General features: G+C 72.6%; 52 protein-coding genes (1 of these 52 running past the window's edge). 29 read left to right on the top strand and 23 right to left on the bottom strand.

Annotated elements, in window-relative coordinates; all coding sequences use genetic code 11:
• Positions 1–225 precede the first annotated feature (225 nt).
• A complete protein-coding gene (locus ELQ40_RS16600; protein ID WP_164863677.1) occupies positions 226–1,701 on the top strand; it encodes a hypothetical protein in 1,476 nt (491 codons plus the stop codon).
• A gap of 78 nt (positions 1,702–1,779) precedes the next feature.
• Here the strand turns inward: ELQ40_RS16600 and ELQ40_RS16595 are convergent, their stop codons facing one another.
• The 3 genes from ELQ40_RS16595 to kynA are packed head-to-tail and all read right to left on the bottom strand — an operon-like array spanning position 1,780 to position 4,976.
• Positions 1,780–3,039 (bottom strand): kynureninase, encoded by a 1,260-nt coding sequence (locus ELQ40_RS16595; RefSeq protein WP_127794682.1) that lies wholly within the window; start codon positions 3,037–3,039, stop codon positions 1,780–1,782.
• Positions 3,036–4,082, bottom strand: a complete 1,047-nt coding sequence (locus ELQ40_RS16590) for a hypothetical protein (protein WP_127794681.1) — start codon at positions 4,080–4,082, stop codon at positions 3,036–3,038. The genes ELQ40_RS16595 and ELQ40_RS16590 overlap by 4 nt, the downstream gene beginning before the upstream one ends.
• 3 nt (positions 4,083–4,085) lie before the next feature.
• Entirely contained in the window at positions 4,086–4,976 is an 891-nt protein-coding gene (gene kynA, locus ELQ40_RS16585; RefSeq protein WP_127794680.1) for a tryptophan 2,3-dioxygenase, read from the bottom strand.
• A gap of 305 nt (positions 4,977–5,281) precedes the next feature.
• Here kynA and ELQ40_RS18865 point away from each other — a divergent pair, with 305 nt between their 5' ends.
• Complete coding sequence (locus ELQ40_RS18865) at positions 5,282–5,935, top strand: TetR/AcrR family transcriptional regulator (RefSeq protein ID WP_164863676.1); 654 nt, start codon at positions 5,282–5,284, stop codon at positions 5,933–5,935.
• A gap of 18 nt (positions 5,936–5,953) precedes the next feature.
• On the opposite strand, the gene ELQ40_RS16575 is transcribed toward ELQ40_RS18865, so the two are convergent.
• From ELQ40_RS16575 to purD, 3 genes are all read right to left on the bottom strand, one after another.
• Positions 5,954–6,808, bottom strand: coding sequence for a VOC family protein (locus tag ELQ40_RS16575; protein WP_127795373.1), 855 nt, complete (start codon positions 6,806–6,808; stop codon positions 5,954–5,956).
• Between the two features lie 173 nt (positions 6,809–6,981).
• Positions 6,982–7,926 carry a phosphoribosylaminoimidazolesuccinocarboxamide synthase gene (locus ELQ40_RS16570; protein WP_205649517.1) on the bottom strand — a complete coding sequence of 315 codons (945 nt, stop codon included), beginning with the start codon at positions 7,924–7,926 and terminating at the stop codon, positions 6,982–6,984.
• A gap of 11 nt (positions 7,927–7,937) precedes the next feature.
• Positions 7,938–9,266 (bottom strand): phosphoribosylamine--glycine ligase, encoded by a 1,329-nt coding sequence (purD, locus tag ELQ40_RS16565; protein WP_127794677.1) that lies wholly within the window; start codon positions 9,264–9,266, stop codon positions 7,938–7,940.
• Positions 9,267–9,414: 148 nt separating this feature from the next.
• On the opposite strand from purD, the gene ELQ40_RS16560 reads away from it, so the two are divergent.
• The gene (locus ELQ40_RS16560) at positions 9,415–9,825 is read left to right on the top strand and encodes a sterol carrier family protein (protein ID WP_127794676.1); all 411 of its coding nucleotides are present in this window, start codon (positions 9,415–9,417) and stop codon (positions 9,823–9,825) included.
• Here ELQ40_RS16560 and ELQ40_RS16555 read toward each other — a convergent pair.
• From ELQ40_RS16555 to ELQ40_RS16540, 4 genes are read right to left on the bottom strand one after another with little or no spacing between them, the layout of a single operon-like run.
• Complete coding sequence (locus ELQ40_RS16555; RefSeq protein WP_127794675.1) at positions 9,809–10,714, bottom strand: hypothetical protein; 906 nt, start codon at positions 10,712–10,714, stop codon at positions 9,809–9,811. The genes ELQ40_RS16560 and ELQ40_RS16555 overlap by 17 nt on opposite strands.
• Complete coding sequence (locus ELQ40_RS16550) at positions 10,711–11,559, bottom strand: heme ABC transporter ATP-binding protein (protein ID WP_127794674.1); 849 nt, start codon at positions 11,557–11,559, stop codon at positions 10,711–10,713. The genes ELQ40_RS16555 and ELQ40_RS16550 overlap by 4 nt, the downstream gene beginning before the upstream one ends.
• The gene (locus ELQ40_RS16545; protein WP_205649368.1) at positions 11,556–12,656 is read right to left on the bottom strand and encodes an iron ABC transporter permease; all 1,101 of its coding nucleotides are present in this window, start codon (positions 12,654–12,656) and stop codon (positions 11,556–11,558) included. The genes ELQ40_RS16550 and ELQ40_RS16545 overlap by 4 nt, the downstream gene beginning before the upstream one ends.
• A gap of 8 nt (positions 12,657–12,664) precedes the next feature.
• Positions 12,665–13,831, bottom strand: coding sequence for a hemin ABC transporter substrate-binding protein (locus ELQ40_RS16540; RefSeq protein ID WP_205649367.1), 1,167 nt, complete (start codon positions 13,829–13,831; stop codon positions 12,665–12,667).
• Positions 13,832–14,028: 197 nt separating this feature from the next.
• Between ELQ40_RS16540 and ELQ40_RS16535 the strand changes: the two genes are divergently transcribed.
• The 3 genes from ELQ40_RS16535 to ELQ40_RS16525 all read left to right on the top strand — a co-directional run bounded on the left by ELQ40_RS16535 (position 14,029) and on the right by ELQ40_RS16525 (position 19,097).
• Positions 14,029–17,763, top strand: a complete 3,735-nt coding sequence (locus ELQ40_RS16535) for an HtaA domain-containing protein (RefSeq protein ID WP_164863675.1) — start codon at positions 14,029–14,031, stop codon at positions 17,761–17,763.
• 128 nt (positions 17,764–17,891) lie between these two features.
• Positions 17,892–18,311 carry a hypothetical protein gene (locus tag ELQ40_RS16530; RefSeq protein ID WP_240665839.1) on the top strand — a complete coding sequence of 140 codons (420 nt, stop codon included), beginning with the start codon at positions 17,892–17,894 and terminating at the stop codon, positions 18,309–18,311.
• Between the two features lie 24 nt (positions 18,312–18,335).
• On the top strand, positions 18,336–19,097 hold the full coding sequence (locus ELQ40_RS16525) for a nucleotidyltransferase domain-containing protein (protein WP_127794671.1): 762 nt from the start codon (positions 18,336–18,338) through the stop codon (positions 19,095–19,097).
• On the opposite strand, the gene purF is transcribed toward ELQ40_RS16525, so the two are convergent.
• Positions 19,090–20,547: an amidophosphoribosyltransferase gene (gene purF / locus ELQ40_RS16520; RefSeq protein ID WP_127794670.1), complete on the bottom strand. Its 1,458-nt coding sequence runs from the start codon at positions 20,545–20,547 to the stop codon at positions 19,090–19,092. The genes ELQ40_RS16525 and purF overlap by 8 nt on opposite strands.
• Positions 20,548–20,699: 152 nt before the next feature.
• Entirely contained in the window at positions 20,700–21,218 is a 519-nt protein-coding gene (locus tag ELQ40_RS16515; protein WP_127794669.1) for a carboxymuconolactone decarboxylase family protein, read from the bottom strand.
• Positions 21,219–21,291: 73 nt separating this feature from the next.
• On the opposite strand from ELQ40_RS16515, the gene ELQ40_RS16510 reads away from it, so the two are divergent.
• Entirely contained in the window at positions 21,292–22,680 is a 1,389-nt protein-coding gene (locus ELQ40_RS16510; protein ID WP_240665838.1) for a PLP-dependent aminotransferase family protein, read from the top strand.
• Between the two features lie 42 nt (positions 22,681–22,722).
• A complete protein-coding gene (locus tag ELQ40_RS16505) occupies positions 22,723–23,367 on the top strand; it encodes a LysE family translocator (RefSeq protein ID WP_240665837.1) in 645 nt (214 codons plus the stop codon).
• Between the two features lie 15 nt (positions 23,368–23,382).
• On the opposite strand, the gene ELQ40_RS16500 is transcribed toward ELQ40_RS16505, so the two are convergent.
• The 4 genes from ELQ40_RS16500 to pdhA are packed head-to-tail and all read right to left on the bottom strand — an operon-like array spanning position 23,383 to position 27,681.
• A complete protein-coding gene (locus tag ELQ40_RS16500) occupies positions 23,383–23,997 on the bottom strand; it encodes a class I SAM-dependent methyltransferase (RefSeq protein WP_127794667.1) in 615 nt (204 codons plus the stop codon).
• Positions 23,998–24,034: 37 nt separating this feature from the next.
• Positions 24,035–25,498, bottom strand: a complete 1,464-nt coding sequence (locus ELQ40_RS16495; RefSeq protein ID WP_127794666.1) for a dihydrolipoamide acetyltransferase family protein — start codon at positions 25,496–25,498, stop codon at positions 24,035–24,037.
• Positions 25,499–26,584, bottom strand: a complete 1,086-nt coding sequence (locus ELQ40_RS16490; RefSeq protein WP_127794665.1) for an alpha-ketoacid dehydrogenase subunit beta — start codon at positions 26,582–26,584, stop codon at positions 25,499–25,501. It lies immediately after the preceding gene.
• On the bottom strand, positions 26,581–27,681 hold the full coding sequence (gene pdhA, locus ELQ40_RS16485) for a pyruvate dehydrogenase (acetyl-transferring) E1 component subunit alpha (protein WP_127794664.1): 1,101 nt from the start codon (positions 27,679–27,681) through the stop codon (positions 26,581–26,583). The genes ELQ40_RS16490 and pdhA overlap by 4 nt, the downstream gene beginning before the upstream one ends.
• A 157-nt stretch (positions 27,682–27,838) precedes the next feature.
• On the opposite strand from pdhA, the gene ELQ40_RS16480 reads away from it, so the two are divergent.
• On the top strand, positions 27,839–28,276 hold the full coding sequence (locus ELQ40_RS16480; protein ID WP_127794663.1) for an Lrp/AsnC family transcriptional regulator: 438 nt from the start codon (positions 27,839–27,841) through the stop codon (positions 28,274–28,276).
• A gap of 31 nt (positions 28,277–28,307) precedes the next feature.
• On the opposite strand, the gene ELQ40_RS16475 is transcribed toward ELQ40_RS16480, so the two are convergent.
• From ELQ40_RS16475 to ELQ40_RS16465, 3 genes are all read right to left on the bottom strand, one after another.
• Positions 28,308–29,039 carry a glutamine amidotransferase gene (locus ELQ40_RS16475; RefSeq protein WP_127794662.1) on the bottom strand — a complete coding sequence of 244 codons (732 nt, stop codon included), beginning with the start codon at positions 29,037–29,039 and terminating at the stop codon, positions 28,308–28,310.
• Between the two features lie 27 nt (positions 29,040–29,066).
• On the bottom strand, positions 29,067–29,501 hold the full coding sequence (locus ELQ40_RS16470; RefSeq protein ID WP_127794661.1) for a PaaI family thioesterase: 435 nt from the start codon (positions 29,499–29,501) through the stop codon (positions 29,067–29,069).
• 67 nt (positions 29,502–29,568) lie between these two features.
• Positions 29,569–30,153 (bottom strand): zinc-binding alcohol dehydrogenase, encoded by a 585-nt coding sequence (locus tag ELQ40_RS16465; protein ID WP_370296457.1) that lies wholly within the window; start codon positions 30,151–30,153, stop codon positions 29,569–29,571.
• Positions 30,154–30,273: 120 nt separating this feature from the next.
• Here ELQ40_RS16465 and purM point away from each other — a divergent pair, with 120 nt between their 5' ends.
• Positions 30,274–31,377, top strand: coding sequence for a phosphoribosylformylglycinamidine cyclo-ligase (gene purM / locus ELQ40_RS16460; protein ID WP_127794659.1), 1,104 nt, complete (start codon positions 30,274–30,276; stop codon positions 31,375–31,377).
• Between the two features lie 5 nt (positions 31,378–31,382).
• Positions 31,383–32,162 carry an LLM class flavin-dependent oxidoreductase gene (locus ELQ40_RS16455; RefSeq protein WP_127794658.1) on the top strand — a complete coding sequence of 260 codons (780 nt, stop codon included), beginning with the start codon at positions 31,383–31,385 and terminating at the stop codon, positions 32,160–32,162.
• Between the two features lie 6 nt (positions 32,163–32,168).
• Here the strand turns inward: ELQ40_RS16455 and ELQ40_RS16450 are convergent, their stop codons facing one another.
• Together ELQ40_RS16450 and ELQ40_RS16445 are read right to left on the bottom strand one after the other, a co-directional pair.
• Entirely contained in the window at positions 32,169–32,360 is a 192-nt protein-coding gene (locus tag ELQ40_RS16450) for a hypothetical protein (protein ID WP_127794657.1), read from the bottom strand.
• 135 nt (positions 32,361–32,495) lie between these two features.
• Positions 32,496–32,696, bottom strand: a complete 201-nt coding sequence (locus ELQ40_RS16445; RefSeq protein WP_127794656.1) for a DUF3073 domain-containing protein — start codon at positions 32,694–32,696, stop codon at positions 32,496–32,498.
• 146 nt (positions 32,697–32,842) lie between these two features.
• Between ELQ40_RS16445 and ELQ40_RS16440 the strand changes: the two genes are divergently transcribed.
• Entirely contained in the window at positions 32,843–34,027 is a 1,185-nt protein-coding gene (locus tag ELQ40_RS16440; RefSeq protein ID WP_127794655.1) for an NAD(P)-binding domain-containing protein, read from the top strand.
• Here ELQ40_RS16440 and ELQ40_RS16435 read toward each other — a convergent pair.
• Positions 34,011–34,916, bottom strand: a complete 906-nt coding sequence (locus ELQ40_RS16435; protein ID WP_205649366.1) for a DMT family transporter — start codon at positions 34,914–34,916, stop codon at positions 34,011–34,013. The two genes, ELQ40_RS16440 and ELQ40_RS16435, sit on opposite strands and share 17 nt — an antisense overlap.
• 188 nt (positions 34,917–35,104) lie before the next feature.
• Between ELQ40_RS16435 and ELQ40_RS16430 the strand changes: the two genes are divergently transcribed.
• The 16 genes from ELQ40_RS16430 to ELQ40_RS16355 all read left to right on the top strand — a co-directional run bounded on the left by ELQ40_RS16430 (position 35,105) and on the right by ELQ40_RS16355 (position 53,727).
• A complete protein-coding gene (locus ELQ40_RS16430; RefSeq protein WP_127794654.1) occupies positions 35,105–37,075 on the top strand; it encodes a glycoside hydrolase family 127 protein in 1,971 nt (656 codons plus the stop codon).
• A 41-nt stretch (positions 37,076–37,116) separates the two neighbouring features.
• Positions 37,117–38,817, top strand: coding sequence for an ABC transporter substrate-binding protein (locus ELQ40_RS16425; RefSeq protein WP_127794653.1), 1,701 nt, complete (start codon positions 37,117–37,119; stop codon positions 38,815–38,817).
• Positions 38,818–38,823: 6 nt separating this feature from the next.
• Positions 38,824–39,783: an ABC transporter permease gene (locus ELQ40_RS16420; protein ID WP_127794652.1), complete on the top strand. Its 960-nt coding sequence runs from the start codon at positions 38,824–38,826 to the stop codon at positions 39,781–39,783.
• On the top strand, positions 39,783–40,778 hold the full coding sequence (locus tag ELQ40_RS16415) for an ABC transporter permease (RefSeq protein WP_127794651.1): 996 nt from the start codon (positions 39,783–39,785) through the stop codon (positions 40,776–40,778). The genes ELQ40_RS16420 and ELQ40_RS16415 overlap by 1 nt, the downstream gene beginning before the upstream one ends.
• Complete coding sequence (locus ELQ40_RS16410) at positions 40,775–41,638, top strand: ABC transporter ATP-binding protein (protein WP_127794650.1); 864 nt, start codon at positions 40,775–40,777, stop codon at positions 41,636–41,638. Before ELQ40_RS16415 ends, ELQ40_RS16410 begins: the two co-directional genes overlap by 4 nt.
• Positions 41,635–42,549 carry an ABC transporter ATP-binding protein gene (locus tag ELQ40_RS16405; RefSeq protein ID WP_127794649.1) on the top strand — a complete coding sequence of 305 codons (915 nt, stop codon included), beginning with the start codon at positions 41,635–41,637 and terminating at the stop codon, positions 42,547–42,549. The genes ELQ40_RS16410 and ELQ40_RS16405 overlap by 4 nt, the downstream gene beginning before the upstream one ends.
• On the top strand, positions 42,546–43,862 hold the full coding sequence (locus tag ELQ40_RS16400) for an alpha/beta fold hydrolase (RefSeq protein WP_127794648.1): 1,317 nt from the start codon (positions 42,546–42,548) through the stop codon (positions 43,860–43,862). Before ELQ40_RS16405 ends, ELQ40_RS16400 begins: the two co-directional genes overlap by 4 nt.
• Positions 43,859–45,373, top strand: coding sequence for an aminopeptidase P family protein (locus tag ELQ40_RS16395; RefSeq protein ID WP_370296455.1), 1,515 nt, complete (start codon positions 43,859–43,861; stop codon positions 45,371–45,373). Before ELQ40_RS16400 ends, ELQ40_RS16395 begins: the two co-directional genes overlap by 4 nt.
• 28 nt (positions 45,374–45,401) lie before the next feature.
• Positions 45,402–46,070, top strand: a complete 669-nt coding sequence (locus ELQ40_RS16390; protein ID WP_127794647.1) for a GntR family transcriptional regulator — start codon at positions 45,402–45,404, stop codon at positions 46,068–46,070.
• 127 nt (positions 46,071–46,197) lie between these two features.
• On the top strand, positions 46,198–47,400 hold the full coding sequence (locus ELQ40_RS16385) for an FAD-binding oxidoreductase (RefSeq protein ID WP_127794646.1): 1,203 nt from the start codon (positions 46,198–46,200) through the stop codon (positions 47,398–47,400).
• Positions 47,397–47,720, top strand: a complete 324-nt coding sequence (locus tag ELQ40_RS16380; RefSeq protein ID WP_127794645.1) for a (2Fe-2S)-binding protein — start codon at positions 47,397–47,399, stop codon at positions 47,718–47,720. The genes ELQ40_RS16385 and ELQ40_RS16380 overlap by 4 nt, the downstream gene beginning before the upstream one ends.
• Positions 47,717–49,276: an FAD-dependent oxidoreductase gene (locus ELQ40_RS16375; RefSeq protein WP_127794644.1), complete on the top strand. Its 1,560-nt coding sequence runs from the start codon at positions 47,717–47,719 to the stop codon at positions 49,274–49,276. Before ELQ40_RS16380 ends, ELQ40_RS16375 begins: the two co-directional genes overlap by 4 nt.
• The gene (locus tag ELQ40_RS16370) at positions 49,273–50,187 is read left to right on the top strand and encodes a dihydrodipicolinate synthase family protein (protein WP_127794643.1); all 915 of its coding nucleotides are present in this window, start codon (positions 49,273–49,275) and stop codon (positions 50,185–50,187) included. Before ELQ40_RS16375 ends, ELQ40_RS16370 begins: the two co-directional genes overlap by 4 nt.
• A gap of 60 nt (positions 50,188–50,247) precedes the next feature.
• On the top strand, positions 50,248–51,249 hold the full coding sequence (locus tag ELQ40_RS16365; RefSeq protein WP_127794642.1) for a proline racemase family protein: 1,002 nt from the start codon (positions 50,248–50,250) through the stop codon (positions 51,247–51,249).
• Between the two features lie 82 nt (positions 51,250–51,331).
• Positions 51,332–52,861: an aldehyde dehydrogenase (NADP(+)) gene (locus tag ELQ40_RS16360; RefSeq protein WP_127794641.1), complete on the top strand. Its 1,530-nt coding sequence runs from the start codon at positions 51,332–51,334 to the stop codon at positions 52,859–52,861.
• A gap of 62 nt (positions 52,862–52,923) precedes the next feature.
• Positions 52,924–53,727 (top strand): alpha/beta fold hydrolase, encoded by an 804-nt coding sequence (locus ELQ40_RS16355; protein ID WP_127794640.1) that lies wholly within the window; start codon positions 52,924–52,926, stop codon positions 53,725–53,727.
• A 42-nt stretch (positions 53,728–53,769) separates the two neighbouring features.
• Here the strand turns inward: ELQ40_RS16355 and ELQ40_RS16350 are convergent, their stop codons facing one another.
• Positions 53,770–55,884 (bottom strand): APC family permease, encoded by a 2,115-nt coding sequence (locus tag ELQ40_RS16350; RefSeq protein WP_370296452.1) that lies wholly within the window; start codon positions 55,882–55,884, stop codon positions 53,770–53,772.
• A 123-nt stretch (positions 55,885–56,007) separates the two neighbouring features.
• On the opposite strand from ELQ40_RS16350, the gene ELQ40_RS16345 reads away from it, so the two are divergent.
• Positions 56,008–56,224, top strand: partial view of a copper resistance CopC family protein gene (locus ELQ40_RS16345; RefSeq protein ID WP_127794639.1) — the 5' end (the start) only. Its footprint extends 449 nt past the window's final position; 217 of the gene's 666 nt are visible here — the first part of the coding sequence; it begins with the start codon at positions 56,008–56,010; the stop codon falls past the right edge of the window.

Genomic DNA, 56,224 nt, shown 5'->3' with positions numbered 1-56,224 from the left:
CGGCGCCGGGCCCTTGTTACATTCGGCCCGCTCCCGGCCCCCACCCGATCACGGCGCGTCGACGATGTCGCGCCGCAGGCGAACCACAGCACCCGACCCGACGATCGGCGGCACCCCGCGAGCTCCCTTCACCGCGCCCGACCACGGGCCCACCCACTGGAGTGCTCAATGACGAGTTCGAGAACGCGTAGTTCGAGTTCCGCCGCCCACGCGCACGGCATCGGCATGCGCATCGCCGTGATCGTGCTCAGCTGCCTGCTGGCCGCGATGATCACGCTGTACGTCGCGACGACCGCGAAGATCGCAGACGGCGCCTCGCAGCTCGGCGCCGGCACGACGAAGGTCGATGACGGCTCCCACGAACTCGCGTTGGGCGCAGCGACCCTCAGCGAGGGCGCCGGCGCGCTGGCCGACGGTGCCGCCGACCTCGACGAGGGCGCCGCCGACGCGGATGCCGGTGCCGCGAAGCTCGTCTGGGGTGCGCAGTCCGCCTCCGCGGGCGCCGGCTCGCTGGCATCCGGCGCGTCGTCGCTGGCGCTCGGCGCGTCGTCGGCGGCATCCGGTGCGGCCGACCTCAGCTCCGGTGCCGCGACCGCCGCGGGCGGTGCCGCCGACGTGAGTGCCGGTGCGACTCGCCTGGTCGGTGGTGTCGGCACGCTGTTGGAGAAGGCGGGCGAGGCGGCGACCGGTGGCGCGACCCTCGCCAAGGGCGTCGCCGGAGCGGATGCCTACGCCAAGGGCGTTCTCGGCGGGGCGACGACGTTCCGCTCGACGCTCGACGCCGAGATCGCCGAGAACAAGCTGTCGGAACTCGCGCAGGCCGGGCCGACGCTCGAGTCGACCGCCGGATCGGCGACGGCGGCTGCAGCGAAGCTCGCGGACGACCTCGCTGCACTGGTGCCCGCGACGCCCGGAGAGGGAGCGCCGCCTGCGCCGCCCGTGACGATCGATGCCGCCACGCTCGCCGCTCTGGCCGGGCTCGCTGCCCGCGTCGAAGGCGGCCTCGGCGCCCTTGCGCCGTACGCCGTGGGTTCGCCGGCGCTCGCGCAGGGCGCGCTCGACGCTGCCGCGGGCGCAGCCCGGATCGAGGCCGGAGTCGGCGCGATCGTCGGCGGCGACCCGTCGAAGGGGTGGCCCGGAACCGTCGCCCTCGTCGACCCCGCGGAGGGTGCCCCCGCCCTCGCCGCCGGCCTCGGCCAGCTGCGCGACGGCGTCGGCGAGCTGTCGGCGAAGTCGCAGGAGCTCGCGGCGGGCGCCGGCAAGGTCTCGGCCGGCACCGAACGGCTCGCGACGGGTGCCGCCACGCTCGACTCGGGCGTACAGCGTCTCGACGCCGGCGCGGCGCGCCTGAACGATGGCGCCGCGAACCTCGCGACCGGCACGTCGAACCTGTCGACCGGCGCCACTTCGCTGGCCGCGGGCCTCACGAAGCTGTCCGACGGCGCGGGCGACCTCGCCGAGGGCTCGGCGCAGCTGGCCGCCGGTTCGACCGAACTCTCGGCCGGCTCGACCGACCTCGCCGACGGCACGTCGCAGCTGGCGGCCGGCTCCTCCGAGCTCGAGGACGGCGCGAAGGGCGTGGTGCCCGCGCTCGTGCCGTGGATGCTCGGCATCCTCCTCGCCGGCCTCATCGCGATCGGCTTCTGGATCGGGCACCGGGTGAACCACCGCACCCGGGTGCGGCAGTTCGCCACCGCGTAGGCGGACTGCTCGAGGCCACCGCGCCGTCCCCTACCAGGAGGGGACGGCGCGGTCGTCGTCGTCGTCGAGCTCCGCGCGCTACCCCAGACCGGCGCGCTCCGCGAGCACCTCCCGCAGCACGTCGCGCGTGGCCGACATGCCGCGATGCACTTCTTCGAAGCTCGTCGACAGCGGCGAGAGGCCGATGCGCAGCCCGCCGGGATCGCGGTAGTCGGGGATCACGTCGCGCTGCCACAGCCTGACCGTGACCTCGCGCATCGCGTCGTGGTGCAGCGTCACGTGCCCACCACGGAGCGCGGGGTCGCCCGGTGACGCGAGCGTCACGCCGTGCGGTGCCAGCCACGCCTCGTTCAGTTCGATCGCATACTGCGTCAGCGCGACCGACTTGGCGCGGATCGCGGCCATGCCGGCATCCTCGATCATCGCGAGCGTCTCCTCCATCGGCAGCATCGCGACGATGGGCGAGGTGCCCGACAGGAACCGGCGGATGCCGGGCACCGGCTCGTACTCGGGACCCATCGTGAACTGGTCGGCGGTGCCGAACCAGCCCTGGATGGGCTGGGTCAGCACCCGTTGCAGGTCTTCGCGGACGTACGCGAAGGCGGGGGCGCCGGGCCCTCCGTTGAGGTACTTGTACGTGCATCCGACGGCGAGGTCGAATCCCCAGATGTCCGCGTGGATCGGCACCGAGCCGGCCGAGTGGCAGAGGTCCCACAGGATGAGGGCCCCGGCGTCGTGCGCGATGCGCGTGAGTTCAGGGGCATCCGCCAGGTACGCCGACCGGTAGGCGACGTGCGAGAGCACCACCAGCGCGGTCTCGGGCCCGGTGACGGATGCCAGCTGCTCCGGCGTGACACCCGAGTCGAGGTCCACGTCGATCCAGCGCAGCCGCAGGCCGCGCTCGCGGGCGATGCCGTCGAGGACGTACCGATCGGTGGGGAAGTTGTCGGTGTCGAGCACGATCTCGCGTCGCGCCGGGTCGCGTGCGACCTGCGCGTCGACGGCGGCGCGCGCGAGCTTGTACAGGAGGACCGTCGTCGAGTCGCCGATGACGGTCTGGCCGGCCTTCGCCGCGATGACGGCGCGTCCGATGCGGTCGCCGATCTCGGTCGGCAGTTGCAGCCAGGCCTCGTCCCAGCCGCGGATGAGCCGGTCGCCCCAGTCCCCGGTCATGAACCGCTGCATCCGCTCGATGGCGCTCACCGGCGGCCGGCCGAGCGAGTTGCCGTCGAAGTAGACCAGGTCGGTGTCGTGGCCGTGGAACCGTTTGCGGTAGTGGGCGAGGCCGTCGGCGCGGTCCATCCGGCGGGCGTAGGCGAGCAGCGGGTCGAGCGTCATCGGTCGATCGGTTCCAGTTCTTCGGCGGGCAGGATCACGGCGGTCGCGAGCCAGGAGGGCAGGTCGGCGAGGGCCGCGGGCGGGTCGCCGGGGACGAATGCGGCCAGGCCGTCGAGCAGCCAGTCGTCGCGGGACGCGGCGGGCCAGGGCGCGACGAGCGCGTCGACGAGGTCGGATGCCCCGAGCCCCGCCGCGACCATGCCGTCGAGCTCGCCCGCGGAGACGCCGACCGGGAGGTCGCCGTTGCCGAGGTCGGTGCCGTAGAGCACGGTGCCGCCTGCCGCGTGGAAGCGCGCGAGGTTCGAGACGGCGCGACCGAACGCCCCGGTGTCGGTGTCGGTGTCGGCGCCGGCGTCGTCGCGCGCGTGGAGGTGCAGGGTCGTGATCCACGCCTGCCCAGCGCGTGCGGCGCGGTCGACCAGTTCGTCGGGCAGTTCCTCGGTCCACGGCGTGTGCACGAGCACGTCGGCGCCCGCCTCGATCGCGAGCGCGGCCATGCCGTCTCCCTCGGCGTGCACCGCGACCGGGAGCCCGCGCTCGCGCGCGGCCCGGATCACCGCATCGATCGTCGCCCGGTCGAGTACGGGGCCCGCGTCGGCGTTGCAGGCGACCTTGACGACGGATGCCCCGAATCGCGCCTGCTCGTCCACCGCGAGTTCGACCGCGTCGGGCAGGGACGCGGTGGGGTGGGCCGGTGCGCCGACCTGGAAGATCTCGCGCAGCGCCCCCTCGGGCAGCCATGACCTGCCGGCGGGGTATCCGCCGGGCGCGGTGAGGAACTGCCCCGCGTAGCGCAGGCGCGGCAGCCCGCCCGCCGCCGCGGTGCGGGCGAGCACGGCCGGGTTCGCACCGAGGTCGACGACGCCCGCGATGCCGTGCGCGGCGAGGCCGGAGGTCGCGATCAGCTCGAGGTGCACGTGGTGATCGATGAACGGCGGGAAGGCCACCCCGTGCTCACCGGGATGGGCGCCGTTCAGCGACCGGCGCACCGGCCGGGCATGCGGGCCGAGGTCGAGCTCGGTGTCAGCGTCGGGGAGGGGCATCCGTCATCCCGGGATCTCGGTGCGGACCGCGTAGAGCTCGGGGAAGAACGTGAGCTCGAGCGCGCGCTGGAGGAACGAGGCCCCGCTCGACCCACCGGTTCCGGTCTTGTTGCCGATGATGCGCTCGACCGTCTTGAGGTGCCGGAACCGCCAGAGCTGGAAATTGTCCTCCAGGTCGACGAGTTCCTCGCAGGTCTCGTACGCGGCCCAGTGCTGGCTCGTGTCCGCGTAGATCGCGGTGAACACCGGCACCAGGTCCTCGCGGAACGTCCAGGCCAGCGAGACGTCGCGGTCGAGCACGTCTTGCGGGATCGGGTACCCCGCTCGGGCCAGCAGCCGCAGGAACTCGTCGTAGAGGCTCGGCTCCTCGAGCGCTCGGGTGAGCATCGCGGTGGCGTGCGGGTCGGACTCGAACACCTGGAGCATCCGCCGGTTCTTGTTGCCGAGCACGAACTCGACCGCGCGGTACTGGTACGACTGGAACCCGCTCGCGTTGCCGAGCACGCCGCGGAACTGCGCGTACTCGGCAGGCGTCAGCGTGGCGAGGACCGACCACTGCTCGGTGAGCGTCTTCTGGATGTGCTTCACGCGCGCGATGCACTTCAGCGCCGGCGCGAGTTCGTCTTCGCGGAGCAGCCGACAGGCGGTCGAGAGTTCGTGCAGCACGAGCTTCAGCCAGAGCTCCGTCGTCTGGTGCTGCACGATGAAGAGGAGCTCGTCGTGGTGCTCGGGCCGGGAGATGGGCCGCTGCGCGGCGAGCAGGGTGGCGAGGTCGAGGTAGCCGCCGTAGCTCATCCGGTCGCTGAAGTCGGTGACGACGGATGCCTCGATGTCGCGCGTGTTCGCGTGGACGCCGGGGCTGGGCTCGGTGCTCGTGTCGGTGTTGTCGGCCACGGCTCCACCCTACGCGCGGTGCCCCGGGAGAGGTGGGTGCCCGGGGCGGCGGGTGCCCGGAGACGTGGGTGCCCCGGAGACGTGGGTGGGTGCGCCCCACGAAGGGTGAGAGGTGGGTGCGGTGGGCGCCCCCTGCCGTCGAACGGCACTCGCCCACCGCACCCGGGCTCGCCCCCCAGCGAACCCAGACGTCCCGCCGTTCGGGGAATCGGAACGTCTCTTCCGAATGGTACCTCCCGGATGCGCGAAATGCTCAGAAGAGCAGCCATCTGACCGCCGCGCGGCTGAGCGAGTATCCTCGCGAGATGAGCTCCGCGACCTCAACCCGACGCGATGCTCGGCGGAACCACGAGCGCCTCCTGACCGAGGCCCGGGCGCTCTTCGCCGAACGAGGCATCGATGCGCCCCTCGACGAACTGGCGACCCGCGCCGGCGTCGGCGCCGGTACCGTGTATCGGCACTTCCCGAACCGAGCCCACCTCCTCCGCGAGATTTACGACGACGCGATCGAGATGTTCGAGCGCCTCGCACCCGAGATCGCCGACGCCCCGACCGGATGGCGCGGGATCGAACTGCTCCTCGAACGGCTCAGCGAATGGGTGGCGGCGACTCCGTACCTGCCCGACCTGATGCGCCGGGTCGCCGAAGACGACCCCGAGCACAAGCCCGGCCTCCGGTTCGAGGAGGCGCTCGAGGCGGTCGTCGCGCGCGCCAAGGCGGAGGGCAGCCTTCGCCCGGACGTCGAGGGCGTCGACCTGAACATGCTGGTCAACATGCTCGGCTCGATCGGGCGCTTCGGCGGCGACTACCTGCCGTACTGGCGTCGCCAGCTCGCGATCGTGATCGACGGCCTGCGTGCGCGGCCCGACCTCGAGTTGCTGCCCGAGCCGCCGCAGTCGTTCACCGAGTTCCACGACATGGCGCACCGGCAGGCGACCGGCGCACCCGTCGGCGACTGATTCTCGGCGGGTCGGGCGTCAGCCCGCGGCGCGCACCTCGATGAGGTTCGACCACGGGTCGTCGAACGCCAACGTGCGGCCGTCGTCGCGGCCGGCGACGCCGTGGTGCGACATCCGCTCGCCGAGTTCGCCGAGGTCGTCTGCCGAGGGAACCACGATCTCGACCTTGCCGAGCCCGAGGGCGAGCTGTCGCCGCCCCGCGCCGGCGCTGCCCCACGTGTTCATCGCCATGTGGTGGTGGTAGCCGCCCGCCGAGACGAACAGGGCCTGCGACCCGAACTCGGCGGTCGTCTCGAAGCCGAGTCGGTCGACGTAGAACTCGCGTGCGCTCGCCACGTCGCCCACCGAGAGGTGGACGTGGCCGACGATGGCGTCGCCCAGACGGGCAGTGCCACCGGATGCCTCGGACGCCGCGGTCGCACCCGCCTCGGTCAGGTGGTCGCGGAGGTATCCGTTGGGGTCGAGGAAGTTCGTCGCCATCTCGACCCGGCCGTGCGCCCAGCTCCAGGTGCTGCGCTCGCGGTCGAAGTACAGTTCGACGCCGTTGCCCTCGGGATCGTTGAAGTAGAACGCCTCGCTGACCAGGTGGTCGGCGCTCCCGGTGAACGTCCCCGCGTAGCGCGACGCCACCGAGAACAGCGCGGTCGCGAGCGCCTCGCGCGAGTCGAAGAGGATCGCGGTGTGGTAGAGCCCGGCATCGCGCGGCGAGGCATGGCGCAACTCGGGCGCGTGCTCGAGGATCACGACCGGGGTCGCCCCACGGCCCAGCACCGCCACCGCGCCGTCCTGGCGCAGCAGGTCGAGCGTCACGCCGTCGCGGTAGTACCGGATCATCGCGTCGAGGTCGGCGACGCGCAGCGTCACCGCACCCATGCCGGTGTCGGCGGCGAGGAGGTCGGGGCGCCGGCGCTCCGGCGAATCAGTTGTAGTCACAAGTAATCCAACCTCGCCCTCGTGCGCGGTATTCCGGTTCGGGTCGTCTCGGGTATTGCGAGTCGCCGCGGCGACGGCTCGACTCCTCGGCGGCGCGGCGATGCCACTCTCCCCTACTCGACGCCGAGCCGGTCGAGCAGTTCGCGGTAGCGCGCCGCGGTCTGCGCCACGATCTCGTGCGGCAGGGTCGGCGGATGCTCGGACCCGGCGCGATCCCAGTTCGCGGCCAGCCAATCGCGGACGATCTGCTTGTCGAAGCTCGCCATGCGCAGCTCGGGCGTACCCGCGGTCGCGTACGCCGAGGCATCCCAGTATCGGCTCGAATCGCTCGTGAGCACCTCGTCGGCGAGCGTGACGATGCCGGTCTCGCGGTCGGCGCCGAACTCGAACTTCGTGTCGGCGAGGATCACGCCGTTCGCCTCCGCGATCTCCGACGCCCGGCGGAAGACGTCGAGCGAGAGCGAGCGCAACTGCTCGGCCACGGTCTCGCCGACGAGTTCGACCGTGCGCTCGTACGAGATGTTCTCGTCGTGCTCCCCGAGCGGCGCCTTCCACGCGGGCGTGTAGATCGGGTCGGGCAGCCGGTCGCCGTTCTGCAGGCCCTCGGGCAACGGCAGCCCGCCGATCGCCCCCGTCGCCACGTACTCCTGGTAGCCGCTGCCGGTGAGGTACCCGCGCACCACGCACTCGATCGGGAACATGTCGAGCGTGCGGCAGAGCATCGCCCGGTCGGCGACCTCCTCCGGGATCGGCGGCAGGTCGAAGCGGTCGTCCTCGGCGTAGGCGAGGTGGTTCGGCACGTCGGCGAGACGGTCGAACCACCAGCGCGTGAGGGCCGTGAGCGTCGCGCCCTTGCCCGGGATCGCGGGCTCGAGCACCTCGTCGAAGGCGCTCACGCGGTCGCTCGCGACGACGAGCACGACCGGTGAACGGTCGAGCGGACTCGAGGTCCAGCTGTCGTCGTCGTCGGGCGTCGACGCGGGCACGTACAGGTCGCGCACCTTGCCCGAGTAGACGTGCGTCCAGCCGGGGAGGTCGGAGGTCTGGTTCACGGTGATGGCCCCGTCTCTCAGTCGGCGACGCGCGCCGCGATGTCGGTGCGGTACTGCCCGCCGTCGAGGCGGATGCGCTCGAGCGCCTCGTAGGCGCGCCGGCGGGCGTCGGCGAAGTCGTCGCCCACCGCGATCACGTTGAGCACGCGTCCGCCGGTGGCCGCGAGGTGCTGCGCGCCCGAACCGTCGTCGACGACCGCGGTCGCGGCATGCGCGACGTGCACGCCGGGAACGTCGCCGGCGTCCTCGACGCCCTCGATCGTGCGGCCGGTCACCGGGGACTCGGGGTACCCCTCGCTCGCGAGCACGACCGTGACCGCGGCATCCGACGAGAACTCGGGGCGCGGCTGCGACGCGAGCGTCCCGGTCGAGGCGGCCAGCAGCAGCGCCGACAGCGGCGTGACCAGTCGCGGCAGCACGACCTGGGTCTCGGGGTCGCCGAAGCGCGCGTTGAACTCGATCACCCGGATGCCCCGGCTCGTGAGGATCAGGCCGGCGTAGAGCAGGCCGATGAACGGGGTGTCCTCGCTCGCCAGCTGCCGGATCGTCGGCAGCGCGATGGTCTCGACCACCTCGTCGACGAACTCCTGCTCGGAGCCGAACGTGCCGCCCCGCCCGTCGGGGTGCTCGTCGAGCCACGGCAGCGGCGAGTACGCGCCCATCCCGCCCGTGTTCGGGCCGGCGTCGGCGTCGAGCAGGCGCTTGTAGTCCTGCGCGGGAGACAACGGCAGCACGTTCGTGCCGTCGGAGAGGAGGAACAGCGAGACCTCCTGGCCGGAGAGGAACTCCTCGACCAGCACCGGGCCCTGCTGCAGGTAGTGCGCGGCGTGCGCGAGCGCGGCGTCGCGGTCCTCGGTGACGAGCACGCCCTTGCCGGCCGCGAGGCCGTCGGCCTTGACGACGTAGGGTGCGCCGAACTCGTCGAGCGTGTGCTCGGTCGCCTCGAGCGTGTCGGCCAGGGTCGCGCGGCCCGTCGGCACGCCGGCGGCGTCCATGATGCGCTTCGCGAACGTCTTCGAACCCTCGAGCTGCGCGGCCTGACGGCCGGGGCCGAACACCGGGATGCTCCGGCGACGAAGCGCGTCGGCGACGCCCGCGACGAGCGGCGCCTCGGGCCCGACGACGACGAGTTCGATGCCGTTGTCGACCGCGTAGTCGGTCACGATCACCGGGTCGGTCGGGTCGAGCGCGATGGTCTCGACGGTGCCCCGGGATGCCGAGGTCGGCGAGGCCGAGATGCCCGCGTTGCCGGGAGCCGCCGTGATCTCGTGTCCGGCCTCCTCGGCGAGGAGGGCGAGGATGATGGCGTGCTCGCGCGCGCCCGAACCGAGGACGAGGATCTTCACCCTGACAGGCTACTCGGGGTGCGGACCATGCCGATTCCCCGGCCGTCCGATCACCTTTTCAGGATGAGAGCGGTCAGGGCCCCGATATCGGGTCATGACGGCCGTGGTCCTGAAAAGGTGCCGGAGGAGGTCGGGAAGAATGGTGCGCATGGCACGAGCACGGATCACCGACGACGACGGACGAGCCGCGGTGCAGACCTGGCAGGCGGCGCAGGCGGCGCAGGCGGCGGGCACCGGCAGGGGCGGCGATGCCGGGGCATCCGTCGACCGGTCGACGCTCGCGCTCGCCGTGCGGTACACGCTCCAGCTGCTCGCCGAGCGCTCGCCGGGCGGCACCGTCGAGGTGCGCGTCCCGCCGTTCGCCGCAGTCCAGTGCGTCGAGGGCCCGCGCCACACGCGTGGGACGCCCCCGAACGTCGTCGAGACGGATGCCGCGACCTGGCTCGCCCTCGCGACCGGCGCGCTCGCGTGGAACGAGGCGCGCCTCGCCGGACGCGTGCAGGCCTCGGGGCAGCGGGCCGACCTCGAGGGGCTGCTCCCGATCAGTCTCGAGGGGTAGGGGCTTCAGTCGCCGCAGCGCCGGCCTCAACCGCCGCCGCGCGTCGCCGGCGCACGACGAGGACGGTCGTGCCGGCTCCGATGACGACGACCCCGGCGACGATCGCCCACGGCACCCACGCGGCACCGCCGTCGCCCGCGGTCGACGAGGCCGCGGCAGTCGGCGCGGTGGTCGCGTCAGCATCCGCGTCGGCCGCGTCGGCCGCGGCGGTGTCGGCGTCGGCCGTCGGTTCGGGCGCCTCGGGCGTCGCCGCCGCCGAGAAGTCCTCGAACGCGATCGGCGTGAACGTCTCGTTCGACGGGTTCACGACGCCGTGCGCGCCGATCGTGACGATGCCGCACTGCACCTCGCGGCAGTCCACGACCTCGCCCGAACCGCCCGCTCCCGCGGCGTCGACCGGCGTGAACGTGGGGCCGGCGATGGTGAGCTCGGCGGTCCACGTGCCGTCGGCTGCGATCGTGCCGCCGTTGCCTTCGGCCGCAGTCGACGATCCGGGGAACGGCACGAAGAGCTGGTAGCCGGCCGGTGCGTTCGGGTCGTCGGCGACGTAACGATACGTCGAGCCGCTCTCGCCGCCCGCGCTCGGCTCCCAGCCGGGCCCGGCGACCCAGCCGAACAGCACGTACATGCCGCCGAATCCGCCCTCGATCGACTGGAAGCCGGAGCCCTGCAGGGTCACGCGCGTCGGCGCGGCCGTGTCGGCCACGCCGACCCTGGCGGGGTCACCGACGACCGAGATCGCGACCGTGCCGGTGCCGACGGCCGATGCCGGCGCGGCCGCCCCCAGCGCGCCGACGCCGGCGAGCGCCAGCCCCAGACCCAGTGCCAGTGCAGCGGATGCCGCGGCGCGCACGGCCCGACGGCCGGGGCGGTGGGCGATTGCGTTCATGATGCGATTCCTCTCGGTGTGCCCTTCGGGGCGCGCCTCGGCAGGACGATGGGTCCCGGCAGGACGTCGATGGGGTGCTGGTAGACCTCGGTCAGTCGTTCGGCCGTCATCACGTGATCGACCGAACCCGTCGCGACCACGCGGCCGCGATCGAGCAGGGTGACGGCGTCGGCGTAGGCCGCAGCCGCGCCGAGGTCGTGCAGGACGATCACGACCGCGTCGCCGGAGTCCGCCCGTTCGCGCGCCGTCTCGAGCAGGGCCTCCTGATGCCGGATGTCGAGGGCGGCGGTCGGTTCGTCGAGCAGCAGCACGCCGGTGGCCTGGGCGAGCACGCGCGCGAATGCCGAGCGGCCGCGCTCGCCGCCCGACAGCGTCGGCACGGATCGGTGCATGAGGTGCGAGACGTCCGCCGTGTCGGCGGCCCACGCGACCACCCGGTCGTCGTCGTCCTCCGCCGGGGTGCGCGCCCACGGGTTGCGGCCCATCCGGATGACCTCGCCGACGGTGAAGGGGAAGAACACGCCGTGCTCCTGCGGCAGCACCGCGCGCAGGCGCGCGAGGTCGCGCAGGCGGGTGCCGCCGACCGGGCGCCCCGCGATCTCGATGCGGCCCGTGGTCGGCCGGACGTCGCCCGAGAGCGCGGCGAGCAGGGTCGACTTCCCGGCGCCGTTCGGGCCGATGAGCGCGTGCACGGCGCCCGCCTCCGCGCGGAAGTCGACGGCGTCGAGCACGGTGTGCCCGTCGATGGCGACCGTCACGTCAGCCGCGAGGACGGCGGCGTGCGGCGCGGTCGTCCCGGTCGCCTGGGTCCCGGTCGTCTTGGACGTCTCGGTCGGTCGCGTCATCCCCAGCCTCCCGCCTTGGCGCGGGTGCGGCGCAGCAGCCAGAAGAAGAACGGGCCGCCGACGAGGGCCGTGAGCATGCCGATCGGCAGGTCGGCGTACGGCACGAGGGTGCGCGCGGCGAGGTCGGCGACGCTGAGGAGCAGGGCGCCGCCCAGCAGGCTGGCGACGAGCAGCGGCCCGTGCGCGGGGCCGATCACCATGCGCATGAGGTGCGGGATCACGATGCCGACGAACCCGATGATGCCCGTGAAGGCGACCGCCGCGGAGACGAGGAGGGCGACGAGCACGATCGTGCCGGCGCGGAGCAGCTCGACGTTGACGCCGAGGTGGCGCGCGGAGCGTTCGCCGAGCGACAGCAGGTCGAGGTTCCGGGTGAGGAATGCGGCCGCGATGCTCGTGACGGCCACGATCGGCAGGACGACGCCGACCTCCGCCCAGAGCGAGCCGTTCAGACTGCCGAGCTGCCAGAACACGATCTCCTCGCGCGACTGCGTGTCGCCGAGGAAGACGAAGAGCGCGAGGCCGGCCTGCGCGACCGCGTTCACGGCGATGCCGGTGAGCACGAGCGTGACCACCTCGGTGCGGCCGCCCGCCCGGGAGGAGACGTAGACGACGAGCGTCGTGACGAGGCCGGTGGCGAAGGCCGCGACCGCCGTGGTCCAGCCGCCGAACGCCGTCCAGCCGAGCACGATGGCTCCGGCCGCGCCGAGCGCGGCACCCGACGAGACGCCGACGACCGCCGGCTCTGCCAGCGGGTTGCCGAACACCGCCTGCATGAGCAGGCCGGCAGCCGCGAGCGCGGCGCCGACGAGCAGCGCCATCGCGACGCGCGGCAGCCGGATCGTCCAGAGCGCGGCCTCGGCGTTGGGCGGGGGGTCGGTGCCCAGGTCGATGCCGAGCGGCCGCAGCAGTGCGTCGAGCACCTCGGCCGGGCTCAACGCGAGCTGGCCGACCCCTGCCGACACGATCGCGACGACGACGACGCCGACCGAAAGTGCGGTGAACAGCACGGCGCGTCGTGCGCCGAGTGGGCCGCGGGGTTCGTCGACCACGTCCTCGCCGACCGAGGTCTGGCCGCCGCCTCGATTCGGGCGCATCACGCTCGTCATGAGTCGCCCGCCGGGGCATCCGCGTAGAGTGCGGCGCCGAGCGCGTCGATCACGGTCGAGTAGTCGGGTCCGAAGCTCAGGATCAGGTGGTCGGCCGCGTCGACGATGCGACGGTGCTCGCCGGCAGGGGTCTGCGCGATCGCCGGGACCGACTCGAGCAGGCCGTCGACGCCGCCCACCGACTCCAGCCCCTTCGACATCACCAGGATCACGTCGGGCGCCGCGGTGACGATCGCCTCGGCCGTCATCGGCCGCATGTCCGTGATGCCGATCTCCGCGGCCGCGTCGATGCCGCCGAGCGCGCGGATGAGCTCGTCGGCGCCGGAATCCTCGCCGAACACGTAGTACACGTTCGCGGCGCCGCGAACGTACAGGAACATCATCCGGAGGCGTTCGGCCGGCTCGTCGGGCACGATCGCATCGATGCCCGCGGCGGATGCCTCCACGGCCGCGGTCGCGGAGTCCGCGAGTGCGACCCCCGCCTCGGCCACGCCGAGCGCGCCGGCCACCTCGGTGACGAGATCGCCGAGCGTGTCCATCGAGCGCTCGGGGGACATGACCACGACCGGGATGCCGGCGTCGCGCATCTGGAGCACGACGTCCCAGGGGCCGACCGAGCTGTCGGTGAGGATCACCGTCGGGTCGAGCGCGAGGATCGCCTCGCCGTTGAGCTGGTGCCCGTTCTGGGTGACGAGCGGCAGGTCGGCGGCCTCCGCGAAGCCGGTGGAGGCGTCGCGGCCGACGACGCGGTCGCCGAGTCCGAGGGCGAACACCGTGCTCGCGAGCGTGCCGGAGACGTCGATCGCGAGGATCCGGTCGGCGCTCTCGACCGTGACCTCGGTGCTCTGCGCGTCGGTCACCGTGACCGGGAGCACCGGGGCGATCGGGTCCGGCGCGTGGATGTCGGAGTCGGGCACGCACGCGGTCGCGGGGCCCGTGAGCTCGCCCTTCGGAGGGGCCGCGTCGGGCAGCGCGGCGATGACCGCGGTCGCCGAGTCGCAGACGACGGATGCTTCGGCCGAGGCATCCGCGCCGGCGGCGCCCGCCGTTCCGGCGCCCGCCGTCGAGGTGCAGCCGGTGAGCAGCAGTGCGCCGATCGCGACGGCGGCGGCGAGGGCGCGACGGCCGGTGCGGGCGCGGCCTGGGTCGGTGGATCGGGTCACTGCTGGGTATCCAATGGCGGGTGCGGTGCCGCGCGCGGACGCGCTTCGGCGCTCCGTGACGACGTTTGATAAGGGCAACCTTAATTAGGCTATGCTCACCTTACCCGCTCGGTCGGCGTGCTTCCGACCAGCTGAATCCTCGCTCACACCCGAGAGGCATCTGCATGTCCAGATCATCCCGACCAGCCCGGAGGAGGGTGCTCGCCAGCCTCCTCACGGGAACGCTCGTCGCCTCGGCGGCCGTCGTCGGCATCGCCGCTCCCGCGCAGGCGGAGCCGGCCGACGTCGAGACCGCCACGCTCGACTGGGGGGTGAAGCAGAGCTTCCGCGGGTACATCGTCAGCCCGATCGCCCACGGATCCATCGGCCTCGAGGGAACGACCCAGAACGCCGACGGCAGCTTCCGCTGGACGGGCGGCACGGGAACGGTCGACGTCGACGTGCCGTCTGCGGACGCCGACTTCGCCGGCGGGGTGCACTTCACCGGCCACGACGGGCAGCTCGACCTGCTGATCGAGAACCCGCGGGTGGACGTCGACGGAGCCGTGGGCACGCTGTACGTCGACGTGACCTCGAAGGCCCTGTCGGGCGGCACGTTCGACCAGGACGACGTCGCGTTCGCGACGCTCGCGCTCGGCGCACCGGCCGTGGCCGGCGACGTCGCCACCTGGAGCGGCGCCGCGTCGTCGCTCACCGCGTCGGGTGCTGAGGCGTTCGGCGGGTTCTACACCGCCGGCACCGCGCTCGACCCGCTGACCTTCTCGCTGCCCTACGAGGTCGTGGTCCCCGAGCCGACCGTCACGGCGACGACCCTCGTCGCAGCGCCCGCCGGCCCCGTGCAGGAGGGCACCTCGGTCACGTTCACCGCGACCGTCGCGCCTTCCGCCGCCGGCACCGTGCAGTTCTCGGATGCCGCCGGCGCGCTCGGAGCGCCCGTGGCGGTCGCCGGTGACGGAACCGCGTCGTTCACCAGCTCCTCGCTCGCCGTCGGGACGCACGACGTGACCGCGGCGTTCACGCCCGCGGACCCCGCCGCGTTCGTCGCCTCGACGTCGACGGCCGTGCAGGTCGTGATCGAGGCGATCCCCGCGCCGACGGCGGACCGGACCGCGACCTCGCTCACCGCCGCCCCCGCTCGCGTGCGGCTCGGCGAGACCGTGACCCTCGAAGCCGTCGTCGCGAACACCGACGACGCCGCAGTCCTCCCGACCGGCCGTGTCGAGTTCTTCGACCTCGGCGTCGGCGCAAGCCGCACCTCGATCGGCAGCGCAGGCGTCGTCGACGGCAAGGCCGTGCTCACCAGCGCCACCCTCGCCGCGGGCGGACACTCCTTCGAGGCCGTCTACTCGCCGTCGGGCTCCGACTTCGTCGGCTCCACGAGCACGAAGACCGGCAACGTCGGCGTCGTCGACACTTCGGTACCGGCCGTCTGCACGCCCGCTGCCGGCGCTGCGACCGCCACCGGCGCCACTGCGACCTGGGGCTGGTCGGCCTACTCCAACGGCTGGACGAAGGTCGCCGGCGGTGACGTCTCCGTCGCGGGGCAGGACTTCGCGCTCGCGAACGGCACCGTGACCGCCGACCCCGAGTGCGCGCAGGTCTCGTTCACGGGAACGCTCCGCACGCAGGCCTACGAGAGCTTCTTCCCGCCGAACGGGAACTGGATCGAGCTCGTCGACCCGACCCTCACGATCTCCGCCGACGGCAGCGGCTCCTGGGCCGCCGGTGTTCGCACCGGTGTCGGCGCCTACGACGCGACCGCCGCGGCACCGCGCCTCACCGTCGCGACCTTCTCGGGCCAGACCGTCGGCGGCCCCGGCGTCGACGGCTCCCGCACGCTCACCCCGGCCTACCTCGGTACGGTCGCACCGGGCACGTTCTCGGTCGCGAACGGCGTCGCGTACGCGAACTCCTGGCCGACCGCGTTCGTGCTCGCCGCACCCGCATCGATCCAGTCGTTCTACTACCAGACGAGCGAGTCGGCGGCGCAGGCCACCAAGCCGGCCTCGCCGATCTCCGTCGACTTCGAGTGGCCCGCGGTCACGAGCACCGAGGCATCCGTCGCCCCGGCGACCCGCGCGATCCTCGGCGCCGACGTGACCCTCTCCGCGACGGTGACGCCGTCGACCGTGCCCGGTTCGGTCGAGTTCTTCGCCACGCCGGCCGGCGGCGCCGAGCTGTCGCTCGGCACGGCCGACGTCGCCGAGGGCGCAGCGACGCTCGTCACCGACGAGCTCGCCGCCGGCGGTCACGCGCTGCGCGCCGTGTTCACGCCGACCAACGGGTTCGACTCGTCGTCGGTGCAGATCTCGCCGAACTACGGCGTGGTCGACACCACGCCCGCCGACGTGTGCGCGCTCCCGGCCGATGCCGAGGTGCTCACGGGCGTCAGCGCCGAGTGGGGTTGGTCGGGGTACTCCGACGGCTGGACGAAGGTCGCCGGCGGCAACGTCGCGCTCGACGGCGAGACGTTCGCGCTCTCGAACGGCACCGCCCGGGTGAGCGACGACTGCACCGTCGTCTCGTTCACCGGCACGCTCCGGACGCAGGCCTACGAGGGCTTCTTCCCGCCCGCCGGCCAGTGGATCGAGCTCGTCGACCCGACGCTCGTGCTCGACGCCGACGGCAACGGCGCCTGGACCGCCGGCGTCCGCTCGGGCGTGGCCGCATACTCGGCCGCACCTGCACCGCGCCTGACCGTCGCGACGATCACCGGAGTCGAGCCGCTCGACTTCTCGGGCGACGCGCTCGACGCGAACGTCGACCTCGACTTCGCCGACACGGTGGCCCCGGCCACGTGGTCGAACGGCGGCGGCGTGAACTGGACCAACGCGTGGGCGAACGAGTTCATCGTCGCCCTGCCGAGCGCGATCCAGGCGTTCTACTACCAGAGCGGCACGAGCGCCGCGAACCTCACCAAGCCGCCGGCACCCGTGTCGGTCGCGTGGGAGGCTGCGGCTCCCGCCGTCACGATCGCCGCCCCCTCGGGCCCGATCGTGCCGGGCACCACGCTGACGTTCTCCGGCTCGGGCTTCCGCCAGGGCGAGCAGATCCAGGCGACGGTGTACTCCGACCCGATCGACGCGGGCACCGCGGTCGCCGACGCCACCGGCACGTTCTCGCTCTCGTGGACCGTGCCCGCCGACCTTCCCGTCGGCGAGCACCGCATCGAGCTCGCGGGCGAGCGCAGCGGCGTCGCCTCGGCCACGTTCACCGTCGCGGCCTCCGCGATCGCGGCGCCCGGGGCCCAGGCGCCCGCCGCCGCGCCCGAGCAGGTGTGCGTCGCGCGCGACGTCTCGGGTGCCACGCTCGACTGGGGTGTCAAGGAGAGCTTCCGCAGCTACGTCACGGGCCCGATCGCGGGCGGCTCGATCTCCACGTCCGGCGCGACGACCGTCGGCGGCGAGTTCCGCTGGACCGGCGGCGACGGCGCCTACAACACCGATGCGAACCGCGGCCGGGTGTCGTACGACGGCTCGGTGCACTTCACCGGCCACGCGGGGCAGCTCGACCTCACGATCGCGAACCCGCGCGTCCAGGTGAACGGCGGCTCGGCCGTGCTCATCGCCGACCTGTCGTCGAAGGGCATGAACGGCGCAGCCGGCGTCGACGCGTCGGGCATCGTCATCGCGACGCTCGGCCTGCCCGAGGCATCCGTCTCCGGTGACGAGATCAGCTGGAGCGGCGCGTCCGCGACGCTGACCGCGGCCGGTGCCGAGGCGTTCGGCGGCTTCTACCAGGCCGGTCAGGCGCTCGACCCCGTGTCGTTCTCGTTCCCGCTCGGCGCCAAGGTGCCGTGCGACACGACGACGACCGGCGAGCTCGGTGCGACGGGTGTCGACCTCACCGTCGCGTGGATCGCGCTCGCGCTCCTCGTGCTCGGCGGTGGGGCGGCATTCGTGACTCGCCGCCGCAAGGCCGCTCGGATCTGAGCCGGTCCGCAGCATGACGGCGCCCTGAGCGCCTGATGAGAGGCCGTCCCGCCACGAGCGGGGCGGCCTCTCGCCGTTTCGGGCTCCGTTCGGCGCCGCCTCCCAGCCGGGTGCGGGAGAATGGGCGGGTGAGTGACACCTCCCGCACGCCCGACGGCACGGCACCGGATGCCCCGCAGCCCGAGTCCGCGGCATCCGACGCGCTCGTCCCTGCCCCCGCGCTTCCCACCGATGCTCCCGCGCCCCGTGAGGCGATGATGGAGATCGAGTCGGACGACGAGGCGGTCACCGTTCGGCGAGCGCCCAAGTACGGCCGCTTCATCGTGCTCGGCTTCGCGCTCGGCGCGATCCTCGCGCTGATCCTCACGTTCGCCTTCCCCGAGAACGAGGAGTTCGACCGCGGCCAGGTCTTCGGCTTCCTGCTGCTGGCGCTCGGCACCATCGGCGTCGCGTTCGGCGCCGTCGTCGCGCTCGTGTTCGACCGCGTGCTCTCGGGCCGCACCCGCACGGTCGTCGCCGAGCACGAGCACACGCGCGAAGCGGAGTAGCGCGGCTTCCGGCAGGATGGGCGGATGCCCGACCTCGACGACGACCGCTTCCTCGCCTCCGTCGCCGACCGGCTCGGAACCCTCGGCGGCGTCGAGGCCGTCGCCCTCGGCGGGTCGCGGGCCCAGGGCACGGCCGGCTCCGGCAGCGACTGGGACCTCGCGGTCTACTACCGCGGGGGGTTCGCACCCGAGGAGCTCCGCGCGGTCGGCTGGCCCGGCGAAGTGTCGGAGATCGGCGGATGGGGCGGCGGCGTGTTCAACGGCGGCGCGTGGCTCGAGATCGACGGGCGTCGCGTCGACGTGCACTACCGCGACCTCGACGAGGTCGACGCCGAGATCGAGCGGGCCGGCCGCGGCGAGTTCCACATCGAGCCGCTCATGTTCCACCTCGCCGGCATCCCGAGCTACCTCGTCGTCGCCGAGCTCGCGCTGAACCGGATCGTGCGCGGCGACCTGCCGACGCCCGCCTATCCCGACGCCCTTCGCCGGAGCGCGTCCACCGAGTGGGCCGGCCGCGCCGGCCTCCACCTCGACTACGCGATCGCCGCCCACGCCGAGCACGGCCGGTGGACCCAGGCGGTCGGGCTGCTTTCGGTCGCCGCGGTCGAGTCGGCGCATGCGATCGCGGCGCACGACGGCACCTGGGTGACGAACGACAAGCGGCTGCTCGATGCGGCGGGGCTCACGGGCATCCACGCCGCCGTCATCGCGCTCGACGGGACCGAGGCGACGTTCCGGTCAGCGGCAGACGAGTTGCGCGCGACCACGGCGGCGCGGCTCAGCTGAGCTGGGTGCGCTCCACCCACTCGAGGTACTCCTCGGTGACCGTGCCCGTGACGTAGTCGCCCGTGAAGCACGACATGTCGAGGGCGTCGATCGAGGTGCCCTCGGTGATCGCGGCCTGCAGGTCGACGACCTCCTGGTAGATCATGTGGTCGGCGCCGAGCTCGGCCGCGATCTCGGGGATCTTGCGGCCGTGCGCGATGAGCTCCTGCCGGCTCGGCATGTTGATGCCGTACACGTGCGGGTAGCGCACGGGGGGAGCGGCCGACGAGAACGTGACCTTGTTGGCGCCCGCGTCGCGAGCCATCTGCACGATCTGCTGGCTCGTCGTGCCGCGCACGATCGAGTCGTCGACGATCAGGATGTTCTTGCCCTTGAACTCGGTGCCCATCGCGTTGAGCTTCTGGCGCACCGAGCGCTTGCGCTGCGCCTGGCCGGGCATGATGAACGTGCGGCCGACGTAGCGGTTCTTGTAGAAGCCCTCGCGGTACTCGATGCCGAGCTTCTGCGCGACCTGCATCGCGGCGGGGCGCGACGAGTCGGGGATCGGCATGACGACGTCGATGTCGCCGAGCGACATGTGCTCGGCCACGGTGTCGGCGAGCCGGTCGCCCATGCGCAGGCGCGCCTCGTACACCGAGATGCCGTTCATCACGGAGTCGGGGCGGGCGAGGTAGACGTACTCGAACGAGCAGGGCACGAGGCGCGGGTTCCGCGCGCACTGGCGCGAGAACAGCTCGCCGTCGAGCGAGATGAACACGGCCTCGCCGGGGGCGACATCGCGCACGATCTCGTAGTCGCCGTTCTCGAGGACGAGCGACTCGGAGGCGACGATCCACTCGGCCTTCCCGGCATCCGTGTACCGACGACCGAGGATGAGCGGCCGGATGCCGTACGGGTCGCGGAACGCGAGCAGGCCGTAGCCGGCGATCATCGAGATGACGGCGTACGAGCCCTCGACGCGCTCGTGCACCTGGGTGACGGCGTCGAAGACCTGGTCGGGGTCGAGCTCGAGGCCCTTGATCTGGCCCTGCAGCTCGGTCGCGAGGACATTGAGCAGCATCTCGGTGTCGCTCGTCGAGTTCACGTGGCGGCGGTCGATCGAGAACAGGTCGCCCGAGAGCTCGCGCGTGTTCGTGAGGTTGCCGTTGTGCACGAGGACGATGCCGTAGGGCGCGTTCACGTAGAAGGGCTGTGCCTCCTCCTCGCGCTCGGCGGCGCCCTTCGTGGTGTAGCGCACGTGACCGAGGCCCATGTCGCCGAGCAGCGACCGCATGTCGCGCGTGCGGAACGCCTCGCGGACCTGCCCGCGCGCCTTCGCCATGTGGAAGACCGGGCCGTCGGCGGTGGCGATGCCGGTCGAGTCCTGTCCGCGGTGCTGCAGCAGGAGGAGGCTGTCGTAGATCTGCTGGTTGACGGGCTCGGTTGAGACGATGCCGACGATGCCGCACATGCTGAGCGATGGCTCCTCGGGAGTGGGGAAGGCGTCCGAGCTGGACGCTCCATCCTCGCACATACGCGCATGTGCGCCGGCTGGGTGCCGGGCCCTGCTCAGGTGAGCAGGAGCCCGCGCCCGCGTGGGTCCGGATCGCCGTCGGGGCCCGCTCAGCCCTGCAGTCGCGGCCGCCAGCCGCGGGTGGAGACCGCGAGTGCGTTCCAGGCGTTGATCGCGACGATCACCGCGAGGAGCGCGGCCAGTTCGTCGTCGGAGAAGTGCGCGGATGCCTCGTTCCAGACGGCCTCGGGCACGTGCGTCTCGGAGAGGCGGGTCACGTCGTCGGTCAGCGCGAACGCGGCGCGCTCGCGCGCGGTGAAGAAGTTCGACTCCGGCCAGACGGCGACCGCGTACACGCGCTGGACATGTTCGCCGGCCGTGACGGCATCGCGCGAGTGCAGGTCGACGCAGTAGGAGCAGCCGTTGAGCTGCGACGCCCGCAGCCGGATCAGGTGGCGCAGCACGTCGGGGATTCCCGCGCGCTCGGCCTCGGCGTCGGCCGCCTCGTCGAGCGCGGTGACGGCGCGGATGAAGGCGGGCGCGACGCCGTCGAGGTCGAGGCGACGGGTCGGGACGACGGCCGGCGCGGGGCGGTCGGAGGCGGTGGTCGGAGCTGCTGCGGTGGTCATGGCTCCACGCTACGAATGCCGCGCGACGCTGGTAACGTCCACTTCCATGGCGGATGACTGGGCCAATTCCGGATTGGATCTCCACATCGCCCTCGACCCGCGGCGCAAGGTCGGGTCGCTCGAGGACGCGCTCCGCGACGCGGCTCGCGATGGGGTGCTCGCCGCCGGCATCCGGCTTCCGGCGAGCCGCACCCTCGCGGCAGACCTCGGCATCGCCCGCAACAGCGTCGCCGAGGTCTACGCCCGGCTCGTCGGCGAGGGCTGGTTCGAGGCCAGGGTCGGCGCCGGCACGTGGGTGCGGGCGCGCCCGACGACGACGCCGGCGATCACGCCCGCCGCCGCGGTCGACCGGTCGACGCGGTTCGACCTCGACCTGCGGGGCGGGATCCCCGACGGCTCGATGTTCCCGCGGTCGGCCTGGGCCGACGCGGTGCGCCGGGCGCTGTCGGATGCCCCGGCCGACGCGCTCGGCTACGGTGCACCCGAAGGGGTCGCCGCCCTCCGGGAGCGGCTCGCCGAGTACCTCGCGCGGACGCGCGGCGTCATCGCCACCCCGGCCGGCGTCGTCGTCACCCACGGGTTCGGCGGACTGCTCGGCCTCGTCGCCCGTGCGCTCGCCGCCGGGGGAGCCCGCCGGATCGCGGTCGAGGCGTACGGGCACGCCTCGCACCGCATGCTCCTGACGGCCGCCGGGATCGAGACCGTCGCCCTGCCGATCGACGAGCGCGGGGTGAGGGTCGACCGCCTCGCGGCCCTCGACGTCGCCGCGGTGCTGCTGACCCCCGCGCACCAGTTCCCCACCGGCGTGCCGCTCGCCCGCGACCGCCGCAGCACGCTGGCCGAGTGGGCGACCCGCACCGGCGGCATCGTCATCGAGGACGACTACGACGGCGAGTTCCGGTTCGACGGTCGCAGCATCGGCGCATTCCAGCCGCTCGCCCCGCAGCACACGGTCTACGGCGGCACGGCCAGCAAGGCGCTGTCGCCCGCGCTCGGGCTGGGTTGGGGCGTCGTGCCCGAGGCGCTGCACGAGGGCGTGCTCGCCGCGCGGGCGCAGACCGGCACCGCGACCGACGCGCTGTCCCAGCTCGCGCTCGCCGCGTTCATCCACGCGGGAGCGTACGACCGCAGCGTCAGGTCGCTCCGCCTGCGCTACCGCGCGCGGCGCGAACGGTTCGAGGCGTTCGTCGACCGGCACCTGCCGGGCGCGCGGGTCGTCGGCCTCGCCGCGGGCATCCAGTGCCTGCTCGAGCTGCCGCCCGGCGTGACCGAGGCGGAGGCGGTCGCCGAGGCATCCGCTCGGGGGCTGCGGATCGGCGGACTCGCGGAGTACGCCGCCGACGCGTCGACGGCCGCGTCGCGACGCCCGGCACTCGTGGTCGGCATCGGCGCCCCGCCCGAGCACCGGTTCGAGCAGGCGATGGCGGCGCTCGCCGCTGCGGTGGATGCCGCGCGGCGGTGAACCCCGCCGCCAGTAGGGTGGGGAGCCGGCGGAGGGAGACGCATGCTGGTGACCTGGGCGGCGATTCTGGGCGTGGCGCTCGTGGAACTCGGGATGGCGGTCACGCCGGGGCCGAACATGATCCACCTCGCGTCGAGATCGATCGGCCAGGGGGTGCGCGCGGGGCTGTTCGCGCTCGCCGGGACGGCGGTCGGGTTCGTCGTCTACCTCGTCGCGGCTGCGTTCGGGCTCGCGGCCCTCTTCGCCGCGGTGCCTGCCGCGTTCATCGTGGTCAAGGTCGCCGGTGCGCTCTACCTCGGATACCTCGCGTGGCAGATGCTCCGCCCGGGTGGGCGCTCGGTGTTCGACCCCGGCGAGGTCGCACCGATCAGGCCGTGGCGGCTGTTCGGCATGGGGCTCGTCACGAACCTGCTCAACCCCAAGATCGCCGTACTGTATGCGGCGGTGCTGCCCCAGTTCATCGATCCGTCACGACCGATCTGGCCGCAGTTCCTCGTGCTCGGGGCGGTGCAGATCATCATCGGCGTCACCGTGAACGGGTTGGTCGTGCTCGGCGCGGGCAGGGTGTCGGGATTCCTGCGTGGGCGCCCGCTGGTGATACGCGTGCAGCGCTGGGTCTCGGGGACCGTGCTCGCCGGTTTCGCCGTCAAGCTCGCGTTCGAGCGTCAACCGTCATCGGCCGGCTGACGTCCGGCGTGCGCTTCACGACCGGTGTGCCGTGCCCGCGCGTATCGCCGAGATCGCTCCGTGCGGCCGCTGATCGGGAGCGGTGCGACTGTGCGTCTCGACCACCTCGAACCCGGCGGCGATGAGCCGTTCGCCGAGTGCGTCGAACGTCCAGCGGTACGCGCGGACGACGGCGTGGTCGAACGGCTCCGTCGTCTCGCCGAGCACGAATCCCAGCAGGATGCCGCCGCCGGGTCGGAGGGCCCGTGCGAACTCCGACAGCGGCCGATCGATCGCGCCCGGGTCGTGGTGGATGAGCGAGTACCACGCCAGGATGCCCGCGAGGCTGCCGTCGGCGTCGGGGAGGGCGTCCAGGGAACCGAGCTCGAACGGCGGCCCGGGGTGGGTCCGCCTGGCGTGCTCGATGAACTCGGGCACCTGGTCGAGCCCGTGCGCGTCGGCCCCGCGATCGCGGAGGAACCGCGTCCACTGGCCCGGTCCGCAGCCGGCGTCGAGCACCGGGCCGTCGAGCGGCTCGGCCCAGGATGAGACGAGCGTTCGATCCATCGGATGCGTCGCGGCCATCGAGCCGAGGAGCTCGGCGTACTCGGCGGCGCGTCGGCCGTAGGCGTCGCGGACCGCATCACTCATGGGGTCGAGCGTACGAGGCGCGACGGACGCGCCGCCCTCACACCCGCCCGTACGCCCTGAGCGGCTGCTCGAGCTGGCCGACGACCCGGCGCAGGAACCCGGCGGCGTAGCCGCCGTCGCACACCCGGTGGTCGAACACCAGCGAGAGCTGCGCGATGCGGCGCGGCACGATCTGGCCGTCGACGACCCACGCCCGTTCGAGCACCCGCCCGATGCCGAGGATCGCGACCTCGGGGTGGTTGATGATCGCGGCCGAGCCGTCGACGCCGAGCGAGCCGTAGTTGTTCAGCGTGAACGTCGAGCCGCGCAGGCGCTCGGGCGCCAGCGTGCCGCCGCGCGCCTGGTCGGCGAGCGAGCGCAGGCCCGCGTCGAGCTCGGCGACCGAGAGCCGGTCGGCGCGCGGGATGACGGGCACGACGAGCCCGCGGGAGGTGTCGGCGGCGACGCCCAGGTGCACGCCCTCGAACTCGAGGATCTCGGAGGCGTCGTCGCTGAGGCGCCCGGCGAGCAGCGGGTACTCCTCGAGCGCGATCAGCACGTACCTGGCCAGCAGGGCCGTGAACGACGGCGGGCGCTCGCACGGGGCGGCCATCTGCGGCCGCAGGTTCCACAGGTCGGTCACGTCGACGTCGACCCACACCGTCGCCTCGGGGATCTCGGCGCGGCTGCGGCCGAGCGTCGCGCTCACCGAGCGGCGCAGCATCGACATGCGGTGCCGCTTCGCGATGACCGGGTCGGTGCCCGGCGCGGATGCCTCGGGCTGCGCGTTCGGGGCGGCATCCGCGGCCCGCAGCACGTCGGCGCGGGTGATCGCACCGTCGGATCCGGTGCCGGGAACGGCCGACACGTCGACGCCGAGCTCGCGCGCGAGCCGGCGCACGATCGGCGAGCGCACCGCGACCGGGCCGCCGGTCGCGGGGCGCGACGACGGGCGGGCGGCGCTCACCGCGGCGCGACGGCGGCGCCGCACGGCCCCGCCGTGCGAACCGGTGCCGTAGCCGATGAGCACGTTGCCCGAGCCACCCTCGGCAGCCGACGCCTGTGCGCTCGCGACCTGTGCGCTCGCGACCTGTGCGCTCGCACCCGCGCGTTCCTCGGCGCGGTACGCCTCGAGTTCGACCGGGTCGTCGGATGCCCCGGCGTCGACGTCGTCGGCCCCCACCGACGACGGAGCGACCGGGGGAACACCCGTCGCGGCCGGGGCATCCGGCGATCCGGTCGAACCGCGGCGATCACCCGAACCGTCGCCCGCGGCGTCGCCGACCTCGAGCACCGGCGCGCCGACGGCGATGAGCTCGCCCGGCTCCCCGTGCAGTGCGACGACCGTGCCGGCGAACGGCGACGGCAGCTCGACGCTGCTCTTCGCGGTCTCGACCTCGGCGATCGGCTGGTCGGTCGTGACGACGTCGCCGACCTGCACGAGCCAGGCGACGAGTTCGGCCTCGGTGAGGCCTTCGCCGAGGTCGGGCAGGCGGAACACCTGTGTGGTGGCGGTCGGCATTCAGTCCTCCCAGTTCAGCGAGTCGATGGCGTCGAGCACGCGGTCGACGTCGGGCAGGTAGTGGCGTTCGAGTTTCGGCGGCGCGAAGGGCGTGTCGAACCCGGTGACCCGGCGTACCGGGGCCTCGAGGTACGGGAAGCAGTGCTCGCCGATGCGGGCGGCGAGCTCGGAGGCGACGCTCGCGAAGCCGGGCGCCTCGGCGACGACGACCGCGCGGCCGGTCGCGCGCACCGCGGCGAACAGGGTCTCGTCGTCGCAGGGCGTGAGGGTGCGCACGTCGACGACCGCGATGCTGCGACCCTCCGACTCGGCGACGGTCGCGGCGTCGAGCGCGACGCCGACCGACGTGCCGTAGGCGATGAGCGTCGCATCCGTGCCCTCACGGACGACTCGGGCGCGACCGATCTCGGCCTCGATCGAGGTGTCGACCGGCGCCTTCGACCAGTAGAGCTTCTTCGGCTCGAGGAACACGACCGGGTCGGGGTGGCGGATCGCCGCGCGCAGCAGGCTGTACGCGTCCTGCGGGGTCGCCGGCGCCACGACGGTGAGGCCCGGCGTGTGCGCGTAGTAGGCCTCGGAGGAGTCGCAGTGGTGCTCGACGCCGCCGATGCCGCCGCCGAACGGGATACGAATCACCATCGGCAGGCGCACGGCGCCGCGCGTGCGGTTCGCCATCTTCGCCGCGTGGCTGACGATCTGCTCGAACGCGGGGTACGCGAACGCGTCGAACTGCATCTCGACGACCGGCCTCATGCCGTTCATGGCCATGCCGATCGCGGTGCCGACGATGCCCGACTCGGCCAGCGGGGTGTCGAAGCACCGGCGCTCGCCGAAGCGCTCGGTCAGTCCGTCGGTCACGCGGAACACGCCGCCCAGCGCCCCGACGTCCTCGCCGAAGACGAGCACCGAGTCGTCCTCGGCCATCGCGTCGGCGAGCGCTCGGTTGATCGCGGCGGCCATCGTGAGCACGGGCGCCTCGGTCGGTGCCGGGCTCGTCGCCGGCGCGGGGCTGGTCGTCGCGCTCGTCGCCGGTGCGGATGCCTCCGCCTCCGCCGCCTGGTCGTGCCGGGTGTCGAGCATGGTCATCGTGCCTCCTCGGTCGCCGGTTCGGTGCGTGAGAGTTCGTCGCGGAGCATCGCCCACTCGTTCTCGAGCTGCGGGGTCCGCGACGCGTACACGTAGCGGAACAGGTCCTCGGGGTCGAGCTCGGGGTCGCTGTTCATCGCCTCGCGGAGCTGCTGCGCGACGACCTCGGCGTCGGCGGCGAAACCGGCTTCGGCGGTGTCGTCGATCGCGCCCGCTCCGCGCAGGTAGGCCTGCACGCGCACGAGCGGGTCCCGCGAGATCCACGCCTGCACCTCGTCGCGCTCGCGGTAGCGGGTGTCGTCGTCGGCGTTGGTGTGGGCCTGCATCCGGTAGGTGTGCGCCTCGATCAGGCTCGGGCCCTCGCCCGACCGCGCGCGCGACACGGCGCGGTCGAGCACGGCCAGCAGTGCCGCGACGTCGTTGCCGTCGACCCGCTCGCCGGGCATGCCGTATCCGATCGCCTTGTGCGCGAGCGACGGGGCCGCGGTCTGCCTCGAGAGCGGCACCGAGATCGCGAACTCGTTGTTCTGCACGAAGAAGACGACCGGCACGTGGAACACGGCCGCGAAGTTCAGCGCCTCGTGGAAGTCGCCCTCGCTCGTCGCGCCGTCGCCGCACATCGCGAGCACCACGGTCGGTTCCCCGCGCAGCGCCGCCGCGTGCGCGAATCCGACGGCGTGGAGCAGCTGGGTGGCGAGCGGCGTCGCCTGCGGCGCGACGTTGAAGTCGTTGGGGTCGTACCCCGAGTGCCAGTCGCCGCGCAGCAGCACCAGCGCCTGCGCGGGGTCGACGCCGCGCGCGATGACCGCGACCGAGTCGCGGTAGGTCGGGAACAGCCAGTCGCCGTCGCGCAGCGCGAGTGCTGCGGCGACCTGGCAGGCCTCCTGGCCGTGCGAGGAGGGGTACACCGCGAGCCGGCCCTGGCGCACGAGCGCCGAGCACTGCTCGTTCACGCGGCGGCCCTGCACGAGCGCCCGGTAGGCCTCGACGAGGCGACCGGTGTCGGGTGCCGGGTACTGCGGGTCGGAGACCGCCTCGCCGTGCTCGTCGACGAGTCGCACGGGGGTCTCGCGGGGAAGGAGATCTTCGCTGATCACGCCGCCTCCAAGGGGGAAGTAGGGTCATCCACCAGATTGCGCCAGATCCGACGATCTGTCTGCGCTGATCGATGAAGTTGAGACGGATGCCTCGAAAGCACGCCATACTGGTTCGAAACATCCAGTCGAACGGGTGGGCATCGCGCGAGGAGGCAGCATGGAACCGGATGGTCTCGACCGGGCGATCCTCGGCGAGCTGCGGCGCGACGGCCGCGCGTCGATGAGCGACGTCGCCGCGCGGGTCAACACGTCGCGCGCGAACGCGTACGCGCGAGTGAAGCGGATGACCGATGCCGGCGTCATCCGCGGGTTCACGGTGCGCACCGACGCGGTGCAGGAGGGGCTGCACTCCACCGCCTACGTGTCGATGCAGGTCGCGCAGGCCGACTGGCAGGAGCTGCGTGCACGGATCGCCGCGATCCCCGAGGTGCACCACGCGGCGCTCATCGGCGGCGACTTCGACGTGCTGCTGCTCGTGCGCGCCCGCGACAACCGCGACTTGCGGCGCGTCGTGCTCGAGGAGCTCCAGGCGATCCCGTCGGTGCGCTCGACGCGCACCTTCCTCGTCTACGAGGAGCTCGACACGGTGGAATGACCGGCGCGTCGGCGCAATGCGCGACGGCGCGTCAGCGCGCGTGGCGTTCGACGAAGGCCGCGAGCATCCGGCTCGGGTGCGACACGGGCGCGCGCCTGGCGGCGGCGAGGGTCGGTTCGAGCTCGCCCTCGCCGAAGTAGCCGTAGTCGGCGTACGCGTGGATGCGCAGCACGATGCCGTCCACGTCGAGTTCGGGGTGGAACTGCGTGGCGTACACGTTCGCGCCGACCCGGAACATCTGCACCGGGCACGTCGGCGACGAACCGAGCAGCGTCGCCGTCGGCGGCAGCGACCGGATCGCCTCCTTGTGGCCGACGAACGCGTTGAACGTGCGCGGCAGCGACGCGAGGATCGGGTCGGATGCCCCCGCCCCGGTCAGCGTCACCGGCACGACGCCGATCGGCTCCGCGAACGTCGCGTCGATGGGGGCGCCCTGGTGCACGCCGAGCGTGCCGACGCCGTAGCAGGCGCCGAGGAACGGGAAGTCTCTCGCCACGACCTCGTCGAGCAGGGTCGCGAACTCCGCCTCGACCCGGTGCTGCACGGCCGACTTCCGCTCCGGCGGATCCGAGGCGTTGAACGGCCCGCCGCCGACGAAGATGCCGGAGACCGCGTCGAGGTCGAGTCGCGGCATGGGCCCGGCCTCGAGCCGGACGCGCACCAGTTCGCGTTCGTCGAGCCCGGTCGCGCGGAGGAACAGCTCGTACTCCGCGTCGGCGGGCTCGTCCTCCGCGCGCGTGGCGAGCAGCACGAACGGCTTCACGGCCGGCCCTCCCTCCGGATGCGGCGGTCAGTACTCCGACGGCTTCGCGAGCACGGCCATCGTGCAGCGAGACACGCAGACCAGGCGACCCTGTTCGTCGGTGATGCGGATGTCCCACACCTGCGTCGTGCGCCCGCGGCTGATCGGCCGCGCCTCGCCGTACACCCAGCCCTCGGCGACCGGCCGCACATGGTTCGCGTTGATCTCCATGCCGACGCAATAATTGCGGTCGGGGTCGACCGTGAAGCTCGACCCCCAGCTCGCGAGCGTCTCCGCGAAGGCGACGGATGCCCCGCCGTGCAGCACGCCGCCGGGTTGACGGGTGCGCTCGTCGACGGGCATCCGACCCTTCAAGGAGTCATCGGTCAACTCGGTCATCTCGATGCCCGTCGACCGGATCAGGGTGCCGTCGCAGCGGGAGTTGGCCCACTCGACGCTGGGCTCGCCGAACCAGATGCTCATGCGGTCGAGTCTGGCACGGGGGAGGTGATCGGTCTCGATACGCTTCGCTACTCGACCCCCGAGGCGGCTACGCGAGTTCGGCGATGATCGGGTGGATCGCGTCGTCGAACGCCGCCGCGTCGGCGCGCAGCGAGTCCGTGACGGCGACCGTCATGCTGCCGATCCACCAGACGCCGGGGGAGACCAGCGGCACGACCTGCACGTTCAACTCGAACGAGTGCGCGCGGCGGCCGACCTCGCGTTCGTGCTCGGCGATCGAGCCCGCGTAGGCGCGGTACGAGTCGCCGCGTCGCGAGGCCGACGCGTTGCGGTACTGGTCGTGCGCCCAGTCGGCCCACGCCCGCGACGCCTCGGCGTGCGGCACGATCGCGGCCGCGAGCTCCTCGGCGCCGGTCGTGGGCAGGGCGATCTCGGTGTCGAAGGCCGGAACCAGTTCGAGCGGCACGGGCGACGGATGCGCCTCGGGTTCGACGGTCATCGCCCACCACTCGCGCCACTGGCGCTCGAGCAGGTCCTGCCGATCGACGGGCAGTGCGGCACCGGTCGCGCCGATGTCACGCAGGTGCGGCAGTTCGACCGGCGAGGCGATCGCGAGCGCCTCGCGCAGGTAGAGCGCCAGGAGTACCGATCGACTCGCGTTCTCCCGGATCACCCAAGATGGCCCGCCCCCCGCGTGCATGCTCGGATTCTAGTCGCGGCGGGGCCCGGCGGCCGGATGCGCGGGCCGTTCGGCCCGCGTGTCGCCCGTGCCGGTCGCGGGTACGCTTGACGGGTGAGCGCGAACTCGTCATACGCCGCTGCCGGAGTCGACACCGCCGCCGGCGATCTCGCCGTCGAGCTGATGAAGGAGGCCGTGGCGAAGACCCACGGCCCGAACGTCCTGGGCGGAGTCGGCGGCTTCGCCGGCCTCTACGACCTCTCCTTCGCGAAGGACTACCGGCGGCCCCTCCTCGCGACCTCGACCGACGGCGTCGGCACGAAGATCGCGATCGCCCAGGCCCTCGACGTGCACGACACCATCGGGCAGGACCTCGTCGGCATGGTCGTCGACGACATCGTCGTCGTGGGTGCCACGCCCCTGTTCATGACCGACTACATCGCGTGCGGCAAGGTCGTGCCCGACCGCATCGCCGCGATCGTCACCGGCATCGCGCGCGCGTGCGCCGAGACCGGCACCGCACTCGTCGGCGGCGAGACCGCCGAGCACCCGGGGCTCATGGGCGTCGACGACTACGACGTCGCCGGGGCGGCCGTCGGCGTCGTCGAGGCCGACCGCGCGCTCGGCGCCGAGCGCGTCGAATCGGGCGACGCGATCCTCGCGATCGAGTCGAGCGGACTGCACTCCAACGGCTTCTCGCTGGTGCGCCACATCCTCGCGCAGCACGGCATCGGGTACACGGATGCCTCGGCCGAGCTCGGCACCACCTGGGGCGAGGCCCTCCTCGAGCCGACGCGGCTCTACTCCGGCCCCCTCGTGCAGCTGCTCGCCGGCGCGAACGGCGACGCCGTGCACGCCCTCTCGCACGTGACCGGCGGCGGCCTCGCCGCGAACCTCGCGCGCGTGCTGCCCCGCGGCTCGTGGGCCGAGGTCGACCGGTCGACCTGGTCGCCCGCACCCGTGTTCCGCGTGCTCAACGACCTCGCCGGGACGACGCTCGAGTCGACGGAGGGCACCTGGAACCTCGGCGTCGGCTTCTTCGCGGTCGTGAAGGCCGACGCCGCGGCATCCGTCACCGCCGAACTCGGCGCGCTCGGGCTGCCGACCTGGCAGGTCGGCACGGTCACTATCGGCGAGCGCGACCTCGCGGGCTTCGAGCAGGGCGCCAAGGGCGTCGACGGCGGTGCGGTTCGCCTCGTCGGTTCGTACTCGGCCTGACGCGCATGGGCGCCGAGATCTCGATCGGCATCCACGGTCGAACGCCCGAGGCCGACGTGCGGGCGCTCGCGCCGCGCGTCGAAGCCCTCGGGTTCCACGCGCTCTGGGTCAACGACGTGCCCGGCGGGGATTCGCTCGCGGCGCTCCGCGCCGCGGCCGAGGCGACCTCGACCCTGCGGCTGGCGACCGGGGTGGTCCCGCTCGATCGTCGGCCGGTCGAGTCGCTCGATCTCGACGCGATCCCGGCCGACCGGCTCACCCTCGGCATCGGGTCGGGCGGTGCAGCACGGCCGCTGGGACTCGTGGAAGCCGGCATCGCGGCGCTCCGCGCCCGGACCGACGCCGAACTCGTCGTCGGCGCACTCGGCCCGCGAATGCGCCGGCTCGCCGCCGAGCGCGCCGACGGGGTGCTGCTCAACTGGCTGGTTCCGGATGCCGCCGCCGAGGCGATGCGGGATCTTCGACGGGACGCGACAGCGCGGGAGGCCGATGCGCGCGCGGTGCGCGGCATCCTCTACGTACGCACGATCGTGGACGATGCGGCCCTGCCCGAACTGGAGGCGGAGGCGGGCCGCTACGCGAGCTTCCCGTCGTACGCCGCGAACTTCGAACGCCAGGGCGTCCGGGCGATCGATGCGACCCTGCAGGGCGGGCCGGCGCGGCCGGAGCGGCTCGACGCCTACCGGGTGGCCGACGAACTCGTGCTGCGCGCGATCACGCCGACGGGGTCGCTCGCCGAGCTCGAACGGTTCGCCGAGGTCGCCGCGGGGTGGCTCCGGTCGTGAGCGCGGCTACCGTGCCGACCGGCGCGCCGACCCGATGGGCAGCATCGGGAGCGCGAGCCCCAGCAGCAGGACCAGCGGCCACCACTCGGCCGTTGCGATCGCGACGACGACGCCGCACAGCGCGATGACCGCGACGCTGACCCATGCCGCGATGCGGGCTCGTCGTTGCACCTGCTCGGACGCCGACCGGTCTGCCATGGTCGTCAGCCTAGCGACGCGTGCGCGCGCCGTCGATGAGGCATCCGACCGTGCGAGCCGTTCGGATCGCGAGGTGTCGCGCGATCTCGGATTCGGCGGTCAGCGGCGGGAGGCGTCGCGGTCGACGACCTGCGGTCAGCGGTGGGAGGAGCTGTCGCCCGGCACGTACGAGTCGTCGTCGGAGTATTCCGCCCACTTCGACGCTTCGTCTTCGTAGTGGTCAGGCTGCGAACTCGTGAGTTCGCGCTCAAGCGCACTGTAGTCCGTGTCGGGGCTGAAGTACTTCAGCTCCCGAGCGACCTTGGTGTGCTTGGCTTTCTGACGGCCGCGCCCCATGCGTGACCCCCTTACGACTTCTGGCCGGGTGGAATGGTCTTCACCCGGCTCGCACTGATAATGAACAATCCCTGCCGAGCAGTTTAGCACCGCGGAGGGCTGCTCCCTCCGGCTCGCTCACAGGCGATGCATGGTGGGATAGACGGGTGACGAGCTTGCCCGAACGCGTGACGGTGGCGGTGGTCGGCGCCGGTCAGGCCGGGCTCTCCGTGGCCTTCTACCTGCGACGGTTCGAACTGGTCGCCGACGAGGATTTCGTCGTCCTCGATCGGGCTCCCGGGCCCGGCGGAGCGTGGCAGCACCGCTGGTCGTCGCTGAAGCTCGGCACCGCGCACCGGGTCAACGACCTGCCCGGCATGGCCGAGCTCGGCCTCAGCTTCGAGACCGCCGACCGCACGCTGCCCGCCCGCGAGGTCGTGGCCGACTACTACGGCCGATTCGAGGAGCACTACGACCTCCGGGTGCACCGGCCGATGCACGTGCGCCGCGTCGAGAACGACGGCGCCGACCTGAAGCTCACCATCGAGGACCACGCTCCGCGGCCGGTCGAGGAGCAGCGCTCGCGCGGCTTCTTCGGCCGTCGCCGCAAGACGTTCGAGGAGGTGCAGGGTCCCGCCTTCACGCAGCACACGCTGCACGCCCAGTTCCTCGTGAACGCGACCGGCACCTGGGGCTCGCCGTTCGTGCCGTTCTACCCCGGCATGGGCGACTTCAGGGGCCGTCACCTGCACACCTCGGATTTCGTCGACGCCGAGGACTTCCTCGACCAGCGGGTCGTCGTGGTCGGCGGCGGCACGTCGGCGATCGGGTTCATGCTCGAGCTCGAGGGGGTGGCCTCCGAGCTCACGTGGGTCTCGCGGCGGCCGATCGACTGGATCGATCGGCAGGAGCTCGATCTCGAGGGGGCATCCGCCGCGGTCGCCATGCAGGACGAAGCGGCCCGCGCCGGCCGCGCCCTGCCATCCATCGTGAGCGGAACCGGGGTGCCGAAGAGCAGGCGCATCGCCGCCGGCATCGACCGAGGCCTGCTCGTCGCCAAGCCGATGTTCGACCGCATCGAGGAGGACCGCGTCGTCTGGGACGACCTGGACGGCGACGGCCGTGTCGAGCAGCAGGCCGACGCGATCATCTGGGCCACGGGGTTCCGGCCGGAGCTCAGGCACCTCGGGCCGCTCAGGCTGCGCGAGAAGCAGGGTGGCATCACCATCGGGCAGGGCGCGTCGTGGGCGGACCCGCGCGTGTTCCTCGCCGGTTACGGGCCGCAGGCGTCGACGATCGGGGCGAACCGCGCCGGGCGCATGATCGCGCGCCAGATCATGGCGATGATGTAGGCGGCACCTGCGGCGGGGAGTTCGGGGGTGCATGCCGCTGCGCCGTGCGCACGGCGCCGATCGATGCCGTGACGACGAGGCCGACCGCGATCACCGCCACCCAGGTGAAGTGCTGCCCCAGCAGCACGAGGCCCGCGACGGTGGCCATCGCGGGCGCCAGGCTCATCAGGATCGCGAACGTCGAGGCCGGGAGCCGCCGAAGGGCGATGAGCTCCAGCGCGTAGGGGATCGTCGAGCTCAGCAGGGCCACGGCCGCGCCGAGTCCGAGCACCTCGGGGCGCATCAGCACGGCGCCGCTCGTCGCGATGCCGAAGGGCAGGATCGCGAGGGCGCCGACGCCGAACGCGATCGCGAGGCCGTCGAGCCCCTGGAACCGTCTGCCCGTGCCCGCGGACAGCAGGATGTACCCCGCCCACGTCACCCCGGTCGCGGCGGCGAGGAGGACCCCGATCGGGTCGAGGTGGCCGAAGCTGCCCTGCCCCAGCATCGCGACGCCGATCGCGGCGAGCACGGCCCAGAGCCAGGCCGAAGCACGCCGGCTCGCGAAGACCGACAGCACGAGCGGCCCGAGCACCTCGATCGTGACCGCGGCACCCAGCGGGATGCGCTCGAGCGAGAGGTAGAACAGGGCGTTCATCAGGGCGAGCACGAGCCCGAAGCCGACGACCGTGAGCCACGCGGCCCGGTCGTGCCTCCGCAGGTTCGGGCGCGCGATGAGCATCAGCACCAGCGCGGAGAACACGAGCCTGAGGGCGACCATGCCGATGGCGCCGACGGTGGGGAAGAGCAGCACGGCGATCGAGGCGCCGACCTCCTGGCACGCGAGGCCGGCGACGACGAACGTCACGGCCGTGCTCCGGCCCCCGGGAAGTCCTCGCGCGGTGTCCACGCAGCGACGTTACCCGAGGGTGGACGCGCGACTCGGGCGCGCCCGTCCGTGTTTCAGCGCGGTAACGGCTCGGACGGATGTCCTCGCTTCGCTTGACGGGCGGGCCTGGGTAATGCGTAACATGTCACGCACTTCTTCTGTAATATGTCACGTCGTACACCGTCGTGCCGACCCGAGGAGCTCCCTGCATGTCCCTCCCCACCGAGCAGGTCATCCGTGCGCACAGCCGAGCCGCCGTGCATCCCACCGCCCTCGGGCGGCGTCCGCTCGGTGCGGGCGAGGCCTGCATCAGTGGCGGATCGCTCGGCGGCTGGCAGCGCCGCAACCGGACCGCGACGACCGGGCACGTCATCGAGCAGCTCGGGCTCGCGGGCAACCTCGACAACCTGCGCCGCATCGCCGATCCCGCCGGGCCCGAGGCCGCAGCCCCGTTCCGTGGGCGATACCCGTTCCTCGACACCGACGTCTTCAAGACCCTCGAGGGCGTCGCCTACGGCCTCGCGGCCGACGAGGAGCCGGCGGCCCGCGCCTTCTACGAGGAGGCCGTCGACCTCATCGCCCGCGCACAACGCGCCGACGGCTACCTCAACAGCCACTTCCAGGCCCCCGACATCGCCGCCGAGCCTTGGTCGGACCTCGCCTGGGGGCACGAGCTCTACAACCTCGGGCACCTGGTCCAGGCCGCCGTCGCCGCCAACCGGCGGCTCGGCGACGACCGGTTGCTGCGCGCAGCCGTCGCGTTCGCCGACCTCGCCGTCGAGCGGTACGGACCCGACGGCGACCCGCAGGTCTGCGGCCACCCCGAGATCGAGATGGCGCTCGTCGAGCTGTCGCGCGAGACCGGCGACGACCGGTACCTCGAACTCGCGAGCCTGTTCGTCGACCGCCGCGGCCACGGCACCGTCGCCCTCAGGGTCTTCCCGGCCGAGTACTTCCAGGACGCCGCGCCGCTTCGTGAGCTCGACTCGGTCACCGGGCACGCCGTGCGCATGGCCTACCTCGCCGCCGGCGCCGCCGACATCGCGCACGAGCACGGCGACACCGACCTGCTCGTCGCGCTCGAACGGCTCTGGGACGACATGGTCGCGACCAAGCTCTACCTGACCGGTGGACTCGGCAGCCGGCACTCCGACGAGGCGATCGGTGACCGATTCGAGCTGCCGAGCGAGCGCTCGTACAGCGAGACCTGCGCGGCGATCGCCGTCATGCAGTGGGCGTGGCGCATGTACCTCGCCGACGGGCAGCCGAAGTACCTCGACGTGTTCGAGACCGTGCTCTACAACGCCTACGCCGTCGGCATCTCCGACGACGGGACGGGGTTCTTCTACGACAACCCGCTCCAGCGGCGCCCCGACCACCAGCAGCGCTCCGGCGCCGAGACGCACGGCGAGCCGCTGCGGCGCGGGTGGTTCGTCTGCCCCTGCTGCCCGCCCAACATCGTGCGCTGGACCGCCGAGCTGCAGGACCACCTCGCCGCGGTCTGCGGCGACGAGCTCCAGCTCGCCCAGTACGCCACCGGCACGATCGCGGTCGACGGCCTCGTGCTCGAGGTCGAGACGGACTACCCGTGGGACGAGGTCGTCCGCATCCGCGTCGCCGAGGCGACCGAGTCCGCCCCGCGGCTCGCGCTGCGCGTCCCCGGCTGGTGCCGCGGTGCCTCGCTGACGGTCGCCGGCGAGACGACCGACGGCCTCGAGCCCGGCTGGGTCCGCGTCGACCGGCCCCTCGCCGCCGGCGACGAGGTCGTGCTCACGCTGCCGATGCCGGTGCGCGCCCACGGCGCCGACCCCCGCGTCGACGCACTCCGAGCGTCCGTCGCCATCGCGCGCGGCCCGATCGTCTACTGCGCCGAGCAGGTCGACCACGACGTCGACCTCGACCTCGTCGTCGTGAACCCGGCCGCCGTGCACGAGGCATCCGTCATCGTCGACCGGCTCACGCCGAATGCGGATGCCGCCACGCGCACCATCGCGCTCCGGGCCCGCGCGGGCGGCGCACCCGACGCGGGGCTCTACCCCGAGCTCGGCGCCACCGCAGCGGCATCCGATGCGGAGGCGGCCGGCGCGGAGGCATCCGACGTCGAACTGCGCCTCGTCCCGTACCACCTCTGGGGCAATCGCGGGGCCGACGCCATGCGCGTCTGGCTGCGCACCGCCTGACCGAACCCACGCACCACCAACCCCACCGAGAAGGAGATCACATGAAGAAAGGCACCGTGTTCCTCGGGCTGGCCCTGGTCGGCTCGCTCGCGCTCACCGGCTGCACCGGCGGCGGCGGAGGCGGAGGCTCAGCGTCCGGCTCCGGCGGCGTGAGCGGAGCGCCCGCCACCGGCGGCACGCTCCGCGTCCTGCAGAACGCCGACTTCTCGCACCTCGACCCGGCCCAGGGCTTCGACGGCGGCGTCAACAACTTCTACCGCCTCATCTACCGCACCCTCACCACACAGGGCGCGGGCGAGGGCGACGAGGGCACCGAGATCGTGCCCGACCTCGCGACCGCGCTCGGCACGCCGAACGAGGACAACACCGTCTGGACGTACACGCTCAAGGACGACGTCTACTTCGAGGACGGCACCCCCATCACGAGCAGGGACGTGAAGTTCGGCGTCGAGCGCTCGCTCGACCCGTCGATCTCGATCGGCTCGCCCTACGCGAAGCTCGTCCTCGACATCCCCGATGGATACGAGGGGTTCTACGCCTCCGGCCCGCTCGACACGATCGAGACGCCCGACGACCAGACCATCGTGTTCCACCTCAACCAGCCCTACGCCGACTTCGACGCCGTCGTCGGCCAGGCCCCGTTCACGCCGTTCCCCGTCGACGGCGACGTCACGACGACGAGCGTCGACGAGCAGCCCATCGCCTCCGGGCCCTACAGGGTCACCGAGTACCAGCGCGGCAGCACCCTCGTGCTCGAGCGCAACGAGCATTGGGACCCCGAGACCGACGAGGTGCGCACCGCAGCACCCGACTCGTTCGAGTGGACCTTCGGCCTCGACGCCGCGACCATCGACGAGCGCATGATCGCCGGTCAGGGCGACGACGCGAACGCGATCGCCGGCTCCGTCTCGGCCGCCTCGATCGCGCGCATCCAGACGCCGGAGATCCAGGAGCGCACCATCGCCGGCCTGCAGGGCTGCACCACGTACATGGGCCTCAACACCACGAAGCCCGGCATGGACAACGTCCTCGTGCGTCAGGCGATCAACGTCGCCATGGACAAGGAGGCCGTCAAGGACGCGACCGGCGGCAGCCAGCTCGCCGACATCGCGACGACGATCATGCCGCCGACCGTCGTCGGCCGCGAGGAGTTCGACCTGTACGGCACCGACGAGCAGACCGGCGACCCCGAGGCGGCGAAGGAACTGCTCGCCGAGGCCGGGTACCCCGACGGGTTCGAGTTCACGCTCGACATCCGCAACCAGCCGAAGATGCAGGCGCAGGCGGAGGCCGTGCAGCAGTCGCTGTCGAAGGCCGGCATCACGGTGGACTTCAACCTCATCGACACGTCGACCTACTACGAGGTCATCGGCACGCTCTCGCAGCAGCACGACGCCGCCATCACGGGCTGGTGCCCGGACTGGCCGACCGGCGCGACCTTCCTGCCGCCGCTGTTCGAGGGATCGCAGATCTTCGAGAAGGGCAACTCGAACATCGCGCAGCTGAACGACCCCGCCGTCAACGAGCGCATGGCCGAGATCCGGCTCATGGCCGACGTCGACGAGGCGAACGCCGCATGGGGCGCGCTCGACGAGCAGATCATGGAGCTCGCGCCCCAGGTGCCGCTGCTCTACGAGAAGACGGTCATGGTCGTCGGCGACAACATCGCCGGTGCGTACAGCCACGCCGGGTTCTCGGGCGGCATCGACTACGTCTCGGTCGGACTCAAGGACGCCGAGTAGTCACCCATGAGCACGGTTCCCAGCGAACTGGCCGTCGAGACCGAGGCGAAGGGGGCACTGCCTTCGGGCGGTGCCCCCACCCCGGCCCGTCGTGTCCTGCACTCGCTCCGCACGTCCCCGGGCGCGGTCGTCTCGATCGCGATCATCGTCGCGATCGCCCTCATGGCGATCTTCGCGCCCGCGCTCTCGGCCATCACCGGCTGGGATCCGTACGAGTTCGACCCGGACGCGATCGACTCCGACCTCGGCGGCCTGCCGATCGGCCCGCTCGGCGGGATCAGCGCCGAGCACTGGTTCGGCGTCGAGCCGGGCAACGGCCGTGACATCTTCATCCGCATCGCATACGGCGCGCGGGTGTCGCTGCTCATCGCGGTGAGCGCGACCCTCGTCACCACCACCATCGGCGTCGTCCTCGGCATGATCGCCGGATACTTCGGCGGCGTCGCCGACCAGGTCATCTCGCGCGTCATGGACTTCCTGATGGCGTTCCCGACGCTGATCTTCATGATCGCGTTGCTGTCGGCGCTGCCGGCCGGCAACCGGCCCGCGCTGCTCGTGGTCGTCCTCAGCATCTTCGGCTGGCCGTACACCGCACGCATCATCCGCGGGCAGACCCTGTCGCTGCGCAACAGCGAGTTCGTCGAGGCCGCCCGCGCGTCTGGCGCGACCCCGCTCAAGATCGCGTTCCGCGAGGTGCTGCCGAACCTCCGCGGCACGATCATCGTGCTCGCGACGCTCGCCGTGCCCGGCTATATCGGCACCGAGGCGGGTCTGTCGTTCCTCGGCGTCGGCGTGACGCCGCCGACGCCGTCGTGGGGCCAGATGATCGCGACGGCCGTCGGCTGGTACGCGGTCGACCCGATGTACTTCCTCATCCCCGGCACCTTCCTCTTCCTCACCGTCTTCGCGTTCACGGTCCTCGGCGACCACCTGCGCAAGGCCCTCGACGCGGGAGACGCCGCCTGATGCTCTTCTACCTCCTCCGGCGCGTGCTCGCCGGCATCCTCGTCCTCTTCCTGATCTCGCTGTTCACCTTCGCGATCTTCTTCTGGCTCTCCCCCGACCCGGCGGTGCAGATCTGCGGCAAGACGTGCACTCCCGAGCGGATCGACCAGATCCGTTCGCAGCTCGGCCTCGACCTGCCGTTCTTCCAGCAGTACTGGCAGTTCGTCAGTGGCATCTTCACCGGCCGCACCTACGGCGAGGGTGCGAACGCCGTGACCTGCGCGGCCCCCTGCCTCGGGTTCAGCTTCCAGACGAACCAGTCGGTGACCGAGATGATCGCCGACCGGATGCCGGTCAGCGTCACGGTCGCGATCGGCGCCGCCGTGCTGTGGCTGCTCGCCGGCGTCGGCGGCGGCCTGCTCAGCGCCCTGAAGCAGGGCACCGGGTGGGACCGCTCGGTGATGTTCGCTGCGCTCGCCGGCATCAGCCTGCCGAACTACTTCGTCGCGCTGCTCCTGCAGTACGTGCTCGTCGTGCAGCTGCAATGGCTGCCGTTCCCGCACGCGGCCGAGTTCTCGGAGGACCCGATCGCCTGGTTCCAGGCGTACCTCATGCCGTGGATGGTGCTCGCCTTCGGGTATGCCGCGATGTACTCGCGCATCGTGCGCACCAACGTCATCGACACGCTCGGCCAGAACTTCATGCGCACGGCCCGTGCGAAGGGCCTCGACCGATCGCTCGTCGTGCAGCGCCACGCGCTCCGACCGTCGCTGACGCCCGTCGTCACCCTGTTCGGCATGGACTTCGCGGGGCTCCTCGGCGGTGCGCTGATCACCGAGACCGTGTTCGGCCTCAACGGGGTCGGCAAGCTCGCGGCGGATTCCATCACCAAGAACGACCAGCCGGTCATCATGGGCGTCACGCTCCTCGCCGGCCTGCTCGTGGTCATCGGCAACATGGTCGTCGACGTCGCCTACACGGGACTCGACCCGAGAGTGAGGGTGAAGGCGGCATGAGCGGCATCTCCACGGCACGCACCATCTCGATCCCGGTCGCCGGTGCGCCGCTGCTCGAGGTCGAGCACCTCCGCGTCGAGTTCCCGACCTCGCAGGGCACGGCGACCGTCGTCCACGACGCGTCGTTCCGCGTCGAGCAGGGCGAGACGCTCGGCATCGTCGGCGAGTCCGGGTCGGGCAAGTCGATGACGTCGCTCGCCGTCATGGGCCTCCTGCCGCGCGGCGGTCGGGCGACCGGCAGTGCGAGGCTCTTCGGGCACGAGTTGCTGGGTCGCAGCGACCGCGACCTCCGTCGCATCCGCGGGGACCGCATCGCGATGGTGTTCCAGGACCCGCTGTCGTCGCTGAACCCGTACTACACGGTCGGCCTGCAGATCACCGAGGCCTATCGCGCGCATCGAGGGGGCAGCCGGGCGGCCGCGAGGAAGGTCGCGATCGACGCGCTCGAGCGCGTGCGCATCACCGACCCCGAGCGCCGGGTCGACCAGTACCCGCACCAGTTCTCGGGCGGGATGCGCCAACGCATCATGATCGCGATGGCGATCTGCCTCGAGCCCGACCTGATCATCTGCGACGAGCCGACGACCGCGCTCGACGTGACCGTGCAGGCGCAGATCCTCGACCTCCTCGCCGACCTCCAGCGCGAGACGGGCACGGGCATGATCTTCATCACGCACGACCTCGCGGTCGTCAGCCGGGTCGCCGACGACGTGCTCGTCATGCGCGACGGCGCCGAGGTCGAACGCGGCACGACCGAGCAGGTCTTCACCGCGCCGCGCGCACCGTACACGCGATCTCTGCTCGACGCACTCCCGCGCATCGACGATCCGTTCGAGACGCTGAAGGGGGTCGCTCGATGAGCGCCGGACCCATCCTCGCCGCACGCGGCGTCACCAAGGAGTTCGTGACGAAGGGCACCGGCAAGGTCGTCGCCGGGAAGCTGAGGTTCACCGCGGTCGACGACGTGAGCTTCGAGGTGCCGCGTGGCGGCACGCTCGGCATCGTGGGCGAGTCGGGATCGGGCAAGTCGACGACGGCGCGCATCATCGCGAAGCTCATCGATCCGACGCGGGGCACGCTCGAGTTCGACGGCGAGGATGTCACGTCGGCGCGCGGCCGCACGCTCACCGCGTTCCGCCAGAACGTGCAGGTCGTGTTCCAGGACCCGTACTCGTCGCTGAACCCGAAGCACACCGTCGAACGGCTGATCTCCGCTCCGCTGGACTACCAGGGCATCCGGCCGCCGCAGGGGCGCCGCGCGTTCGTGGCCGAGCTCATGGATCGCGTCGGCCTGAACCCCGATCACGCGCAGCGCTACCCGTCGCAGTTCTCGGGCGGCCAGGCGCAGCGCATCGGCATCGCCCGGGCGCTCGCCCTCAGGCCGAAGCTCGTCATCTGCGACGAGGCGGTCTCCGCGCTGGACGTCTCGGTGCAGGCCCGCGTCATCAACCTGCTGAACGAGCTCAAGGACGACCTCGGGCTGAGCTACGTGTTCATCGCCCACGACCTCGCGGTCGTGCGGCAGATCGCCGACACCATCGCGGTGATGCACCGTGGCCGGATCGTCGAGTCGGGCACGCGAGACGAGGTGTTCGAGCGACCGCAGCACGAGTACACGCGCAACCTGCTCGCGGCGGTGCCGCGCATCGATCCCGAGTGGGATCGGCGCAGACTGGAGATGCTCGCCGCCGAGGCGGCGGGCGAGACGGATGCGACGCAGCCGAGGCACGGAGCATCGAGCGTCGGTGCGATCGGAGGAGGCCGGGAATGATCACCGCGGAGTACACGAGCCCGGGCATGCACGTGCGCGACCACGTCGAGCGGGTGCCGCTCGACTGGTTCGGCGACCGGGATGCCGCCACGATCGAGGTGTTCGCCCGCGAGATCGTCGCGCCTGAACGCCGCCATGACCGGGACCTGCCGGTGCTCGTCTACCTGCAGGGCGGACCGGGCGGGAAGGGCCCCCGGCCGACCGGGCCCGACGGCTGGGTGGGCGAGGCGCTGCAGACCCACCGGGTCGTGCTGCTCGACCAGCGCGGCACCGGCCGGTCGACGCCCGTGTCGGGGCGCAACATCGGCCGGGTCGGCGACGCGGCCGCGCAGGCCGCGTACCTCGCGCACTTCCGCGCCGACTCGATCGTCGCCGACGCCGAGCACCTGCGGCGCGCCGTCTTCGACGGGCGCCGATGGTCGACGCTGGGGCAGAGCTACGGCGGGTTCCTCACCCTCACGTACCTGTCGCAGGCCCCGGAGGGCCTCGCCGCCTGCTACGTGACGGGCGGACTCGCGAGCGTGCACCCCGACGCATCCGAGGTCTACCGGCGCACGTACCCGCGCACCGAGCAGAAGAACCGCGAGTTCTACGCCCGCTACCGGCACCACGAGGCATCCGTCGCCCGCATCGCCGACGCCCTCGCCGCGTCGGACGTCAGGCTGCCCGACGGCGACCGGCTGACGGTCCGCCGGTTCCAGAGCCTCGGCATCGACTTCGGCATGAAGCCGGGATACGAGCGGATGCACCACCTCGTCGACGAGGCGTTCGACGGGGAGTCGGGCGAATTCAGCGAGACGTTCCTCTCGCAGGTCATGGCGCGCAGCTCCTACGCCGACAACCCGCTCTTCGCGGTCATGCAGGAGTCGATCTACGGCGCCGGCCCCGGCGCGACCGCCTGGGCGGCCGAGGCCGAGCGGACGAGGCATCCGCAGTTCGCAGAGGAGGCGCGCCCGCTGCTGTTCACCGGGGAGATGATGTACCCCTGGATGTTCGACGAGATCCGTGCGTTGCGTCCGTTCCGCGACGCGGTCGAGCTGCTCGCCCGACGCGACGACTGGTCGCCGCTGTACGACCTCGACCGGCTCGCCGCGAACGAGGTGCCGGTCGCCGCGGCCGTCTACTACGACGACATGTACGTCGACGCCGGCCTGCAGCTCGACACCGCCCGGGCGGTCGGCAACCTGCAGGCCTGGGTCACCAACGAGTACGAGCACGACGGGATCGGGTCGGAGCGGGTGTTCCCGCGCCTGCGCGACCTGGTCGCCGAGCGCGGGGGACCGCGCCGGGATGAGGAGGGAACCGCAGCATGACCGACACCGCACACCGCCACGGGTCGCACGGCCAGGAGTCGCACCGTCACGAGGGGCACGAGCGCCACGGGCACGCGGCCGCTCCGGCCGCCCCGGCGACGAGCATGCCGCAGCCGGCCGCGCCCGACCCTCGCCTGCCGCGGCTCGCCGAGGTCCCCGCGTTCCTGGAGTACATGGCGACGGGGTGGGGCACCCCCGATCGCACGCCGAACGTCCAGCCCGGCGCCGCCGCGGCCGCGGCGGCCCACCGGGCGCGGCTGTCGGCCGAATTCCCGGGCCGCGTCATCGCGGTCGCATCGGGAACGGCGCCCGTGCGCTCGAACGACACGACGTACGACTTCCGACCCGACAGCGACTTCTTCTGGCTCACCGGATGCCCCGTCGAGGACGGCGTGCTCGTCATGACGCCCGCGCCCGGCGGCCACGACGCGACCCTGTACCTGCCGCCGCCCGCGTACCCCGGCGAAGTCGGGTTCTTCCGCGACGCCCTGCACGGCGAGTTGTGGGTCGGCTCGGCGCCGAGCCTCGACGACTGGTCGGCGGCGCTCGACCTGCGCGTCGCGCCGCTCGGTGCGATCGAGGCCGCCCTGCCCCGCGCGGGGGAGGTGCTGGTCGGCGGCGCGCCGGGGCATCCGCTGCTCGCACCCGGCCCGGGAGCCGCCGCGCTCGGTCGCGTCCTCGCCGAACTGCGCATGGTCAAGGACGCGTGGGAGATCCTCGAGCTCCGCCGCGCGGTCGACGCCACGGTCGACGGGTTCGCCGAGGTCGTCCGCGAGGTGCCGCGGGCGATCGAGCACGGCGGTGAGCGCTGGCTGCAGGGCACGTTCGACCGCCATGCCCGGACGGCCGGGAACGGCCCCGGCTACGCGACCATCGTCGGCAGCGCCGGCCACGCTCCGACCCTGCACTGGGTGCGCTGCGACGGCCCGGTCGTGCCCGACGAACTGCTGCTCCTCGACATGGGCGTCGAGACCCGGTCGTACTACACGGCCGACGTGACCCGGACCTTCCCGGCGTCGGGCACCTTCAGTCCGGCGCAGCGCGAGGCGCACGACCTGGTCGAGCGCGCCCACCGCGCGGGCCTGGCCGCCGTCGCACCTGGTCGGGCCTTCACCGACTTCCACAACGCGGCCATGGAGGTCATCGCGAACGGCCTGCACGACTGGGGGCTGCTGCCGGTCTCGGTCGACGAGGCGCTCTCGCCCGAGGGCCAGCACCACCGCCGATACCTCGTGTGCGGCATCGGCCACCACCTCGGTCTCGACGTGCACGACTGCGCCGGGTCGAGCTACGAGGCGTACCAGGGCGCGACGATGCAGCCGGGCATGGTGCTCACGGTTGAGCCCGGGCTCTACTTCCACACCTTCGACGAGACGCTTCCTCCCGAATTGCGGGGCATCGGCGTACGCATCGAGGACGATATCTTGGTCACCAGCGTCGGTTCCGAGGTGCTCTCGGACGCGCTGCCGCTCGATGCCGGGGGGCTCGAGGAGTGGATGCGCACCAGGTGACGACGTGCGACGACGGGAGGGGCCAGGGATGAGCCTGCAGTCGGTACGGATGCCCGAGCAGCGGAGCCTGCGTGCGCACGTCGAGCAGGCGTTGTCCGCCGCGATCATCTCGGGTGAGCTCGCGCCGGGCACCCTGCTGACCGTGCCGACGCTCGCGGCGCAGTTCAACGTGTCGGCGACGCCGGTGCGCGAGGCCATGCTCGACCTCGAGGGGCGCGGGTTCGTCGAGCCGGTGCGCAACAAGGGGTTCCGGGTCACCGAGGTCAGCGACGAGGTGCTGCGGGAGCTGGTCGAGGTGCGGCAGTTGCTCGAGCCGCCGGCGATGGAGCGGCTCGCGCGCGGGTTCCCGTCGGAGCGCCTCGAGGAGCTGCGCGCCGTCGCGAGCCAGATCGTCGAGGGTGCGGCGACGGGCGACCTGCAGGCGTACCTCACCGCCGACCTTGAGTTCCACCTCACCCTGACCCGCATGGTCGGCAATCGCCTGCTGGTCGACATCGTGCGCGACCTCCGTTCGCGGACCCGGCTGGTGGGTCTCGCGACGATGCTGGAGTCGGATCGGCTCGGCGAATCGGCGGCCGAGCACCTCGTGCTGCTCGACCACCTCGCGGCCGGCGACGCGACGGCGGCTCGCGAGCTCATGCACCGGCACATCCACCACACCCTCGGCTGGTGGGCGGGGAATCCCGAGCGGGAGTAGCTCCCCGACCGGCGGCTCCGCGCGGCCCGAGTCCCGCGACCCCCGAAACGGGGCCGCGCAGTGACTTTCCAAACCCCACAATGTGTGACATATTACTGTTGGATCGACCGCCAGAGGAGGTGCCGGCATGACCACCCACGACGTCGCCGTGATCGGCGCCGGCATCGTCGGCGCTGCCTGCGCCCGCGCCCTGGCCGTCGCCGGGCTGCGCGTGGTCGTGCTCGAGCGCTCGGCCGCGGCATCCGGCACCACCGGCCGCGGCGAGGGCAACCTGCTGCTCTCCGACAAGGCGCCCGGGCCCGAACTCGACCTCGCCCGCCGCGCGGCGGCCCTCTGGCCGGTCGTCGCCGCCGAGCTCGCCGCCGAACTCGGACCCGACTTCCCCGCCATCGAGTACGAACCCAAGGGCGGCCTCGTCGTCGCCACGACCGAGGCCGGCGCGGGGCCCCTCACCGCCTTCGCCGACGGCCAGCGTGCCGCCGGGGTCGACGCCCGGGTGATCGGCCTCGACGAGGCCTTCGACCTCGAACCGCACCTGAACCCCGCGATCACAGCGGCCGTGCACTACCCCGAGGACGCGCAGGTGCAGCCGGTGATCGCCGCCGAGGCGCTGCTCGCCTCCGCGCGCCGGCACGGCGCCGACGTGCGCACCGGGGTCGAGGTGCTCGGCGCGACCCGCGACCGCAACGGTCGCCTGACCGAGCTGCACACGACCGCCGGCGACATCGCCTGCGCCCGCGTGGTCGTCGCGGCGGGCCCGTGGACGGGCGCCGTGAGCGCCGCGCTCGGCGCACCGCTGCCCGTGCTGCCGCGACGCGGCATGGTGCTCGTCACTACCCGCATGCCGCACCGCGTGTTCCACAAGGTCTACGACGGCGACTACTTCGGTGCGACGCAGTCGAGCGACGCAGCCCTGCAGACCTCGAGCGTGGTCGAATCGACCGCCGCGGGCACCGTGCTCATCGGCTCGAGCCGCGAGCAGGTCGGCTTCGACGACCGGTTCCGCGTCGAGGTGCTGCGGCAGGTCGCCGCGAAGGCCCTGCGGCTCTTCCCGTTCCTCGAGGGCGCCTCGGTGATGCGCGCCTACGGCGGCTTCCGGCCCTACATGCCCGACCACCTCCCGGTGATCGGCGCCGACCACCGCGTCGACGGCGTCTGGCACGCGACCGGCCACGAGGGGGCGGGCATCGGGCTCTCGCTGTCGACGGCCGAACTCCTCGTCGCAGAGATGACGGGCGGCGCCGCGCCCATCGACCCGGCGCCCATCGACCCGGCGCCGTTCTCTCCCGCACGCGCGAGCCTGCAGCCCCATCTCGAGGCGGTGGCATGAGCGCGCGCCTGCTCCCCGCCGGGTCCGACCCGATCCGGCCCGGCGCCTCGACGCCGATCACGATCCGCATCGACGGCGAGCCCGTGCCCGGCGTGGCCGGGCAGACGATCGCGGGCGTCGTGCTCGCGAGCGGGCGGATCGCCTGGCGGCGCACGTCGGCCGACGGGCGCCCACGCGGGCTCTTCTGCGGCATCGGCGTGTGCTTCGACTGCATCGTCACCGTCAACGGCGACCGCGACGTGCGCGCCTGCCAGCGCCGCGCGAACGACGGCGACGTCGTCGAGTCGCAGCACGACGCGCTGCCGGAGGTGCACGGATGACCGGGGTCGTGACGACCGACGTCCTGGTGATCGGCGCCGGCCCCGCCGGCCTCGCCGCGGCGCTCGCCGCCCGCGCCCGTGGCGCCGCCGTCACCCTGCTCGACGCCGCCGACGACCTCGGCGGCCAGTACTGGCGACACCTTCCGGCCGAACGCCCCTCGGCGCGCGAGCGGGTGCTCCACCACGGGTGGGAGCGATTCGACCGGATGCGTCGCGACCTCGCGGCCGACCCCGGCTGCGAGGTGCTCACGAGCGCGCAGGTGTGGGCGATCGAGCCCGGCGTCGCCGACGCCGACCCGGGTGCCTCTCCACGAGCGGACGAGTCGGCGCGCGACGGCGACACCGGTCGCCCGGTCGTGCACGTGCTCGTCGGACCCGTCGACGGCGCCGACCGGGTGGCCCGGAGCATCCGCCCGGACGCCCTCGTGCTCGCGACCGGCGCGCACGACCGCACGCTGCCGTTCCCCGGCTGGGACCTGCCGGGCGTGTTCACCGCCGGCGCCGCGCAGGCCCTCGCGAAGGGTGAGCGGGTCGCGGTCGGCGAGCGCGTCGTCGTCGCCGGAGCCGGCCCGTTCCTCCTGCCGGTCGCGGCGTCGCTCGCCGCGACAGGGGCGCGGGTGCTCGGCGTGCACGAGGCGAACCGCCCCGGTGCGCTCGTGGCGGGCTGGTTGCCCAGGCCCTGGGCGCTCCTCGGCGCCGGCGGCAAGGCCGCGGAGCTCGCCGGCTACGCGTGGAACCACGTCCGCCACCGCATCCCGTACCGGACCGGCAGCGCCGTCGTCGCCGCGCACGGCGTCGACCGCGTCGAGGCCGTCACGATCGCCGACCTCGACCGCGACTGGCGGCCCGTGCCGGGAACCGAGCGCCGCGTCGAGGCCGACGCGGTGTGCGTGAGCCACGGCTTCACGCCCCGCCTCGAACTGCCGATCGCCGCGGGCTGCGCGATCTCCTCCGACCGCTTCGTGATCGTCGACGAGCGCCAGGCCACCAGCGTGCCCGGCGTGTACGCCGCCGGCGAGATCACCGGCATCGGCGGCGTCGACGCGGCGCTCGCCGAGGGTACGCTCGCCGGTCACGCCGCCGCCGGCGGGGCATCCGACGACCCGGCCGTCTCGCGCGCCGTGCGCGCGCGCCGCACCTTCGACGACTTCGCCGCCCGCATCGAGCGGGCCCACGGCATCCGCCCCGGGTGGACGGCGTGGCTGCGCGACGACACGCTCGTCTGCCGCTGCGAGGAGGTGCCCTACGGCCGGCTCCGCCGCACCGCGGACGCGACCTGCTCGACCGGGCTCCGCTCGCTCAAGCTCACGACCCGAGCCGGCCTCGGCATCTGCCAGGGCCGGATCTGCGGCCGCACCGTCGAGCACCTGCTCGGCGGCACCGACCGGACCGGGGGCGGCGGCTTCGCCGACGGCGTCAGCACCGACCGGCGACCGATCGCCGCGCCGATCAGGCTCTCCGAACTCGCCGGGGTCACCCGACCCGCCGGCGCATCCGAACCAGGCGCACTCGAATCGGGTGCACCCGAACCCGCTCCACGAAAGGAAACCCCATGACCGACACCTTCGACCTCGGCGGCGTGGTCGTCGCGACGACCCTCGCCTTCAAGGAGGACGCCTCGGCCCCCGCCGGGCTCGCCGTCGACTACGACCGATTCGCCGCGCACTGCGACTTCCTGATCGCCAACGGATGCCGCGGCGTCGGGCCGAACGGCTCGTTGGGCGAGTACTCGTCGCTGACCGACGAGGAGCGACGCAAGGTGATCCAGGTCGCCGTCGAGGCCGTCGGCGGCCGCGGCATCGTCGTCGCCGGCGTGCACGGCGTCGGCTGGCACCAGGCCGTGAAGTGGGCCGAGTACGCGAAGGAGGACGGTGCCGACGGAGTGCTCGCGCTGCCGCCGACGATCTACCGTGCGAACCGCGGCGAGGTGGTCGAGCACTACACCCGGCTCAACGAGGTCGGCCTGCCGATCATGCTCTACAACAACCCGTTCGACACCAAGGTCGACCTGACGCCGGACCTCGTTGCCGAGCTCGCGCAGCTCGAGAACGTCGTCGCGATCAAGGAGTTCACGGCCGACATCCGCCGGGTCCTCGAGATCCGCGAGCGCTGCGACATCCAGGTGATCGCCGGCGCCGACGACCTGCTGTTCGAGTCGCTCGTCGTGGGCGCCACCGGCTGGTTCGCCGGATACCCGAACGCGTTCCCGAAGGAGGCCGTCGAGATCTACGACCTCGTGCAGGCCGGACGCATCGACGAGGCGCGCGAGCTGTACCGCCACCTCGTGCCGGTGTTCCGCTGGGACTCGAAGACCGAGTTCGTGCAGGCGATCAAGTACTCGATCGACTTCGCCGGCCAGAGCTACGGCGGCCCGACCCGCCCGCCGCGCGGCCCGCTCATCCCCGAGCACGCCGAGCAGGTGCGTCGCGAGACGCAGGCCGCGCTCGACTACATCGCGTCGCGCTGAGGCGCCCACCGCACATCGACCACCGGGCGTGAGCCCGGCAACCGGCAGGAGGATGGGACCATGCGTTCCTCACGGGTGATCACCGCGGTCGACTCGCACACCGAGGGGATGCCGACGCGCGTCGTGACCGGCGGCGTCGGCGTCATCCCCGGCGCGACGATGAACGAGAAGCGCCTGCACTTCATGGCGCACCTCGACGACCTGCGGCTGTTCCTGATGAACGAGCCGCGCGGGCACGCCGCGATGAGCGGCGCGATCCTGCAGCCGCCGACCCGGCCGGACTGCGACTGGGGCGTCGTCTACATCGAGGTGTCGGGGTGCCTCCCGATGTGCGGCCACGGCACCATCGGGGTCGCGACCGTGCTGGTCGAGACCGGCATGGTCGACGTCGTCGAGCCCGTCACCGAGATCCGGCTGGACACCCCGGCCGGGCTCGTGATCGCGCGCGTCCAGGTCAGCGACGGCCACGCCGACTCGGTCACGATCGAGAACGTGCCGAGCTACGTCGACGTGCTGGATGCCTCGGTCGAGGTGCCGGGGCTCGGCACGGTGCCGTACTCGATGGCCTTCGGCGGCAACTTCTACGCGATGGTCGACCTCGACGACGTCGGGCTGCCGTTCGACCGGGCGCGCCAGCAGGACATCCTGCAGGCCGGGCTCGCGATCATGGACGCGATCAACGTCGAGGCGCCGCCGCGGCATCCGACGATCGACGGTCTCGACCACTGCCACCACGTCGAGTTCATCGCACCCGGATCGGATGCCCGTCATTCGCGGCACGCGATGGCGATCCACCCGGGATGGTTCGACCGGTCGCCGTGCGGCACCGGCACGTCGGCACGGATGGCGGAGCTGTGGGCGCGCGGCGAGCTCGCGCTCGACACCGACTTCGTCAACGAGTCGTTCATCGGCAGCCGGTTCGTCGGGCGCCTGATCGCCGAGACCGAGGTCGACGGGCGGCCGGCGGTGATCCCGACGATCACCGGCCGGGCGTGGGTGACGGGCATGGGGCAGTACCTGCTCGACCCCAGCGACCCGTTCCCCACCGGGTTCCAGTTCTGACCCGAGGCCGGCGCCGCAGCACCGCGCCGGAACGCCGGTACGAACACCAACACCAGCACCAGCACCACAGGAGCACTGCACCGTGACCGACCTGCACGACGTCGACCTGATCGCCGAGACCGCGGCGGCGGCCGCCGCACCTTTCGCCGACACCAGCCCCGCCGAGCGGGCGCGAGCCCTCGTGGCCGTCGCCGACGCGCTCGACGCCGCGGCCGACGACCTGGTGCCGATCGGCATGCGCGAGACCGGGCTCGCCGAGGCGCGCCTTCGCGGCGAGCTCCGCCGCACCACCGTGCAGTTGCGGCTCTTCGCCGAGACCGTGCTCGACGGCTCGTACCTCGACGTCAGGATCGACGACGCCGATCCCGGCTTCGCGCTCGGCCCTCGGGCCGACGTGCGGCGCATGCTCGTGCCCGTCGGCCCGGTCCTGAACTTCGCGGCATCGAACTTCCCGTTCGCGTTCTCGGTCGCGGGCGGTGACACCGCGTCGGCGCTGGCCGCCGGGTGCCCCGTCGTGCTCAAGGCGCACCCGGGCCATCCCGAGCTGTCTCGCGCGACGGCGCGCATCGTGGCCGCCGCGCTCGCGGACGCCGGCATGCCCGACGGCGTGTTCCAGGTCGTCGAGGGCGTCGAGGCGGGCGTCGCGATCCTGCAGCACCCCCGCATCCGGGCCGCGTCGTTCACCGGCTCGCTGCGGGCGGGGCGGCACCTCGCCGACCTCGCCGCCGCGCGCCCCGCGCCGATCCCGTTCTACGGCGAGCTCGGAAGCGTGAACCCCGTGTTCGTCACCCGCGCAGCCCTCGACGAACGCGGCGGCGAACTCGCCGCGGGATTCGTCGCGAGCGTCTCTGGCTCGGCCGGGCAGCTCTGCACCAAGCCCGGCCTCGTGTTCGCGCCGGCCGACGAGCGGTTCGCCGGCCTCGTCGCCGACGCCGCCGCCGAGGTACCCGAGCACCGGCTGCTGAACGGCGGGATCACGCGCGGCTTCGGCGCTCGCCGCGACGCGGTGCTGGGCGCGCCCGGCGTCGTCGCGGTCGCCGGCGGGGTGCTGCGCGTCGACGACGACGGCGACGGCTGGGCGACGCCGACGATCCTCAGGGTGTCGCTCGACGACTTCCGCGCCGCCCGCGACGCGCTCGCCGAGGAGGCGTTCGGGCCGCTGTCGATCCTCGTCGAGGTGCCGGAGGGCGCCGACCTCGCGGCGCTCGTCGAGGAGTTCGTCGAGGGCGAGCTCACCGCCACCGTGCACCTCGGCTCGTCCGAGGCATCGAGGGAGGCGACGGGGGATGCCGCAGGCGAGGCATCCGATGCGGCCCGAGCGCTGCTGCGTGCGCTGACCGACCGGGTGGGGCGCGTGCTCGTCGGCGGCTGGCCGACCGGGGTCGCGGTGACGCCCGCGATGCAGCACGGCGGTCCGTGGCCGGCGACCACCGATGCCGGGTCGACGACGTCGGTCGGCACCGCGGCGATCGCCCGCTTCCTGCGACCGGTCGCCTACCAGTCGGTGCCCGAGGCGCTGCTGCCGCCCGCGCTGCAGGATGCGAACCCGTGGGGCGTGCCGCAGCGGCGGTCGCCCGCCGGGGAGTCGACGTCGTGGGGGACGATCGCCTGACGGCTCGTCGGCGCCCGCCGTGCCCCCGGAGCTCGATCGCCGCGCCCCCGTAGATTCGAAGCATGGTGCCTCCCGACCGTCGACTCAGGCGTCCGAACGCGGCGATCGCATTCACGGACTCGGAGGGCGACGGAACGCCCGTGGTGCTCACCCACGGCGCGGGCCTGGACCGCACGATGTTCGACGCCCAGGCGCAAGCATTGGAAGGGGCCGGTTACCGCGTGATCACGTGGGACCTTCGCGCGCACGGCGCCTCGACCCTCGCACCCGGGACACGGTTCACCGCGACGGACGCCCTGGACGACCTCGACGCCCTGCTCACAGCCTGCCGGATCGACCGGGCCGTGCTGGTGGGGCACTCGCTCGGGGGCAACCTCGCGCAGGCGTTCGCCCGGGCCCGCAGCGACCGGGTGCTCGGGCTCATCGCGATGGACTCGACCTGGAACACGGGCCCGCTCTCCGCGCTCGAACGACGAGCGCTCCGCCTTGCGGCCCCGTCGCTCGCGCTCGTTCCGGCTCGCAGGCTGCCCGGCCTCATGGCGCGCGCCTCCGCCGTCTCGCCGTGGGCGGTCGAGCGGGTGGAGCAGACCTTCGCGAGGATGCCGAAGCCGGTCTTCCTGGACGTCTGGCGAGCCGTCGTGTCATTCGTCGATCCCGACCCCGGGTACCGATCCCCGGTTCCGCTGGGCCTGGTCCGGGGAGCGCAGGACCGCACCGGCAACATCGCGACCGCGATGCCGCGGTGGGCCGAGGCCGAAGGCGCCTCGGAGTTCGTGATCCCCGGGGCCGGTCACCTCGTCACCTGGGACGCACCCGAGGCAGCCTCGGGGGCGCTGCTCCGGATCCTCGGCGGCTGGACGCCCTGACGGCATCCGGCGAGGCGGGAGGGGGTGTCGCGGCGCGGCGCGCTACCGCTGCTTCGCCTTCGCGTCCGACACCTCGCGGCGCGGCACCGCACGCACGGGCTCGCCGCGGCGGTCCTGGCCGGGCAGCGGCCGCGAGCGTCGACCGTAGATCAGGTCGGACGAGTCGAGCAGCCACGGCACGAGGGCGACGGTCACGCCGTGCACGAGCATGAGCTTCTGCCGGATGCGCCGCGCCTTGTGGTTGTGCAGGATGCCCTCCCACCAGTGCCCCACGATGTACTGCGGCATGTAGACCGTGATCACCTCGGAGCCGTGCTCCTGGCGGTGCTGCTTGAGGTACTGGATCAGCGGGTGGCTGAGGTCGCGGTACGGCGACGACAGGATGCGCAGCTTCACGTGGATGTTCTGCTTGACCCAGTCCTTCTTCAGCTGCTTGGTCGCGGCCTCGTCGATGGACACGTGCACGGCCTCGAGCGAGTCGTGGCGGGCGGCGATCGCGTAGTCGAGCGCCTTCAGTGTCGGCTTCTGCATGCGGCCGACCAGCACGATCGCGTGGTCGCCCTGCGCGCCGAAGGTCGTGGTCGGGTCGACGGCGATCTCGCGCTCGACGTCGCGGTAGTAGCGGTGCACGCCCATCATGAGCAGGAACAGGATCGGCATGAGCACGAACACGATCCATGCGCCGTGGGTGAACTTCGTGACGGTGACCACCACGAGGACCACCGCGGTCATGGTGGCGCCGAGCGCGTTGATGACGAGCGCGCGCTGCATCGCCCCGCGCGAGAGCGCCCGGTCGTCGTCGGTGGCCTGGCGACCGGGCCGCCCGCTGCGCGCGCTGCCGGCCGGATGGGGCCTTCGCCGCAGCTCGCGGACCCAGTGCCGCACCATGCCCGTCTGGCCCAGCGTGAACGAGACGAACACGCCGATGATGTAGAGCTGGATCAGCACGGTCAGGTTGGCCTGGAAGATGATCAGGATGATGCTCGCCGCGAGCGCGAGGATCAGCACGCCGTTCGAGAAGATGAGGCGGTCGCCGCGCGTCGAGAGCGACTTCGGCGCGTACCCGTCGCGGGCGAGCACCGAGCCGAGCAGCGGGAACCCGTTGAACGCGGTGTTCGCGGCCAGCAGCAGTACCAGCGCCGTCGTCGCCTGGATCAGGTAGAAGGGGAACGACCCCTCGCCGAAGGTCGCCCCCGCGACCTGCGCCATGAGGCTCTGCTGCGGCTCGGTGGCACAGCCCTCCCAGCCGATGAGGTGGCACGGCACCTCGGCGTAGTGCACGTCGGCGATGAGCGCGACCGTCGTCAGGCCCGCGAAGAGGGTGATCGCGATGCCGCCCATCGCGACGAGCGTGAGCTGCGCGTTGCGGATCTTCGGCACGCGGAACGCGGGCACGCCGTTCGAGATCGCCTCGACGCCCGTGAGGGCGGAGCATCCGCTCGCGAAGCTGCGCAGCAGCAGGAGCACGACCGCCGCCTGCGTGAGCGACTCGCCCTCGACCTCGTACTGCGCCGACTCGGCGACCGGCGGGTCGCCCAGCAGCGTGCGGGTCAGTCCGACGACGATCATCACGAAGACGCTGCCGATGAACAGGTACGTCGGCACCGCGAACGCCTTCGACGACTCGCTGACCCCGCGCAGGTTCACGGCGGCCAGGATGATGACGAACAGCACGGCGAGCTCGACCCGCCACGGGTTGAGCTCGGGGATGGCCGAGATGATGTTGTCGACGCCCGAGGCGACCGACACGACCACCGTCATCACGTAGTCGACGAGCAGGGCGGATGCCACCACGAGCCCGGCCTTCTCGCCGAGGTTGCGGTGCGCGACCTCGTAGTCGCCGCCGCCCGACGGGTAGGCGCGGATCAGCTGGCGGTAGCTCGCGACGACCGTCACGAGGAGCACCACCACCGCGAGCGCGACCCACGGGGCGAAGCTGAGGAACGCCAGCCCGCCCACCAGGAGGATCATCACGAGCTCCTGCGGGGCGTAGGCGACCGACGAGAGCGGGTCGCTCGCGAAGATCGGCAGCGCCAGCTTCTTGGGCAGGAGCTGGCCCTCGAGCTTTTCCGTCGGCAGCGGGTCGCCGATGATCCAGTGCTTCGGCGACTTCAGCTCCGCGGGTGGGGCGTCGCGGGCATCCCCCTCATTCGTCACGGCGGATGACACTACTCCCGCGGCATCCGATGTCAAGTCCGCCGATCGGCGGACGCGCGGGGCGGGACGTCGCCGACCGGTTTCCGCAGGTCCCGCCGAAGTTCCGGTTGGTAGCCTGTCGACATGACCCTCGCCCCCTCCGCCCTGCTTCCGCGTGCCCGCCGACGACTCGCCGCGATGGCCGCGACCGCGCTCGCCGCGGGCCTGCTGCTCGGCATCGCGGGCGCGGCGCAGCCGGCCTCCGCGCACGACCAGCTCCTCGGCTCGACGCCCGAGCCCGGCGAGGTGTTCGAGGCCGCGCCAGAGCAGGTCGAGCTGACGTTCAGTGACAACGTCATCG

This window comes from Agromyces sp. LHK192 (assembly GCF_004006235.1).
GTDB lineage: Bacteria > Actinomycetota > Actinomycetes > Actinomycetales > Microbacteriaceae > Agromyces.
The sequence above is the reverse complement of the archived record's forward strand: the minus strand, read 5'-3'. Positions and strand labels throughout refer to the sequence as shown.

What these genes read in the sequence shown, in the direction of transcription:
- ELQ40_RS16600 (WP_164863677.1), top strand. Translation starts at nt 226, where the DNA reads ATGCGCATCGCCGTGATCGTGCTCAGCTGCCTGCTGGCCGCGATGATC.
- ELQ40_RS16595 (WP_127794682.1), bottom strand. Translation starts at nt 3,039, where the DNA reads ATGACGCTCGACCCGCTGCTCGCCTACGCCCGCCGGATGGACCGCGCC.
- ELQ40_RS16590 (WP_127794681.1), bottom strand. Translation starts at nt 4,082, where the DNA reads ATGCCCCTCCCCGACGCTGACACCGAGCTCGACCTCGGCCCGCATGCC.
- ELQ40_RS18865 (WP_164863676.1), top strand. Translation starts at nt 5,282, where the DNA reads ATGAGCTCCGCGACCTCAACCCGACGCGATGCTCGGCGGAACCACGAG.
- ELQ40_RS16575 (WP_127795373.1), bottom strand. Translation starts at nt 6,808, where the DNA reads ATGGGTGCGGTGACGCTGCGCGTCGCCGACCTCGACGCGATGATCCGG.
- ELQ40_RS16560 (WP_127794676.1), top strand. Translation starts at nt 9,415, where the DNA reads ATGGCACGAGCACGGATCACCGACGACGACGGACGAGCCGCGGTGCAG.
- ELQ40_RS16555 (WP_127794675.1), bottom strand. Translation starts at nt 10,714, where the DNA reads ATGAACGCAATCGCCCACCGCCCCGGCCGTCGGGCCGTGCGCGCCGCG.
- ELQ40_RS16550 (WP_127794674.1), bottom strand. Translation starts at nt 11,559, where the DNA reads ATGACGCGACCGACCGAGACGTCCAAGACGACCGGGACCCAGGCGACC.
- ELQ40_RS16545 (WP_205649368.1), bottom strand. Translation starts at nt 12,656, where the DNA reads ATGCGCCCGAATCGAGGCGGCGGCCAGACCTCGGTCGGCGAGGACGTG.
- ELQ40_RS16525 (WP_127794671.1), top strand. Translation starts at nt 18,336, where the DNA reads ATGCCCGACCTCGACGACGACCGCTTCCTCGCCTCCGTCGCCGACCGG.
- purF (WP_127794670.1), bottom strand. Translation starts at nt 20,547, where the DNA reads ATGTGCGGCATCGTCGGCATCGTCTCAACCGAGCCCGTCAACCAGCAG.
- ELQ40_RS16515 (WP_127794669.1), bottom strand. Translation starts at nt 21,218, where the DNA reads ATGACCACCGCAGCAGCTCCGACCACCGCCTCCGACCGCCCCGCGCCG.
- ELQ40_RS16505 (WP_240665837.1), top strand. Translation starts at nt 22,723, where the DNA reads ATGCTGGTGACCTGGGCGGCGATTCTGGGCGTGGCGCTCGTGGAACTC.
- ELQ40_RS16500 (WP_127794667.1), bottom strand. Translation starts at nt 23,997, where the DNA reads ATGAGTGATGCGGTCCGCGACGCCTACGGCCGACGCGCCGCCGAGTAC.
- ELQ40_RS16495 (WP_127794666.1), bottom strand. Translation starts at nt 25,498, where the DNA reads ATGCCGACCGCCACCACACAGGTGTTCCGCCTGCCCGACCTCGGCGAA.
- ELQ40_RS16490 (WP_127794665.1), bottom strand. Translation starts at nt 26,584, where the DNA reads ATGACCATGCTCGACACCCGGCACGACCAGGCGGCGGAGGCGGAGGCA.
- ELQ40_RS16480 (WP_127794663.1), top strand. Translation starts at nt 27,839, where the DNA reads ATGGAACCGGATGGTCTCGACCGGGCGATCCTCGGCGAGCTGCGGCGC.
- ELQ40_RS16470 (WP_127794661.1), bottom strand. Translation starts at nt 29,501, where the DNA reads ATGAGCATCTGGTTCGGCGAGCCCAGCGTCGAGTGGGCCAACTCCCGC.
- ELQ40_RS16455 (WP_127794658.1), top strand. Translation starts at nt 31,383, where the DNA reads ATGGGCGCCGAGATCTCGATCGGCATCCACGGTCGAACGCCCGAGGCC.
- ELQ40_RS16450 (WP_127794657.1), bottom strand. Translation starts at nt 32,360, where the DNA reads ATGGCAGACCGGTCGGCGTCCGAGCAGGTGCAACGACGAGCCCGCATC.
- ELQ40_RS16445 (WP_127794656.1), bottom strand. Translation starts at nt 32,696, where the DNA reads ATGGGGCGCGGCCGTCAGAAAGCCAAGCACACCAAGGTCGCTCGGGAG.
- ELQ40_RS16430 (WP_127794654.1), top strand. Translation starts at nt 35,105, where the DNA reads ATGTCCCTCCCCACCGAGCAGGTCATCCGTGCGCACAGCCGAGCCGCC.
- ELQ40_RS16425 (WP_127794653.1), top strand. Translation starts at nt 37,117, where the DNA reads ATGAAGAAAGGCACCGTGTTCCTCGGGCTGGCCCTGGTCGGCTCGCTC.
- ELQ40_RS16420 (WP_127794652.1), top strand. Translation starts at nt 38,824, where the DNA reads ATGAGCACGGTTCCCAGCGAACTGGCCGTCGAGACCGAGGCGAAGGGG.
- ELQ40_RS16415 (WP_127794651.1), top strand. Translation starts at nt 39,783, where the DNA reads ATGCTCTTCTACCTCCTCCGGCGCGTGCTCGCCGGCATCCTCGTCCTC.
- ELQ40_RS16410 (WP_127794650.1), top strand. Translation starts at nt 40,775, where the DNA reads ATGAGCGGCATCTCCACGGCACGCACCATCTCGATCCCGGTCGCCGGT.
- ELQ40_RS16405 (WP_127794649.1), top strand. Translation starts at nt 41,635, where the DNA reads ATGAGCGCCGGACCCATCCTCGCCGCACGCGGCGTCACCAAGGAGTTC.
- ELQ40_RS16400 (WP_127794648.1), top strand. Translation starts at nt 42,546, where the DNA reads ATGATCACCGCGGAGTACACGAGCCCGGGCATGCACGTGCGCGACCAC.
- ELQ40_RS16395 (WP_370296455.1), top strand. Translation starts at nt 43,859, where the DNA reads ATGACCGACACCGCACACCGCCACGGGTCGCACGGCCAGGAGTCGCAC.
- ELQ40_RS16390 (WP_127794647.1), top strand. Translation starts at nt 45,402, where the DNA reads ATGAGCCTGCAGTCGGTACGGATGCCCGAGCAGCGGAGCCTGCGTGCG.
- ELQ40_RS16385 (WP_127794646.1), top strand. Translation starts at nt 46,198, where the DNA reads ATGACCACCCACGACGTCGCCGTGATCGGCGCCGGCATCGTCGGCGCT.
- ELQ40_RS16380 (WP_127794645.1), top strand. Translation starts at nt 47,397, where the DNA reads ATGAGCGCGCGCCTGCTCCCCGCCGGGTCCGACCCGATCCGGCCCGGC.
- ELQ40_RS16375 (WP_127794644.1), top strand. Translation starts at nt 47,717, where the DNA reads ATGACCGGGGTCGTGACGACCGACGTCCTGGTGATCGGCGCCGGCCCC.
- ELQ40_RS16370 (WP_127794643.1), top strand. Translation starts at nt 49,273, where the DNA reads ATGACCGACACCTTCGACCTCGGCGGCGTGGTCGTCGCGACGACCCTC.
- ELQ40_RS16365 (WP_127794642.1), top strand. Translation starts at nt 50,248, where the DNA reads ATGCGTTCCTCACGGGTGATCACCGCGGTCGACTCGCACACCGAGGGG.
- ELQ40_RS16355 (WP_127794640.1), top strand. Translation starts at nt 52,924, where the DNA reads ATGGTGCCTCCCGACCGTCGACTCAGGCGTCCGAACGCGGCGATCGCA.